Genomic DNA, 42,626 nt, shown 5'->3' on the forward strand with positions numbered 1-42,626 from the left:
GAGGCCGAACCGCGGCTGTCCGCGATGCGGAGGCTGATGCGGGAGGACCTGGGCGTCGTCGACTGAGGCACGACGGTTACGGGGGCACGGGCGGCGGTGACCGAGGCGCGGGTGCCTCTCACTCCGACGGTGTCGAGGCCCTGGTGCCCGAGCGCGTCGCGTCCGCTCCCCAGCTGGCCAGCAGGCGCAGGGCCTCCGCCGACGGGGTGTCCGGTTCCGCGTGGTAGGTGATCAGGGACTGCTCGCCGTCGTCGACCAGGCGGAACGTCTCGAAGGACAGGGTCAGGTCGCCGACCAGGGGGTGGCGCAGGCGTTTGACGCCGTAGCTCTTCTCCTTGACGTCGTGGGCGGCCCAGAGGCGGCGGAACTCCTCGCTCTTCACCGAGAGTTCGCCCACCAGGGCCGACAGCCGCGGGTCGTCCGGGTGGCAGCCCGCGTCCATGCGCAGATAGCCGACGATGTCGGACGCCTTCTGCTCCCACTCCACGAACAGCTCGCGGTACTCGGGCCTGAGGAACACCATGCGCGCCCAGTTCCGCTCCTGCGCCGGCACCTCCGCCCAGTCGCCGAAGAGGGCCGACGCCATGCGGTTCCAGGCCAGGACGTCCGAGCGGCGCCCGACGATGTATGCCGGGACGGACTCGATCGAGTCCAGCAGATGCCGCAGCGCAGGCCGCACCTGCTGGCTGCGCGTCACCGGCTTCTTCTTGTGCTGCTTCGGCTTCGCCAGATGCATCAGGTGCGCGTGCTCGGCGTCGTTCAGCCGCAGGGCGCGCGCGATCGCGTCCAGCACCTCCGCGGAGACGTTGCGGCCGTTGCCCTGCTCCAGCCGCGTGTAGTACGCCACGGACACCCCGGCCAGCTGCGCCAGCTCCTCACGGCGCAGCCCGGGCACCCGCCGCCGCCCGAAGTCGGGCAGCCCCACGTCCTCGGGCTTCAGCCGGGCCCGCCGGGTGCGCAGGAACTCACTGAGCTCGGCGCGCCGGTCCAGGCCACCGGCCGTCTGTGCGGGTTCGGGCTGTTCGTCCATGCCGTCCAGTATTCCTGGTCGTACGCCCACGAGCCTGACCCCGCCAGTGGTACGCACCGTGTGCGTACGCAAAACCGTGGTCTGGGTGAGCACGAACGAATCCGGCACGCTGGTGATCGTGCCCGGTCAGAAGATCCAGAAGGCAGCCGGGCACGGAACCCCGCTAGGAGAACCCACGGCATGACCACTGTTGCTGCGTACGCCGCTCCCGCTCCCAAGGCTCCGCTGGAGCGCACCACCATCGAGCGCCGCGAGGTCCGCGAGTTCGACGTCCTGATCGACATCAAGTTCGCCGGCATCTGCCACTCCGACATCCACCAGGCCCAGGAGGGCTGGGGCGAGGCGATCTTCCCGATGGTCCCCGGCCACGAGATAGCCGGTGTCGTCTCCGCGGTCGGCCCGGGCGTCACGAAGTTCGCCGTCGGCGACCGCGTGGGCGTCGGCTGCATGGTCGACTCCTGCCGCGAGTGCGAGAACTGCAAGGCCGGCCGTGAGCAGTACTGCGTGCAGGGCAACGTCCCCACGTACAACGGCATCGGCAAGGACGGCGAGCCCACCTACGGCGGCTACTCGGAGAACGTCGTCGTCGACGAGAACTTCGTCGTCCGCATCCCCGACGGCCTCTCCCTCGACGTCGCCGCGCCGCTGCTGTGCGCCGGCATCACCCTCTACTCCCCGCTCCGCCGCTTCGGCGCCGGCCCCGGCAAGAAGGTCGCGATCGTCGGCCTGGGCGGCCTCGGCCACATGGGCGTCAAGATCGCCCACGCCCTCGGCGCCGAGGTGACCGTGCTGTCGCAGTCCCTGCGCAAGCAGGAGGACGGCCTGCGGCTGGGCGCGGACCACTACTACGCCACCAGCGACCCGAAGACCTTCGAGGAGCTGGCCGGCACGTTCGACCTGATCGTGTCGACGGTGTCCGCCCCGCTGGACTTCAACGCCTACCTGTCCCTGCTGAAGACCGAGGGCACCCTGGCCAACGTCGGAGCCCCCGAGGAGCCGGTCTCCCTCAACCTCTTCTCGGTGATCGGCGGCGGCAAGACCCTCGCCGGTTCCATGATCGGCGGCATCGCGGAGACCCAGGAGATGCTGGACTTCTGCGCCGAGCACGGCCTGGGCGCCGAGATCGAGCTGATCAGCGGTGACCAGATCAACGAGGCGTACGAGCGGGTCCAGGCCAGCGACGTGCGCTACCGGTTCGTGATCGACACGGCGACGATCTGACCCCACCCCCCAAGTGAGACAGCCCTGAGGGCCCCGGCCGCGCGCCGGGGCCCTCAGGGCTGTTCGTGATGCACGACATGCACGACGGGGTGCGCGCGGGGTACACGTGGGGGAGTGCACCGCAGGGGTCCGCCGCCACGTACGTCAGGGGAGGCCGCCATGACCGTGCAGCTCAACCACACCATCGTCGTCGCCCACGACAAACGCGCCTCGGCCCGGTTCCTCGCCGACCTCCTGGGGCTCGACGTGAGCCCGCCCTACGGCCCGTTCCTCCCGGTCGAGATCTCCAACGGCGTGACCCTGGACTTCATGGACAGCCCCGGTGCCATCACGCCGCAGCACTACGCCTTCCTCGTCTCGGAGGACGAGTTCGACGAGATCTTCGGCCGTATCCGGCAGGCCGGTCTCACCTACTGGGCGGACCCGTTCCACAGCCGTCCCGGCGAGATCAACCACAACGACGGCGGCCGCGGGGCGTACTTCGACGACCCCGACGGCCACCGCCTGGAGATCATCACGAGGCCCTACGGCAGCGGCGGCTGAACCGTCCGCACCCCGGCTCGTCACATCGTCGCGCCGCCGCGCGTCATACCGGCGAAGGCGACATCACCTGACGAAGAACCGGGGAGCAGTCATGACAGCACCGATCCTGGTCACCGGCGGCACGGGCACCCTCGGCGCCCACGTCGTCCCGCTCCTGCGCGCGTCCGGCCACGAGGTGCGGATCCTCACCCGGCGTGCCCGCCCCGCCGCGGACGGCATCGACCACGTCACCGGCGACCTGCTGAAGGACGAGGGCGTCGAGGCCGCCGTCGACGGGGTGGAGACCGTGCTGCACCTGGCGGGCGGCCCCAAGGGCGACGACGAGGCGACCCGCGCCCTGGTCCGCGCCGCGTCCGGGGCCGGCGTACGGCACCTGGTCTACGTCTCGGTCATCGGCGCGGACCGGCTCCCGCTGGCCTGGATGCGGACGAAACTGGAGTCGGAGCGTGCCGTCGCCGACTCCGGCATCCCGTGGACGATCCTGCGCGCGGCCCAGTTCCACGACCTCGCGCTGACCATGGTCGAGAAGATGGCGAAGCTGCCGGTGTTCCCGGTCCCGGGCGGCATGCGGCTCCAGCCGGTCGACTCGCGCGAGGTCGCCGCCCGCCTCGCGGAACTGACCCTCGGCACCCCGTCCGGCCTGGTCCCGGACCTGGCCGGACCGCACCTCTACGACCTCGCCGCCCTGGCCCGCCCCTACCTCCGCCTGACCGGCAGGCGCCGCCCCATGCTGCCGGTGCGCATCCCCGGGAAGGCGGGGCGGGCGTACCGGGCCGGGGCGAACCTGACGACGACCGGGGCGGAGGAGGGGAAGCGGACCTGGGAGGAGTTCCTGGCGGAGAGGCTGGGCTGAGCCCTGACCGGCGTCGGGCCGGTCCTGGCCCTTGGCCCTACGGTGCTTCGGCCGGGCTGGTCCTACGGCGTCCGGCCTGCCCTGGCCCTGGTCCTACCCGGCGGCCGGCCGGTCCTGCTCCTCGAAGGTCCACACCGCGCGGGACCCCGGGCCGACCACCAGGGACGAGTGGCCGATCCGCTCCACGTGCCGGTACGACACCGGGTGGTTCAGCGACATCTCGATCTGCCGGAGACCCACCTGGTCCAGGGGCACGGAGTCGAACCGGATCGTCGTGCCGCCGCCCTTCGCGACGGCGCCCCCGCCCGGCAGGGACCGGACCGCGAAACCGCCGGCCTTCAGCAGCGGCACCGTGTTGGCGAGGTCCCGTGCGGTCACCGCGAGCCGGATGCCCGTCACGTCCCGCATCAGGTGGTCGCGGTAGGCGTCGGACAGGTAGCGCTCCCGGCCCACGTCACCGGGGTGGGAGGCGGGCTCGGTGTTGCCGCGCGGGTCGGCGAAGTACTCCGGCCGGTACTCCATCCCCCAGGCACCGAAGAGGTCGTACTGGTCGGTGGTGAAGACCGCGTCGAACCAGGGCACGGGGACGCCGTCGCCGAAGTCGCGCGTCTGCCGGAACTCGACCGGGTCGCTGATCCCGGCCTTCCGCAGCCGCTCGATCACCGGGGGCAGGTCACCGGCGCGCTCGGTGGACACACCCAGGCCGGTGGAGCCGAGGGTGCCGTCCTTGCCGGGCACGTCACCCACCCCGAACAGCTCGAAGTAGGTCTCGCGCCCCATCAGATAGCGGCCGGTCCACGTCTGCCCGCCGGAACCGGTGGTGGTGCGGACCTGGAAGTTGGCGAAGTCCCGCAGATACGAGGAGTGCTCGATGGCGTCCGCGGTGGCCCGGTCGAGCACACCGTAGGCGTGGTTGTAGAACAGCAGTCGCCGCCCGGTCGACGTCCCGTTCTCCTCGGCCCGTGCCGTGCTCACTCCGCCCTGGACCGCCCCCGCGAGGGCCAGAGCGATGACCATGATCAGCTGTAACGCTCGTCTGAGAACCATGCGAGGGAGCGTAGGGCGGGAGGAAACGCTTCCGCTGCGGATCGCGCGCTTTGCGGGGTCAGGTCTTGGTCAGTGGGTCCGCCGGTGACGGTGACGCCGGTGAGGGCTCCTGCCCGCCCTGGTCGAGCCGGAACGGCGGGTACTGGTCCGTCAGCAGCGCGGCGTACGCCGTCACCCGGGCCGCCCAGCGGGCCAGGCCGATCAGGAAGTCGAAGAGGTGCCGCGGGTAGCGGGCGGTGAAGAGCAGGATGACGACGGCGACGAAGGAGAGAAACGGCATCAGCCCGCCGCCCCGCCAGTCGCCCTCGCCGCCCCAGCCGCCCCCGGCGAACATCGCGACGACGATGTACTGCGGGATCGCCAGCAGCCACCACTTCACCAGGACCAGCCCGCGGGACAGCCGCTCGGGGTAGACGACGTCGAAGTGCGCCGGGTAGTCGGGCACGTCGGCGAGGGTGAACGGCGGGTACCGGTCGGTGCCGAGGGCGGTGTGCGCGTAGTAGCTGACGCGCCAGTTCCAGCGCAGCACACCGACGTTGTAGTCGAAGAGGGGCCGCGGGTACCGGGCGGTGAACAGGATCGCGAAGAAGGCGATCACGGTCACGACGACGAACCCGATCCACAGGAACACCAGCACGATGTAGTGCGGGATGGCGAGCAGCCATTTCACCAGCCACATCCATCGGGACAGGCGGGGATCGACGGACGCCTCCAGACGCACGGGCGACGTGGCGACAGGAATCATGAGGCGGCTCTCCTTTCGCCTGCAGACTCGCAAGCGAGGAGCGGCCCCGCGACCTGGGCGGGGCCGTTCGCGCGTCGGACGCCGCCTGCGCGTCCCGCGGCTGTGCCGCTACGACGGGACGGCGGCTCCCGCCTCGGATTCGTCCGTCCCCGCTTCGCCCACCGGATCGACGAGCTGCTCACGCACGTAGTTCCAGACCACCGCGATCAGCGCCGCCACGGGCACGGCGAGCAGGCTGCCCACGATGCCGGCCAGGCTGCCGCCCAGGGTCACCGCGAGCAGCACCACCGCCGCGTGCAGGCCGAGCCCGCGGCTCTGGATCATGGGCTGGAAGACGTTGCCCTCCAGCTGCTGCACCACGACGATGATGGCCAGCACGATCAGCGCGTCCGTCAGACCGTTGGACACGAGCGCGATGAGCACCGCGACGAAGCCGGCGAACAGGGCGCCGATGATCGGCACGAACGCCGAGACGAAGGTCAGCACCGCCAGCGGCAGCACCAGCGGGACACCCAGGATCCACAGGCCCAGGCCGATCAGGACGGCGTCGAGCAGACCGACGGCCGCCTGGGACCGTACGAAGGCACCCAGGGTGGCCCAGCCGCGGTCGAACACGGTCGGGACGTCGGTGGCGAGCCGGCCGGGCAGCTGACGGGACAGCCACGGCAGGAACCGCGGGCCGTCCTTGAGGAAGAAGAACATCAGGAAGAGCGCGAGGACGGCGGTGACGACGCCGTTCACCACGGTGCTCACGCCCGTGACGACAGCCCCCACCATGCTGCCGACGCCTTCCTGGGCGCGGGAGACCGCGCTGTCGAAGGCCTTGTTGATCTGCGCGTCCCCGATGTTCAGCGGTGGCCCGGCGGCCCACTCGCGCAGCCGCTGGATGCCCTCCACGACACCGTCCGTCAGCTCCCCGGACTGGGATGCCACCGGTACGGCGATCAGCGCCACCACGCCGACGGCGACCAGCAGGAACAGCACGGTCACGACCGACGCGGCCAGCGCGGGCGGCCACCCACGCCGGCGCAGGAACCGGGCCGCGGGCCAGGTCAGCGTGGTCAGCAGCAGCCCGACCACCAGCGGCCACACCACCGACCACATCCGGCCCAGCAACCACAACGCCACGGCGGACATGGCGAACACCAGCAGCAACTCGGCGGAAACCCGCGCGGATATCCGCAGCGCGGCACGGGACCTGTCGGAATTCAGGGGCACAGTCACGCAGGCACCCTACGGGCTGACCGGGCGCCCGCAGCAGCCCCGTACCTCGGACACGGACCGTCAGCGCACGGTGTACATGCTGAAGATGTGCAGGGCCGCTTCGATCTGTGCCCGCGTGCGGTCGTCGGGGTTCCCCGTGATCCGCACGAAGACCACGGACGAGCCGGGGTCGTCCGCGACCAGCAGTGTCAGCGGCACCCGGCCCGAGAGCGGGTAGTCGTACCAGCCGTCGGGCTTCCCGACGTCGGTGTCGGGCAGGGCGTTGCCTACGGCCTGCCAGTCCGCATCGTCGAACTCGTAGCCCGAGAATTCCGCGACGGTCTCGCAGAACGGCCGCAGACCCTCCTCGAAGATCCAGCCCCCGCCGAAGCTCGCAGGGTCAGCCACCGGCCCTCGCCACACCGATCGGGCAGGACACGCCCGTCCCGCCGATGCCGCAGTAGCCCGCGGGGTTCTTGTCCAGGTACTGCTGGTGGTAGCCCTCCGCCGGGTAGAAGGGGCGGCCCTGCGTCGTGACGATCTCCGTGGTGACGGTGCCGTAGCCGGAGGACGTCAGGACCTTCTGGTACGCCTCGCGGGAGGCCTTGGCGGTGGCCTCCTGGGCGGGGGTGTGGGTGTAGATCGCCGAACGGTACTGCGTGCCCACGTCGTTGCCCTGGCGGAAGCCCTGCGTCGGGTCGTGCGACTCCCAGAACGTCTTCAGAAGGCGCTCGTACGAGATCTGCTCCGGGTCGAAGACCACCCGTACGACCTCGGTGTGGCCGGTCAGGCCCGAGCAGACCTCCTCGTACGTGGGGTTCTCCGTGTGGCCGCCCTGGTAGCCGACGAGGGTCGTCCACACACCGGCCGGGAGCTGCCAGAACGTGCGCTCGGCGCCCCAGAAGCAGCCCAGGCCGAAGTCGGCGGTCTCCAGACCCTCGGGGTACGGGCCGAGCAGCGGGTTGCCGAGGACGGTGTGGCGGTCGGGGACCGTGAACACCGGCTCCGGGCGCCCGGGCAGCGCCTGCTCGGCGGTCGGCAGCTGGGGCGTGCGGTTGTGCAGGAACATGCGGTCTCCAATCGGGGCGACGCCCCCCTCAACGCGCCGCTACCGCCCGGAATTCCGGCCGGACCCGGGCCGGCTGAGGCGGGGTCCGGGCCAGGGCGGGGCTCAGTGCGGCAGGCTCGCCGGGCTGCCGCCGTTCGCCTCGTAGCCCGCCACCGCCAGCGCCCGGTACACCGCGAACTCGGCCGCCGGATCGGCCGACAGGGTCCAGGGCAGGGCGCCCACGTGGCCGTCGATGTGTATCAGCTGGTTCATGGCCTCCGACCAGCGCTCGCCCCGGACCAGGAAGAAGACCAGCATGTGCCGCACATGCGCCAGCATCGGGTCGTCGGCGCGGGCCGAGTGCACCGCGTGCAGGGCGCCGTGCACCGCCTTCGTGACGACCTCGCTCTGCCAGAAGTTCGCCACGAGGGTCACCTCGGGGAGGTGCTCGAACACCGCGAAGAGGGGCATCGCCGAGAGGAGGGAGCCCCGGGGCGCCCGGGCCGCGGCAGCCTCGCCGAACGCGTACGCCTCCGCACGGGAGCCGTGCCACTTCTCGCACCAGTAGTGCAGCGCGGACAGGTGCGCCCCCATGTGGGCCGGGGCGCGGTCCAGGATCTTCAGCCAGACCTGCTCGAAGTCCTTCTGGGAGTAGCCGAGCCCGCGGGCCACCGACAGCTCGACGATGTACGGGATCGGGTCACCGGGGGCGAGCAGCGCCGCCTCGCCGCACGCCGTCCTCGCCTCCTCCATGATGATCCGGAACTCGTCCGTCCCCGGCGTCGCCGTCCGCCACGCCTGCTGCACCAGGAACTCGGCGTGCACCGCCGCACCGCCCGCGTCCTTGGGTGCCTCGGCCCGCCACACGCGCAGCCACTGACCGCCCGGCGCCTCGCTCACCCCGCCGGGCCGTCGCGACAGCTCCAGCGAGGCCGCGCCCGCGAAGGCCTGCACGCGCTGCCAGCGCCGCTCGCCCTCGGTCTCCGTGCCCGCCAGGAGCTGCTGCGCGGCGCGGTGGTCCTGCGTGCGCTGCACCACGTCCAGGACGTCCAGGAGGTCCTGGTCGGGGCCGGGCATGCGGATGTCGAGCTCCTCCTCGCGGACGAAGCCGTAGTTCGCCGGGTCCGCCGCGTCCGGGTGGTCGGGGGAGACCAGCCCTATCGCACCACCGCGCCTGCGCCGCAGGAAGGGGAGCAGCACGAAGCCCAGCATGACCAGCGCGATCAGGACCCACAGAATCTCCATGCAACAAGCGAACCAGACCGCGCCGACAATTGGCCAACCTGCTCCGGGAACCTGTGGAAAACGTGGGCCCCAGCCCTCCCGCGACCTGTGGAAAACCCCGGCTCGCCCCGTACCCCGGCACGCGTCGCGTCGGCGCACTACCCTCGGTGCTCATGAGCGACAGGCACATCAGTCAGCACTTCGAGACGCTCGCGATCCACGCGGGCAACACCGCCGACCCCCTGACGGGCGCGGTCGTCCCGCCGATCTACCAGGTCTCGACCTACAAGCAGGACGGGGTCGGCGGACTGCGCGGCGGCTACGAGTACAGCCGCAGCGCCAATCCCACCAGGACCGCGCTGGAGGAGAACCTCGCAGCCCTGGAGGGCGGCCGCCGCGGGCTCGCGTTCGCGTCCGGGCTGGCGGCCGAGGACTGCCTGCTGCGTACGCTGCTCACCCCCGGGGACCACGTGGTCATCCCGAACGACGCGTACGGCGGCACGTTCCGTCTGTTCGCCAAGGTCGTCGCCCGCTGGGGCGTGGAGTGGTCGGTCGCCGACACGAGCGACCCGGCCGCCGTGCGGGCCGCCCTCACCCCGAAGACCAAGGTCGTGTGGGTGGAGACCCCCTCCAACCCGCTGCTCGGCATCACCGACATCGCCGCGGTCGCCCAGGTCGCCCGGGACGCGGGCGCCCGCCTCGTCGTGGACAACACCTTCGCCACGCCCTACCTCCAGCAGCCGCTGTCGCTGGGCGCGGACGTCGTCGTGCACTCGCTGACCAAGTACATGGGCGGTCACTCCGACGTCGTCGGCGGCGCCCTGGTCACCGCTGACGCCGGCCTCGGCGAGGAACTGGCCTTCCACCAGAACGCGATGGGCGCGGTCGCCGGGCCCTTCGACTCCTGGCTGGTGCTGCGCGGCACCAAGACCCTCTCCGTGCGCATGGACCGGCACAGCGAGAACGCCGTCAAGGTCGCCGACATGCTCACGCGGCACGCGCGCGTGAGCAGCGTGCTGTACCCGGGCCTGCCGGAGCACCCCGGTCACGAGGTCGCCGCCAAGCAGATGAAGTCGTTCGGCGGCATGGTCTCCTTCCGCGTCGCCGGCGGCGAGGAGGCGGCCGTCGAGGTGTGCAACCGGGCGAAGATCTTCACGCTGGGCGAGTCCCTGGGCGGCGTCGAGTCGCTGATCGAGCACCCCGGCCGCATGACGCACGCCTCCGTGGCCGGTTCGGCCCTGGAGGTCCCGGCCGACCTGGTGCGGCTGTCCGTCGGCATCGAGAACGCCGAGGACCTGCTGGAGGACCTGCAGCAGGCGCTCGGCTAGACCGGTTCCCCTCGCGGGGTCACCAGCCGGTGAGGGGTGGAGTCGTGTCGGACGGCGGCTCCACCCACGGGCGGGCGGTCAGCGCCCACACGGTGAACGCCACGGCCGCCGCGAGCAGCAGCAGCCACATCAGGCGGCGGGCGAGCGTCCTGCGCCGCAGCATGCGCCCGCCGCGGCGCACCGCCTCGGTGTGGATCTCGGGCGGCACGGGCCGCGGCGCCTGCTCCAGGAGCCGCCGTACGGCCGCCTCGCGGTCGTTCCCGCTCATGCCGCTCCCCGATCGCCGGACGGGCTCATGACCGCACCGCCTTCGTGGCCGTCAGACCTCATGACCGCACCGCCTTAGCGGCCGTCACCGCGGGCGCCGGGCCCCGCGGCCGGTGCAGCAGGATCGACGTCGCCCGGTGGCCGATCGCCCGTACGCGCTCGGGGGACAGGCCCAGCAGGGCCGCCGTCTGTTCCTCGGCGACGCCTTCGTAGAGCCTGAGGACCAGGATCAGCCGTTCCTGGGGGGTGAGCGGGGCCAGCGGGCTCGCGGGATGCGGCCGGGAGCGGCCGAGCGCGCCGTAGTGGTGCCACGTGCCGCGGGCGAAGCGGGTGGCCAGGTACTGGCGGGTGCGGTCGTACGGGTCCTCGCCGTGCAGCCGGTCCCAGCTCGCGTAGGTGTGCGCCAGCGACAGCGTCAGCAGGCGCCGCGCGCGGGGGTTGTCGTCGGGGGCCTCGGCGGTGAGCAGTGTGGCGGCGTGCAGCAGCCGCCCGGCCGCGCCCGCGACGAACGCCTCGAACTCCCGGGCGCGACGGGTTGCCCGGGACGCATGCCGCTCCAGCACCGCGCCTCCCGCCTGACGGCGACCCTGAGGATGCGGGCACCCGGCCGCGCGCGACGGGGGCCCGGTCTCATATCAGGCCAGGTACGGCCCCGAGGTCAAGAGCCGCGCACGGCTCGGGCGGCGCCACGCACGCGTGGAGCCCCGGGCCGTGGCACCGGATTCCCTGCGGTACGGCGTTCAGGACTCCGGCTGTGCCTCCGGCCCGGGTACCCCCTGCGCCGCCATCCGGGTGGACAGCGCGGTGTTGAAGCGCGTGAGGAGGTCGCAGAACGCCTCGCGCTCGTCGGGCTCCCAGTCGTGGGTCAGCTCGGCCATCAACTGGCGCCGGGAGGAGCGCACTTCCTCCAGCCGGGCCTGCCCGCGCGGGGACAGCTGGAGCACCACCGCGCGCCCGTCCTCGGGGTGGGAGGTGCGCTTGACCAGGCCGGTGTCGACGAGGGGAGCCACCTGCCGGGTGACCGTCGACGAGTCGATCCCCATGCTCGCGGCGAGCGCCTTGACGCCCATCGGGCCTTCTTTGTCGAGGCGGTTGAGCAGCAGGTACGCGGCGCGGTCCATGGAGTTGCGCACCTGCCCGACTCCGCCGAGCCGGGTCTGTTCGGCACGGCGGGCGAACAGCGCCACCTCGTGCTGCAGCGTGTCGAGGAGACCGGTGTCACCGACGGTCGTCATGTCCATCGACATTTCAGGTGTTGTGGGCATGGCCGGGGGCTCACTTCGTGGAGGGCTGGCAGATTGGGGGACAGGGTACGCGGCCGGAAGGCGGGCCGTACCGGCGCTGCGCAAAGCGGGTCTCGGAGGTTGGTCACAACGGTCGTTCCCGCCTGTGAACTGCGATGCTGGAGTCATGAGCTACAGCACGGCTGACTCCTTTCGGCCCGTCACCCTCGACGACGTGCGCGGCGCGCAGAAGATGCTCTCGGGTGTGGCGCGGGTGACCGCGATGGAGGGCAGCAGGCACCTGTCCCAGACGGTCGGTGCGCCGGTGCATCTCAAGTGCGAGAACCTCCAGCGGACGGGCTCGTTCAAGTTGCGCGGCGCATACGTCCGGATCGCCGGTCTGCTGCCGGAGGAGCGCGCCGCGGGGGTGGTCGCCGCCAGCGCCGGCAACCACGCGCAGGGCGTCGCCCTCGCGTCCGCACTGCTCGGCGTGCGTTCCACGGTGTTCATGCCGAAGGGCGCCCCGCTGCCCAAGGTCAGTGCCACCCGGGACTACGGGGCCGAGGTGCGGCTGCACGGCCAGGTGGTCGACGAGACGCTGGCCGCCGCGCAGGAGTACGCGGCCGAGACGGGCGCGGTGTTCATCCACCCCTTCGACCACCCCGACATCATCGCGGGCCAGGGGACGGTGGGCCTGGAGATCCTGGAGCAGTGCCCGGAGGTGCGCACGATCCTCGTCGGCATCGGCGGGGGCGGGCTGGCCGCCGGGATCGCGGTGGCGGTGAAGGCGCTGCGACCGCAGGTGCGGGTGGTGGGCGTACAGGCGGCGGGCGCGGCGGCCTACCCGCCCTCGCTGGCGGCGGGCCGCCCGGTGTCGGTCGAGAACCCGGCGACGATGGCCGACGGCATCAAGGTCGGGCGGCCCGGTGACGTGCCGTTCGGGATCATCGGCGAGCTGGTCGACGAGGTGCGCACGGTCAGCGAGGACGAGCTGTCCGCCGCGCTGCTGCTGTGCCTGGAGCGGGCCAAGCTGGTCGTCGAGCCGGCCGGGGCGAGCCCGGTCGCGGCGCTGCTGAGTGCGCCCGGCGCCTTCGAGGGGCCGGTCGTGGCGGTGCTGTCCGGCGGCAACGTCGACCCGGTGCTGATGGAGCGGGTGCTGCGGCACGGCATGGCCGCGCAGGGCCGCTACCTGGCGGTCCGGCTGCGGCTGACGGACCGGCCCGGTGCTCTTGCCACTCTTCTGGGCGTGTTGTCAGTGGTCGACGCTAACGTCCTCGATGTGAGCCACGTCCGAACCGACCCGCGGCTCGGGCTCACGGAGGCGGAGGTCGAACTGCACCTGGAGACGAAGGGCCCGGCGCACTGCGCCGAGGTGGGTCAGGCGCTGCGCGAGGCGGGCTACACGGTCATCGGCTGAGCGGGCTCCCGCCCCCTCAGGAGCCTGTCCCCGACCCGGTCAGGAGCTTGTCCCCGACCCGGTCAGGAGCCTGTCCCCGACCCGGTCAAGATCCTTTCGTCTCACGGAGCGCAACGCGCAAAACTCATTGTGAGACGCGATACATCGCGTTATGGTGTGTCGGTGAGAAGCCTCACCGGACGTCTGTCCGGTCATCCCCGAAGACGTGGAGACTCATATGCCAGGCGCCATCTACGCCGAAGGTCTGGTCAAGACCTTCGGTGACGTAAAGGCCTTGGACGGCGTCGACCTGGACGTGCCCGAGGGCACGGTCCTCGGCCTGCTCGGGCCGAACGGCGCGGGCAAGACCACCACCGTCCGCTGCCTGACCACCCTGCTGCGACCCGACAGCGGGCGGGCCGTCGTCGCGGGCATCGACGTCCTCAAGCAGCCCGACGCGGTCCGCCGCTCCATCGGGCTGTCCGGCCAGTTCGCGGCCGTCGACGAATACCTGACCGGCCGGGAGAACCTCCAGATGGTCGGCCAGCTGTACCAGATGCGGGCCAAGGCGGCGAAGGAGCGCGCGGCCGAACTGCTGGAGCAGTTCCACCTCGCGGACGCCGCCGACCGCCCCACCAAGACCTACTCGGGCGGCATGCGCCGCCGCCTCGACCTCGCGGCGGCCCTGGTCGTCTCACCACCCGTGATGTTCATGGACGAGCCGACGACCGGCCTCGACCCCCGCAACCGCCAGCAGTTGTGGGAGGTCATCAAGCACCTGGTCTCCGGCGGCACCACGCTGCTGCTCACCACGCAGTACCTGGAGGAGGCCGACCACCTGGCGCACGACATCGCGGTGGTCGACCACGGCAAGGTCATCGCCCAGGGCACCTCCGACCAGCTCAAGGCCCGCACCGGCGGCGAGCGCGTCGAGGTCGTGGTGCACCAGCGCGAGCACATCCAGTCCGCCGCCGAGGTCCTCGCCGGCTTCGGCAAGGGCGAGACCACGGTCGAGGAGCACATGCGCAAGCTCACCGCCCCCGTCACCGGCGGCGCCAAGCTCCTCGCCGAGGTCATCCGCGAACTGGACACCCGGGGCATCGAGATCGACGACATCGGCCTGCGCAGGCCCACCCTCGACGACGTCTTCCTGTCCCTGACGGGACACGTGGCCGAGATCAAGGACCAGGAGAACGACAAGGAGGCCGCCCAGTGAGCGCCGTCACCGACACCGTGCGGGTCGCGCCCACCGCGAACCCGGTCAGCCAGTCGATCCGGGACTCGATGGTCGTCGCCAAGCGCAACCTGATCCGCATGTCCCGGATCCCCGAGATGATCATCTACGGGCTGATCCAGCCGATCATGTTCGTGGTGCTGTTCACCTACGTCTTCGGCGGTTCCATGCAGATCGGCAACAGCACCAGCGCCGCCGACTACAAGAACTTCCTGATGGCGGGCATCTTCGCGCAGACCGTCACCTTCGCCACCGCCAGCTCCGGCGCCGGCATCGCCGACGACATGCACAAGGGCCTCATCGACCGCTTCCGCTCCCTGCCCATGGCGCGCGGCGCGGTGCTCACCGGCCGCACCCTCGCCGACTCCGTGCAGACGGCCCTGACCCTGGTGGTCCTCGCCGTGGTCGCCCTGCTGGTCGGCTGGCGCGTCGGGTCGGACGGCAGCACCAACGCCGCCAAGGTCCTCGCCGCCTTCGGCCTGCTGCTCCTGCTCGGCTACGCGTTCACCTGGATCGGCGCCCTGATCGGCATGTCCGTGCGGACCCCCGAGGCGGCCACGTCCAGCGGCCTGATCTGGCTCTTCCCGGTCACGTTCATCTCCAACGCGTTCGTGGACACCAGCCACATGACCCCGTGGCTGCGCCACATCGCCGAGTGGAACCCCTTCAGCGCCACGGTCCAGGCCTGCCGTGTGCTGTTCGCCAACCCGGGCCAGTCCCCGTCGGACGCCTGGCCCATGCAGCACCCCGTCTGGGCCTCGCTGATCTACTCGATCCTGATCCTGGTGGTCTTCCGGACCCTGGCGGTGCGCAAGTACCGCTCGGCGACGGCATGAGAATGCCCCCGGTGCCGCTGCGGCACCGGGGGCAGACCAGGGCTCGGAAAGGGCGGGTCAGCCCTCGTACGGCTCGGCCTTGAGGATCTTCACCAGGGCCTTCTTGCCGTTCGGCAGCTCGTACTCCGCGTCCTCGCCGACCTTGTGGCCGATCACGCCGGTGCCCAGCGGGGACTGCGGGGAGTACGTCTCGATGTCGGAGCTCGCGTATTCGCGGGACGCGAGCAGGAACGTCAGCGTGTCGTCCTCGTCGCCGTCGAACGCGATCGTGACGACCATGCCGGGCGCCACCGCGCCGTCCGCGGCGGGAGCCTCGCCGACCTTGGCGTTCTCGAGGAGCTGGGTGAGCTGGCGCACACGGAGCTCCTGCTTGCCCTGCTCCTCCTTGGCCGCGTGGTACCCGCCGTTCTCACGCAGGTCGCCCTCTTCGCGCGCCGCGGCGATCTTCGCGGAGATCTCCGCCCGCGCGGGACCAGTAAGGTGCTCAAGCTCAGCCTTGAGCTTGTTGTACGCCTCCTGGGTCAGCCAGGTGACGTTCTCGCTGGTCTGGGTCACAGGTGCTCCTCGTAGGTACTGGGAATACAAAGCATCGCCCTACCCAGAAGAATGTTCCTTCACGGAAGGGCGAAACCACGAGCCTAACAATTCGGGGCCCCAAGGGGGAGGACATAAGCCACCAGATTTACGTCAATGCAGGTCAGGCACTACGTATTCCAGGTGATGCCGGTTGTTGTCAGCCGGTGTGGCAGCCCAGCAGCTCGGCCGTCGTCCCCGGGGAGGTCGTGCGGAGCGTGACGACCTTGTCGATGCGGGTCCCGTCCCCGTCGAAGCGGAAGTCGGCCCGGCCCACCTCGGCCCCGTTCTCGGCCTGCGAGCGCACGGTGCAGTAGCCGTCGGTGCCGGCGTCCTTGCGGACCTCCAGGTGCACCTGCACGGACTCCTTGCCCGGCTCGAAGCTGATCACCTCGGCGCTGATCTCGCTCTTGGCGACGTAGTGGTAGCCGAACCAGCCGATCAGACCCAGCAGCGCCACCGCGAGGACGGTGCCCACGACCCTGAGCGTGCGGTCGGCGCGCTCGTCCGAGGAGCGGCCGTATCGGCCCTCGGGCGGTCGCGTGCTCGCCGTACTCATGATCGTCCTCCTGGCAGGTCCGGGACGAAGGCCCCGGAAGGGGCTCCGGGACCGGGCCCCCGGAATTATTCGCCCCCCGATTCGGTCACTATAGAAGCCGCTGATTGCGCCGACGCACACAGGGCGCCGACCTACTGAGGATTGAGTCTTGACTGACCAGTTGCGACTGATGGCCGTTCACGCACACCCCGACGACGAGTCGAGCAAGGGCGCGGCGACCATGGCGAAGTACGTGTCCGAGGGGGTGGACGTGCTGGTCGTGACCTGCACGGGCGGGGAACGCGGCTCCATCCTCAATCCGAAGCTCCAGGGCGACGCGTACATCGAGGAGCACATTCACGAGGTACGCAAGAAGGAGATGGACGAGGCCCGGGAGATCTTGGGCGTCAAGCAGGAATGGCTCGGCTTCGTCGACTCGGGCCTGCCCGAGGGCGACCCGCTGCCGCCGCTGCCGGAGGGCTGCTTCGCCCTGGAGGACGTGGATCACGCGGCCGGTGAGCTGGTGCGCAAGATCCGTGCCTTCCGTCCGCAGGTGATCACCACCTACGACGAGAACGGCGGCTATCCGCACCCCGACCACATCATGACCCACAAGATCTCCATGGTGGCGTTCGAGTCGGCCGCGGACACCGAGAAGTACCCGGAGGCGGAGTACGGCCCCGCCTACCAGCCGCAGAAGCTCTACTACAACCAGGGCTTCAACCGCCCGCGCACCGAGGCCCTGCACCAGGCGATGCTCGACCGCGGCCTGGAGTCCCCCTATGGGGACTGGCTCAAGCGCTGGGAGGAGTTCGGCATGAAGCAGCGCACGCTCACCACGCACATTCCCTGCGCCGAGTTCTACGAGATCCGCGACAAGGCGCTGATCGCCCACGCCACGCAGATCGACCCGGACGGCGGCTGGTTCAAGGTGCCCATGGAGATCCAGAAGGAGGTCTGGCCGACGGAGGAGTACGAGCTGGCGAAGGCCCTCGTCGATACCTCCCTCCCCGAGGACGACCTCTTCGCGGGCATCCGCGACAATGCCTGACATGAGCGCAAGCGCAAGCCTGGCAATGACGCACCTCGTCTCCTTCGCCAAGGAGGTCGACGAGGACAAGGTCACCCCCGGCGTCCTCGGCTTCATCGTCTTCGCGGCGATGGCCCTGGCGGTGTGGGCCCTGATGAAGTCCATGAGCCGGCACATGAACCGGGTCGACTTCACGCAGGTCCCGGACCCGAAGGCCGACCAGCCGGAGCAGTCCCCGGCGGACGCGGACGCGACCGCCGCGGAAGCGGAGCCCTCGAGCCAGGGCGCCAAGAAGCAAGGCTGACGTCCCCCAGGGGGACGCCACCCGTCGGTGGCCGGCACCGATCGCCGCCGACGGGTGCGTGGTGCGCACCGCGGAGCACGTCGACGGCCGCCCGGCGCGTTGGCCGGGGAGCGTCGCCGGAAGGGCTGCCTCACGCGCCGCGGGGGCCACGCCTTCGGCTCCGTCCGTCGCCTCTCAGTCGTCGAGGAGTGCCGCCGACGGGCACCTCGCGCAGAAGCAGCGCAGAAGCTGCTCGCCCTCGCGCGGAGCACCCTCGGGAGTACCGGGGCGCGCCCCCTCGTCGGCGCGTCCGCCGAGGGCCCACCCGCCCCGGGCTTTCGCATTCCGCTCCAGTGGCACGCGCATCGCCTCGCGCGCATCGCCTCGCGCGCATCGGGGAGCGCCGCCCAGGAGCGCGTCCCCCGTAGCGTGAAGCCCCCAGGGGGCCCGGGCGCCTACGCCTTCGATTCCACCGCCACTCCCATCACCTCGCGCGCATGCCGGTTCGGGACCATGCCGAGGCGCCAGGCCTGCCAGCCTGCCTCCAGGGTGACGCCCCGTTCCAGGAGGAGCTGGTACGCGTCGAGGTAGTCGTCCAGTTTCCGGTCGCGCAGGTCGTGGCTCGCGCGGGACAGCTGGGCCAGTTCCTCCTGTGCCACCGCCGTACCCACCTCCATGCCGCCCGGGGCCGCGTAGGGCAGGAGTGTGCAGCGCAGGAAGCGGGCCCAGTCCTCGCCGCGGCGGTCGCCGTAGGAGGCGAACAGCTCGACCGCCTCGTCGCACAGGGCCAGGGCCTGCTGGGTGCGGGCGTTGCCCGCGTCCACGACCACCAGCTCCAGGCACGTCCAGGCCTCGCCGTGGGCGACGCCGATGCGCTGGAAGTCGGCCCGGGCGTCGACCAGCAGCTGCCGGGCGAAGCCCGAATTGCGCAGGGAACCCGTCTGGGCCGCCCGCTGGTCGCGGGTGACGCGGGCCGAGTGGTGGCGGGCGCAGGCCAGACCGTAGACGTCCCGCATGCGGGAGAACATCGTGCGGGCGCGCTCCAGCTCGCGGACGGCAGAATCGAGATCGCCCGTCTCCTCCAGGGCCTGGCCCAGGTAGTACAGCGTCCACGCCTCACCGCGTGCGTCCTCGTTGTCGCGGTGCCGGGCGGCGGCCCCACGCAGCTCCTCCACCGCCGGTGACGCGTCCCCCGCGACCAGCAGCGCCCGGGCCAACTGCGTCAGCGCCCAGGCCTCGCCCCGGGCGTCACGAGTGCGGCCGTACAGCTCCAGGGCCGCCCGCAGTTCCGACTCGGCCCGCGGTACGTCGCCCATGCGCAGGCCCAGCTGACCGAGCTGGAAGTGCGCCCACGCCTGGCCGTGCACGGACTCGCCCGCGCGGTGCAGCACCAGCGACTCGGTCAGCAGGTCCAGCGCCTCCGCCACCCGGGCCCGGTCACGCTCCACCGCCGCCAGGGCGTGCATCGTCCACGCCCGGTCCGTCGCCAGCTCGGGCGAGGACTGCAGCGCCAGGGCCTCGCGGAGCTTCGCCGACGCCTCCGTCAGATTGCCCTGGTGGTGCAGGGTGATGCCGAGGGAGCACAGCGCACGGGCGGCCCCCGCGTCGTGGTGGGCCTCCCGGTAGAGGTCGACGACCGAGGCGAGGGTGGTGCGGGCCTTGTCGAGTTCGCCCAGCTGCCGCGCCGCGATGCCGGTGCGCCACTGCACGGAGCGGACCAGCAGGCCCTCGTCCACCGCCTGCGCCAGCTCACTGATCTCGCCCAGGCGGTAGAGGTCGCCGCGCAGCAGGCAGTAGTCGCACAGCGCGCCCAGCAGGTTCAGCACCGCCGCCTGGTCCACACCCTCGGCGTGCCGCAGCGCCGCCGTGATGAAGCTCGACTCGTCGTCCAGCCAGCGCAGCGCCTCGTCGAGGGAGGGGAAGCCGTACGGGCTGAAGCGGTTGGTGCGGGTCGACATGTTGCCGTCGACCATCCGCAGCACCGAGTCCGCCAGCTCGGCGTAGTTCACGATCAGCCGCTCCTGCGCCGCCGTCCGCTCGGCCGGATCCTCCTCGTCGAGCAGGCGGGCCTGGGCGAAGGAACGGACCAGGTCGTGCAGCCGGTAGCGGTCGCCCCGGACGTGGTCGATCAGACCGGCACGGGTCAGGACCTCCAGATGGCGCTTGGCCTCCGCCTCGTCCGTGGCCAGCAGCGCGGCGGCCGCGGCGGCCCCCAGTGAGGCCCGTCCGGCCAGGGCCAGCCGGCGCAGCAGCCGCCGCACGGTCTCCGCCTGGTCCGTGTAGCGCAGCCACAGTGCGCGTTCCACCGGCTCGACCGGGCCGTAGGCCTCGAGGTCCGTGGCCAGGGCGCGGGGCGAGCGCGGGCCCAGGCACGAGCCGGCGATGCGCAGCGCCAAAGGCAGTCCGCCGCACAGCTCCCGGACCCGGTCCGCGGACTCCGCGTCGTACGGCCCGGAACGATCCTGCGCCGCCGCGCCCAGCAGCTCCTCCGCTCCCGCGGCGTCCAGCGGTGCGACCGCCAGCTGGTGCACCCGGGCGGGCAGGCCCTCCAGCTCCAGCGGGCCCCGCGCGGTCACCAGCACCAGGCTGTCGGACCGCTCCGGGACCAGGGCGCGGATCTGCTCCGCGTCCGAGGCGTCGTCGAGGACGACCGTGACCGGCAGGCCCGTCAGATGCTGGTGGTACAGCTCGCTCAGCCGCTTGACCTGCTGGTCGGGGGAGGAGCGCTCGCGGAACAGCAATTGCTCGCGGGGTGCGCCGAGCCGGTTCAGCAGATGCAGCAGGGCGTCGCGGGTGGACAGCGGGGACTCGCCCGGCCCGTCGGCGCGCAGGTCGACGACGCAGGCACCGCGGAAGTAGTCCTTCAGCTCGTGCGTGGCGTGCACCGCGAGCGTCGTCCGGCCGCTCCCGGGCGTGCCGTGCAGCACGACCACGGTCGGCTGCGTCTCCGTGCTCGCCCGGGCCGACTGCACCCACTGCCGGATCTGCGCCAGCTCGTGCCGCCGCCCGGCGAACGGCTCGGTCGGCCCGGGGAGCTGTGCGAAGGACTGCTCCAGCACATTGCGCCCGCGTGCCGCCGCGCTCTTGTCCGCGCCCCGCAGCCGCGGCGCCGTCTTCTTCGGCCCGGTCGAGGCCGCGAGCACCCGCTGCTGGTCCAGGAACGGCCGGATGCCCCGCACCTCCAGCGCCGTCAGCCACTGGAGCCTCAACTGTTCGGGCCCGCCGGGCTGGCTCACGGCGCCGGCTCGACGACTCGCGGCCGGCACGTGCGACCCGACCACCTTCACCACCGTCGCCGCGGCCCCCACGACACCCACCGTCACACCCGCCCCGAGAGCGGTCCCGGTCCCCGTGCCCAGCGCCATGTCGGCGGCCACGGCCGCGACCGCCGCCACGCCGGCCACCAGCAGCGGCGTCCCGGCACCCTCCCGGGCGTAACGCTGCCCGAAGGTCAGCTGGCCGGCGGCCGCCTCGTCCAGGGCGCGCGTGTAGGCCTCGTACTCCTCGCGCGCGCTCTGCGCCATCGCGTCGAGCCCCCCGCGCGCCCGCGCGAGCAGCACTTTCCCGTCACTGCGCCCGCCCGAGCGGCGCACCTCCTCCTCGACGGCCCGCGCCAACAGCCGCTCGGCCTCCACCCGATGACTGTCCCGCATGTCAGGTCCCCCTCCGGCGGCAACGGCGCTGTCCCACCCGTTGCGGTCGTTCCCTCGGTCGTTTCCTTGGTCAAGTGTGCTGCGGACGGCGCATCGGGGCGAGGGGGCGTGCCCGGCCCGATTGTGTGAAGACCAGGGCGGGTTGGCGTGCCGCGCGCCCGGCGCCCGTGCCGGCGGGGGCGGCGCCCGCGCGACGCCTGACGCGTGGGGGGCCGGGTACTGCGGCAGGATGGACACCATGCCGAACCGACTGGCGCACGAGACGTCCCCCTACCTCCTTCAGCACGCCGACAATCCCGTCGACTGGTGGCCCTGGTCGTCCGAGGCCTTCGAGGAGGCCCGCAAGCGCAACGTGCCCGTGCTGCTCAGCGTCGGATACAGCAGTTGTCACTGGTGTCACGTCATGGCGCACGAGTCCTTCGAGGACCAGGAGACCGCCGAGTACCTCAACGCGCACTACGTGAGCGTGAAGGTCGACCGCGAGGAGCGCCCCGACGTCGACGCCGTCTACATGGAGGCCGTGCAGGCGGCGACCGGGCAGGGTGGCTGGCCCATGACCGTGTTCCTCACCCCGGACGCCGAGCCCTTCTACTTCGGTACGTACTTCCCGCCCGCTCCCCGTCAGGGCATGCCGTCGTTCCGGCAGGTGCTCCAGGGGGTGCACCAGGCGTGGGACGAGCGGCGGGACGAGGTGGCCGAGGTCGCCGGGAAGATCGTCCGGGATCTGGCCGGGCGGGAGATCTCCTACGGCGACGCGCAGACCCCCGGTGAGGAGGAGCTCGCGCAGGCCCTGCTCGGGCTGACGCGGGAGTACGACCCGCAGCGCGGCGGTTTCGGCGGGGCGCCGAAGTTCCCGCCGTCCATGGTGCTGGAGTTCCTGCTGCGCCACCACGCCCGCACCGGCGCCGAGGGGGCCCTGCAAATGGCGCGGGACACCTGCGAGCGGATGGCCCGGGGCGGGATGTACGACCAGCTCGGGGGCGGCTTCGCCCGCTACTCCGTCGACCGTGACTGGGTCGTGCCGCACTTCGAGAAGATGCTGTACGACAACGCCCTGCTGTGCCGGGTGTACGCCCACCTCTGGCGCGCCACCGGCTCGGAGCTCGCGCGTCGGGTGGCTCTGGAGACCGCCGACTTCATGGTGCGCGAACTGCGCACGAACGAGGGCGGGTTCGCCTCCGCGCTCGACGCGGACAGCGACGACGGCACGGGTAAGCACGTCGAGGGCGCGTACTACGTGTGGACGCCGGAGCAACTGCGGGAGGTGCTCGGCGAGCAGGACGCCGAGCTCGCGGCCCAGCACTTCGGCGTCACCGAGGAGGGGACCTTCGAGGAGGGCGCGTCCGTTCTCCAACTGCCGGTACGGGACGCTCTGCTGGACGCGGAGAAGGTCGCCTCGATCCAGGAGCGGCTGCTCGCGGCGCGGGCCGAGCGGCCCGCGCCCGGCCGGGACGACAAGGTCGTCGCCGCCTGGAACGGCCTCGCGATCGCCGCGCTCGCCGAGACCGGCGCCTACTTCGACCGGCCCGACCTGGTCGAGGCCGCCGTCGCCGCGGCCGACCTCCTGGTCCGGCTGCATCTGGACGAGCAGGCCCGGCTCACCCGTACCAGCAAGGACGGCCACGCGGGCGCCAACGCCGGTGTCCTGGAGGACTACGCGGATGTGGCGGAGGGCTTCCTCGCGCTCGCGTCCGTCACCGGGGAGGGCGTCTGGCTGGAGTTCGCCGGGTTCCTCCTCGATCACGTCCTGGCCCGCTTCACGGACCCCGAGTCGGGCTCGCTGTACGACACCGCGGCCGATGCGGAGCGGTTGATCCGCCGCCCGCAGGACCCGACCGACAACGCGGCCCCGTCAGGCTGGACGGCTGCCGCGAACGCCCTGCTGAGTTATGCCGCGCACACCGGCTCCGAGCCTCACCGCACCGCCGCCGAACGGGCGTTGGGTGTCGTGAAGGCGCTGGGACCGCGGGTGCCCCGCTTCATCGGCTGGGGACTGGCCGCGGCCGAGGCCGTGCTGGACGGTCCTCGCGAGGTCGCGGTCGTGGGCCCGGCGCTGGACGACGCGGGCACAAGGGCCCTGCACCGCACGGCACTTCTGGGCACCGCGCCCGGTGCGGTGGTCGCCGTGGGCGCCCCGGGGAGCGAGGAGTTCCCGCTGCTCGCGGACCGTCCGCTGGTCGGCGGTGAACCGGCCGCGTACGTCTGCCGTAACTTCACGTGTGACGCCCCGACGACCGAGCCTGACCGGCTGCGTACGGTCTTGAGTGGCTGAAGTCACGTATCAACGGAAACATGGTCTTTATCTGAACAGCCCCCAGGCTTCACAGTTCCCCCCTAATCTCTGCACAGTGACGTGGCGGACGAGGCCGCATCGGCCCACCGTCGCGAATGGGGGTTCTGGGATCTGGGGGGATCTGCTTGCTGACGTCTGTCTTCATCGCTGCCGTTTCACTTGCCTTGTTCTGGATGGCGGCGTTCACCCTGTGGTGGCAGATGCACGCCTGGCGTACGCCGGAAGTGCTCGCCTCCACGCGGTTCAGCAGTCCGGACGGGGACGAGCACGTCTCCTTCTCGCTGTTGCTGCCCGCGCGGCACGAACAGGCGGTGCTGGACCACACGATCCAGCGGCTGCTGGAGTCGAGCCACACCGACTTCGAGATCATCGTGATCGTCGGGCACGACGACCCGGAGACCACCGCGGTGGCCGAGACGGCCGCCGCGCGTGACCCACGGGTCCGGGTCGTCGTCGACACCCACGAGAAGAAGAACAAGCCGAAGGCCATGAACACGGCGCTGCCGTACTGCCGCGGCGACGTCGTCGGGGTCTTCGACGCGGAGGACCAGGTCCACCCCGAGCTCCTCGCCCACGTCGACCACGCCTTCCGCACCACCGGCGCGGACGTCGTCCAGGGCGGGGTGCAGCTGATCAACTTCCACTCCAGCTGGTACAGCCTGCGCAACTGCCTGGAGTACTTCTTCTGGTTCCGCTCGCGGCTCCACCTGCATGCGCAGAAAGGTTTCATTCCGCTGGGCGGCAACACCGTCTTCGTCCGCACGGACGTCCTGCGGGAAGCCGACGGCTGGGACCCCAACTGCCTCGCCGAGGACTGCGACCTGGGCGTGCGCCTCTCCAGCGTCGGCAAGAAGGTCGTCGTCGCCTACGACTCGGACATGGTGACCCGGGAGGAGACCCCCGGCTCGCTGATGTCCCTGCTGAAGCAGCGCACCCGCTGGAACCAGGGGTTCCTCCAGGTGTACCGGAAGAAGGACTGGAAGCAACTGCCCACCCTCGGGCAGCGGCTGCTCGCCCGCTACACCCTGATGACGCCGTTCATGCAGGCCTTCACCGGCCTGATCATCCCGCTCAACGTGGCGATCGCCCTGTTCCTGGACGTGCCCGTCGGCATCGCCTTCATCACCTTCCTGCCGGCCGTCACGGCCCTGGTCACCTTCGTCTTCGAGATCGTGGGACTGCACGACTTCGGCAAGCAGTACGGGCTGCGCGTCCGCTTCGCGCACTACCTGAAGCTGGTCGTGGGCGGCCCCTTCTACCAGGTCCTGCTCGCCGGTGCGGCCGTGCGGGCCGTGTGGCGTGAGCAGCGCGGTCGCAACGACTGGGAGCTGACGACCCATGTCGGCGCGCACCTCGACGAGACGGCCACGACCCGCCAGGACGTCCCCCTGACCCGAGAGGACGTTCCGGCGTGACCTCCACCCTTCCCGCGGTGACCACCGAGACGGTCCCCGCGCAGCACCGTCCTGCGCCCCGCACCGGTGCGCACCGCCGCGTCGAGCCGCCGAGCCGGCTGCGCTCCTCCCGGCCCGACCTGCTCCTGTGCGGTGTCCTCCTCGTAGCGATCCTCGTCGTGCAGGGCTGGAACATCGCCGACTACCCGGCCCTCAGCGACGACGAGGGCACCTATCTCGCCCAGGCCTGGTCGGTCCAGCAGGGCGACGGCCTCGCCCACTACACCTACTGGTACGACCATCCGCCGCTGGGCTGGATCCAGATCGCCGTGCTGACCTGGATCCCCGCGCTGATCAGCCCCGAGTCGATGACGGTGGGCACCATGCGCGCCGCGATGCTCGTGATCAGCGGCATCAGCGCGGTCCTGATCTTCGTGCTGGGCCGGCGCCTCGCGCTGCCCCGCTGGGCGGCCGCGCTCGGCATGGTGTTCTTCGGGCTGTCGCCGCTGTCGATCGTGCTCCAGCGGGAGATCTTCCTCGACAACCTCGCGGTGATGTGGACGCTGCTGGCCTTCACGCTGGCGGCCTCCCCGAGCCGTCACCTCTGGCACCACTTCGGAGCGGGCATCGCGGCCGCCACGGCCGTGCTCACCAAGGAGACGATGCTCGTCGTCCTGCCCGCCCTGTTCCTCACCATGTGGCGCCACAGCCACCGGGACACCCGCAAGTTCGCCCTCACCGGAGCCGTCACGGCGTGCACCCTGATCGGCTTCGCCTATCCGCTGTTCGCCCTGCTCAAGGGCGAGTTGCTGCCGGGCGCCGGGCACGTGTCCCTCTGGGACGGCGTCAAGTACCAGATGACCAGACCCGGTTCGGGCTTCATCCTCGACCAGGGCTCCGGCTCCTGGGGCGTGCTCCAGTCGTGGCTGTACTACGACCGGATCCTGCCCCTCGGCGGCCTCGCGGGCGCCCTGCTGCTGCTCGTCACCTGGCGCTGGTCGGTCACCGCCCGCGCCCTGGCCGGACCGGCCCTCGCCGTGGCGATCTTCGCCGCGCTGGCCCTGCGCCCGAACGGCTACCTGCCCGCGATGTACGTCATCCAGGCCCTGCCGTTCCTCGCGCTGGTCCTCGCCGGGGGCACCGCCTCCGTCGCCCACGCGGTGCTGAGCCGCTGGCGCTCCGAGGCGGAGAAACGGTACGTCAGCGTGGGCCGTTACACGCTCGCCGCCGTCCTGGCCCTGGCCGCGGGCGCCTACGTCGTCCCGCACTGGTACGACGGGGCGCGCACGGCCGTCACCACCGACGCCAACGCCCCCTACAAGGCCGCGTCGAAGTGGCTGGCCACGGAGGTCGAGGACCCGGAGCGCACCCGGGTGCTGGTCGACGACGCGCTCTGGCTGGACCTGGTGCACCAGGGCTACCGGCCCGGCCTCGGCGTCATCTGGTTCTACAAGGCCGACCTCGACCCGGCGGTGACGAAGACGATGCCGCGCGGCTGGAAGGACCTCGACTACGTCGTCGCCTCGCCGACCGTGCGGCGGGACGCGGCCGACCTGCCCAACGTCAAGGCCGCCATGGAGCACTCGGACCCGGTCGCCACCTTCGGCACCGGCGAGGACCGCATCGAGATCCGCCAGATCAAGACGCCCGCCGGAGGCACGCGATGAGCCAGGAGTACACGGTCCCCGGCGAGGTCGTCGAGACCGAGACCACCGAGGTCCCCGAGCCGGGCGCCGTCACCATCGTCGTACCGACGTTCAACGAGTCCGCGAACGTACGGCAGTTGCTGCGCCAGATCACCGAGGCCGTCCCGGCGCGGCTGCCGTGCGAGGTCCTCTTCGTGGACGACTCCACGGACGACACGCCGGAGGTCATCGAGAAGGCGGCGCAGGACTGCCCCTTCCCGGTGACCGTGCTGCACCGCGAGGAGCCGGTGGGCGGGCTCGGCGGTGCGGTCGTCGAGGGGCTGAAGGCCGCCACGTCGGACTGGATCGTCGTCATGGACGGCGACTGCCAGCACCCGCCGTCCCTCGTGCCCGACCTGGTCGCCACCGGCGAGCGGGCGAACGCCGGGCTGGTCGTCGCCTCCCGGTACATCAAGGGCGGCAGCCGGGCCGGACTCGCGGGCAGCTACCGCGTGTTCGTCTCGCGCGGGGCGACCTGGCTGACCAAGGCGCTGTTCCCGCGCCGGCTGCACGGCATCAGCGACCCGATGAGCGGCTTCTTCGCGATCCGCCGCAGCGCGGTCACGGCGGAGGTCCTCCAGCCGCTCGGCTACAAGATCCTCCTCGAACTCGCCGTCCGCAGCCGTCCGCGCCGGGTCACCGAGGTGCCGTTCGTCTTCCAGGACCGGTTCGCCGGGGAGTCCAAGTCGACCGCGCAGGAAGGCTTCCGCTTCCTGCGGCACCTGGCCGGGCTGCGCACCGCCTCCCCGGTAGCCCGCATGGTCGGGTTCGGCCTGATCGGGCTGACCGGCTTCCTGCCGAACCTGGTCGGCCTGTGGGCGCTGACCGCCGCCGGCATGCACTACGTACCGGCGGAGATCCTCGCCAACCAGCTCGGCGTCGCCTGGAACTTCCTGCTCATCGAGCACCTGCTGTTCCGCGAGCGGCGCCGGCACCGGCGCTGGTGGGACCGGGCCGGGCGGTTCGCGCTGCTCGCCAACGCCGACCTGGTGCTGCGCATCCCGCTGATCGCCGTGTTCGTGCACCAGTTCCACCTGGGCGTGCTGTCGGCCACCGCGCTCGCGCTGGTGACGACGTTCGTCCTGCGCTTCGCCGGGACCGAAGCGCTGGTCTACCTGCCGCGCCGGGACCGGGAGAAGCCCGCACACGACGGCCGTACAGCAAGGAGAGCCGTGTGAAACCTCGTCGCAGAACGACCGCACTCCTGTCCGTGGCAGCCCTCACCACGGGTCTGCTCCTGACCGCACCCCAGCCCGCCTCCGCCGCCAACCTCATCAAGAACCCGGGTTTCGAGACCGCCGGCGCCGACGGCATGCCGTACTGCTGGGAGAAGTCGGGCTGGGGCGACAACGACTTCACGTTCACCACCACGGCCGACGCGCACACCGGCTCCAAGGCGATGAAGGTCGAGCTGACCCGCCGCGTCGAGGGCGACCGCAAGGCACTGATCACCGAGTCCGCCGCGTGCGCGCCGGTCGTGACGCCGGGCAAGCAGTACGACCTCGGCCTCTGGTACAAGACGACGACCCCGGACGCGGCGATCACCCTGTTCCGGCACGACACCACGGCCGGCTGGCAGTACTGGACCGACCTCAAGACGCTGGACCTGGCCGGGAACTGGACCGAGGCCACCGTCCGCACGCCCGAGGTCCCGGCCGGCACCGACCGCATCTCGTGGGGCGTCTCCGTCTACGGCACGGGCTCCGCCACCACCGACGACTACACCATGGACCAGGTGCCCGACCCGGTCCTGCCGCCCGAGTGCACCGGCACCGCCCAGCAGTGCGCCGACGGCAAGTGGGACGTGCTGCCCACGCAGAACCCGGTCCGCTCCATGCACTCGGTCGTCCTGCACAACGGCAAGGTGCTGCTGATCGCGGGCTCCGGCAACGACGAGTCGATGTTCGAGGCCGGCACCTTCACCTCGGCGGTCTACGACCCGGCGAACGGCTCGTACAAGATCATCCCCACGCCGAAGGACATGTTCTGCGCCGGACATGTGCAGCTCCAGGACGGGCGCGTGCTCGTGATGAGCGGCAACAAGGCCTACCCCGTGCCCGGCGGGCACGGCTACGAGGGCTACAAGGACTCGTACATCTTCGACCCGGAGACCGAGACCTACTCCAAGACCAACGACATGAACGACGGCCACTGGTACCCGTCGGCGACGATCCTCGGCAACGGTGACGTCATCTCCTTCGGCGGACTGCGCGAGGACTCCACCGGCTCGGTCACCGCCGAGCTGTTCTCCGAGGCCGAGCAGCAGTGGCAGCCGCTGTGGAAGGTCAACCAGACCTGGTCGTACTGGGGCCTGTACCCGTCGATGATCCTGATGCAGGACGGCCGCCTCTTCTACTCGGGCAGCCATGTCTTCGGCAACAACATCCCGGGCACCGGCTCGGCGATCTACGACTACGGGGCCAACACCACCACCCAGGTGCCGGGTCTGCGGAACAAGGACGAGCGCGACCAGTCGGCGAGCGTGCTGCTGCCCCCGGCGCAGGACCAGAAGGTGCTCACCCTCGGCGGCGGCAACATCGACTCCAACCCGGAGGCCAACCGCCTGACCGACATCATCGACCTCAAGCAGCCGAACCCGTCGTACGTCGCCGGTCCGCCGATCCCGCATGGCACCGTCGACCTCGGCAACGGCCCGGTCCCGCAGACCGGGAACCAGGGCAAGATGTACGTCTCCGCCGTGTTGATGCCCGACGGCAAGGTGCTGGAGACGGGCGGCGCGCTGCACAACCGCGCCAACCCGGTCTACGAGACGTCGATCTTCGATCCCGCGTCGGAGACCTTCGACCCGGTCGCCGTCGACCCCGAGGCGCGCGGCTACCACTCCTCGGCGTTCCTGCTCCCCGACGGCCGTGTGATGACGACCGGCGACAACCCGGGCAACGGCTCCTGGAACCACGACGTGTCGGTCTACAGCCCGCCGTACCTGTTCAAGGGCCCCCGCCCGCAGATCACCTCCGTCATCGACACCGAGTGGAACTACGGCGACACCCAGCGGATCACCGTCGACCGGCCCATCGCCAAGGCCGAGCTGATCCGCCCGGCCGCCGTCACGCACTCGTCGGACCCGAACCAGCGGTTCGTGGACCTGCCCCTGTCCGTCGACGGCAACAACGTCGACCTGAACGTCACGAGCAACCCCAACCTGGCCCCGCCCGGCTGGTACATGCTCTTCGCGGTCGACGCGAACGGCGTGCCCTCGGTGGCGAAGTGGGTGCACCTCCAGGGCCCGCAGGCGCTCAAGGCGACGGACGCCTCCGCCCACGTCCACGACTTCGCGGACGCGCCCGCGGGCAAGGTGGTCGAGCCCGGCAAGAAGCGGACGTCGCAGAAGGTCAGCCCGACGATCTCCGGCTGCGACCGCCACTACGGCTCGATCAACGTCTGCGTGCCGACGGACTTCCCGGCGGAGGTGAAGAAGACGACGGCGGCGCGCTGTGAGTGGCTCAAGGCGAACGACTACGGCCGCCTGAAGGTCAACGGCAAGGACGACCCGCTGGGCCTGGACCGCAACAGGGACGGGATCGCCTGCGGCAAGGCGGACCTGGCGAGGCGCTAGCAAGGCACGCCCCTTCAGGGGCGCGGGGAACTGCGCGACCAGCCACGACGGCCGCGCGGTTCCCCACGGCGCTCAACCCTCGACGGCGCTCCGGGTGAAAGCGACCGCCTGCTCCACGATGGCCTCCAACTGCTCGTGATGCGCCCCCCGCCAATACGCCCGCCCACACGCCGTGCACTGCGCGAACACGTCGTACGTCGCATGCGTCCCGTGCTTCAGCTGATCGGCGACCTCGTCCTTCGTCGCCTCACGCAGCACCCCGTTGCAGGCCGTGCACCGCGTCCAGGGAAGCAACCCGGGCCGGAACCGCTCCAGCACGTCACGCAGCTGCTCCTCGGGCCGCGTGCTGTACACGAACGCCCCCGCCCACAGCTCCCGGCGCCGCAGCAGCCCCCGGTCGCGGCTCAGCATCACCCGCCGCTCGGCCGCCGAACGCGCCGCGAGGGCCGGGTCGCCGATGTCGGTGGACTCGTAGGCCGTGTCCACGCCGAGGAGGCGCAGCCGGCGGGCCAGCGTGCCGAGGTGGACGTCGAGGAGGAAGCGCAGGGGAGCGCCCGGGACCTGCTGGGGGCGCGCGACGGTCCGTACGGCCACCGCCTCGCCGGCCACCGGGACGTGCGCGAAGGGCACCTCGCGGCCGTCCACGATCAGCGCGCCGACCTCGGTCAGCGGCACGCCCAGCGACTCGATGACGTGGCCGAGGCTGGAGACGCCGTCGGTGGCGGCCCGCACGGTGCCCTCCGCTCGGGCCCTGGGCACGAACACATGCAGCTCGGGGGCGAACTCGACCTGGATCTCGGGACCGTTCACCCGGTCAGGATGCCATGGCGCAGGGCGCCGGCCTCAGGGTTTTCCGGCCGGCAGGCCGTGCTCCAGGACGTCCAGGGCGCGGTCGACGAGGTCCCGGATGTCACCGCGGTGGCCGGTCTCGGCCCAGTAGTGGGAGGCCTCCATCAGCCCGCCCATCACGGACATGGTGAAGACGCGCAGCTCCAGGCTGTCGGGGTCGAGTCCGGAGCGCTCCGCCAGGGCGTCGCGGAGCAGCCGGCCGGTGGCCGCGGCGTTCTCCAGCATGCGGGCCCGGACCGCGGGCACCTCGACCCCGAGCCGCGTCCGCAGCCGGGTCACGGCGGGCTCCTCGGCGAGGGCCTGGCCGAGGGCCGTGCGCATCACGTGCCGCAAGGTGTCGGCCCACGGCTCGTCCGCCGGCCGGGCGCGCAGTTCCGCCGTCATCACCGGGTCCCACGCGTCGGTGACGACGATGTCCTCCTTGGCCGGGAAGTACCGGAAGACGGTCGACGGCGACACCTCGGCACGGTCGGCGATCTGCTCGATCGTCGTGGCGTCGTAGCCCTGCTCCTCGATCAGCGCGTAGGTCGCGGTGCGGATCGCCCGGCGGGTCTTGATCTTCTTCCGCTCCCGGAGCCCCGGTGAGGGCTGGTCGGCGGCGGTGGTGCGTGGGGCCGTCATGGAGGTCATTGTCGGCCATCGGAGTGGTCCGGACATGCGAAAGGCCACGGCCGGGAGCCGTGGCCCGAGAGGCTGGGAGGGGGCTATCCGTGCTGGTACGCCACCAGCGAGATCCCCACGTAGTGCGTGATGAAGGCCGCCAGGGTGAAGGAGTGGAACACCTCGTGGAAGCCGAACCACCGCGGTGACGGGTTCGGCCGCTTGATCCCGTAGACCACGCCGCCGGCGCTGTAGAGCAGGCCGCCGACGATGACCAGGACGAGGACGGCGATGCCGCCGGTGCGCATGAAGTCGGGCAGGTAGAAGACGGCCGCCCAGCCCATCGCGATGTAGCAGGGCGTGTAGAGCCAGCGCGGGGCGCCGACCCAGAAGACGCGGAAGAGGATGCCGGCCACGGCGGCGGCCCAGATGCCCCACAGCAGCCACTGCCCCTTGGCCCCCGGCAGGAGCAGCATGGTCAGCGGCGTGTAGGTGCCCGCGATGATCAGGAAGATGTTGGCGTGGTCCAGCCGCCGCAGGACGCCGTCCATGCGGGGGCTCCAGTCGCCCCGGTGGTACAGCGCACTCACACCGAACAGCAGGCATGCCGTCAGGGCGAAGATGCCGCAGGCGATGCGTCCTCTGGAGGAGTCGGCGAGGGCGGTCAGCACCAGGCCCGCGATCAGGGCGGCCGGGAACATGCCGAGGTGCAGCCAGCCGCGCAGTTTCGGCTTCACCGGGTGCGGCAGGGAGAGCGCCTTCGGACCGTGGCCGTCGGCCGCCGAGTCCGTGGGCGCGTCGGGGACGAACGCAGTCATGGGCGAATGGTAGCTACGGAACCGTAAGTCACGGATCAGTGCCACGGATTGGCCGGCGAAGAGTGGCCATCCTCTCACCGTGACCGGTGGTGGTCACGCAAACGGACTGCCAGGTGAACGCAACGTGCACGTAAAGCGGGCGTGGGAAACCGTGGCGAGCCTCACGTTGCTCACCTGTGCGCTCCTCTGGACAGATGGGCGCACACGTCGGATGATCAAATGAGTGCGGTCGGCACCGGATGAGCGCCAAGATCCACCCTGAAGCATCCGGGTCGCAGCCCCCACGGGGCCTCCACATCACAAAAAATCCCTCATTTAGGAGCAATCGTGGCGCGCGACATCGCGGCTCCCACCGTCCCCACCACCCATCAGGGGCTGATCTCGTGGGTCAACGAGATCGCAGAACTGACGCAGCCGGACAACGTGGTCTGGTGTGACGGATCCGAGGCCGAGTACGAGCGCCTGTGCGGGGAGCTCGTCGAGAAGGGCACCTTCCGGAAACTCGACCCGATCAAGCGCCCCCACTCCTACTACGCCGCCTCCGACCCCACCGACGTCGCACGCGTGGAGGACCGGACGTTCATCTGCTCCGAGAAGGAGGCGGACGCCGGCCCGACCAACCACTGGAAGGCCCCCGCGGAGATGCGGGAGATCTTCCAGGGCGCCGGCGGCCAGGGCGGTCTGTTCCGCGGCTCGATGCGGGGCCGGACCATGTACGTCGTGCCCTTCTGCATGGGCCCGCTCGGCTCGCCGCTGTCCGCGCTCGGTGTGGAGATCACGGACTCGGCCTACGTCGCCGTCTCGATGCGCACGATGACGCGCATGGGTCAGGCCGTCCTGGACGAGCTCGGCTCCGACGGCTTCTTCGTCAAGGCCGTGCACACCCTGGGCGCCCCGCTGGAGCCCGGCCAGGCGGACGTCCCCTGGCCCTGCAACCAGACCAAGTACATCTCGCACTTCCCCGAGGACCGCGAGATCTGGTCCTACGGCTCGGGCTACGGCGGCAACGCCCTGCTCGGCAAGAAGTGCTACGCCCTGCGCATCGCCTCCGTCATGGCCCGTGACGAGGGCTGGCTCGCCGAGCACATGCTCGTCCTCAAGCTGACCCCGCCGCGCGGCGAGGCCAAGTACGTCGCGGCGGCCTTCCCGAGCGCCTGCGGCAAGACCAACCTGGCCATGCTGGAGCCGACCGTCCCCGGCTGGACGGTCGAGACCATCGGCGACGACATCGCCTGGATGCGCTTCGGCGAGGACGGCCGTCTGTACGCCATCAACCCCGAGGCCGGCTTCTTCGGTGTCGCCCCCGGCACCGGCGAGCACACCAACGCCAACGCGATGAAGACGCTCTGGGGCAACTCGGTCTTCACCAACGTCGCCCTCACCGACGACAACGACATCTGGTGGGAGGGCATGACGGAGGAGACTCCGGCCCACCTGACGGACTGGAAGGGCAACGACTGGACCCCCGAGTCCGGCGTCCCGGCCGCCCACCCCAATGCCCGCTTCACCGTCCCGGCCTCGCAGTGCCCGATCATCGCGCCGGAGTGGGAGGACCCCAAGGGCGTGCCGATCTCGGCGATTCTCTTCGGCGGCCGCCGCGCCACCGCCGTGCCGCTGGTGACGGAGTCCTTCGACTGGAACCATGGCGTGTTCCTCGGCGCCAACGTGGCCTCCGAGAAGACCGCCGCCGCCGAGGGCAAGGTCGGCGAGCTGCGCCGCGACCCGTTCGCGATGCTGCCGTTCTGCGGCTACAACATGGGCGACTACATGGCCCACTGGGTCGACGTGGCCAAGGACAAGGACCAGTCCAAGCTGCCGAAGATCTACTACGTCAACTGGTTCCGCAAGGACGACGAGGGCAAGTTCGTCTGGCCCGGCTTCGGTGAGAACAGCCGCGTCCTGAAGTGGATCGTGGAGCGCCTGGACGGCACGGCCGAGGGCGTCGAGACCCCGATCGGCGTCCTGCCGACCAAGGAGGCCCTCGACACCGACGGCCTGGAACTGGCCGACTCCGACCTGGAGTTCCTGCTCACGGTCGACAAGGAGGTCTGGCGCGAGGAGGCCGCCCTGGTCCCCGAGCACCTCAACACCTTCGGCGACCACACGCCGAAGGAGCTGTGGGACCAGTACCGCGCGCTGGTGCAGCGCCTGGGCTGAGCCCACCCACCGACTCCGCGGCCGGCTGGAACCGAGAGTGCCCTGACCAGCAACATCGTCACGGCCGGCCGCGGAACCGACTGGCGGGACCCGTACAACGGCGTGCGGGGTTCGGGGCCGGTCACCGCGTCCTCCGTCCGCCCCGACGGAAACCAGCGGCGACCGGCCCCCTCCCGCCCGCTTCGGCGCGGCCCGTCCTGCGGGCTCACGAACGTGCCGATGAATGACCGAGCGCTCCGGCCGACCGCCTACGTCGACCGGGGCGCTCGGGCGTTTTCGGGGTGGCGGTGTCTGTGCCGGCGTCGGCTTCGGTGAACAGCTCGCCCCACACCGTCTTGCGGCCGGTCTCCTGCTCCACACCCCACCGCACGGCCGGCGCGTCGAGCAGCGCGAGTCCGCGGCCGGATTCCGCCTCGGCCCCGGCCGCCGCGACCAGGACGGGCAGGGCCCGGGGATCGGGATCGGTGACCCCGAGCCGGACGCGTCCGCCCTCATCCCGCCACACCCGCACGGTGACGGGCACGCCCTCCCCGACGTGCCGGATGACGTTCGTGACGAGCTCGCTCGCGCAGAGCTGCACGTCGATGCCGAGCGGTCCCAGCGCCCGCCGCACGCGGGACACCTCGGCGGGGGTGGCGAGCAGTTCGAGCGTCACCACCGGCCGGATCACGCCGCACCCTTGCGCAGGGCGGCGGCCAGGGCCTTGGCGGTGAGGAGATTGCAGTTGCCGAGCCCGATCAGTGGCCGGACGGGGCAGCGGGCAGCGAAGGCCGGCAGGTTGAGGCCGAGGGACGGCAGGGTGATGCCGTGTGCGGACAGGGCTCCTCGCAACTCCTCGACACAGGCGTCGGCTTCTGCTTCGGCAGGGCTGTGCATGGGGCGTTCACACCTTCCAGTGCGCTGAGTGACGAACTCCTCACACTGTGACGCCGACCGCCGTACCGTGACAGCCCATCGGCATCCCGCGCCTTACCTGCGCTTGGGTGGCCAAGGGGCTGGTAGCGGGCCGTAACGGCACACCAAGGACGGTGAACGATGGGGCAGCGCAAGGACATCGACGGGTCGACGGGCGTCCCGACCTTCTACGGCAGTGAGTTGCGCTGGAAGCGGGAGGAGGCGGGCCTCACCCTCCAGCAACTCGTAGAGGGCAGCTTCTACGGCCCGAGCCACCTCAGCGAGATCGAGCGGGGCACGCGCCGGATGCCGGCGGAACTCGCCGAGCACGTCGACAGGATGCTCGGCACGGACGGCTTCTTCAGGCGGCGTTGCGAGGACGTGCGACGGGCGAAACGACGAGGGCACGCGAGCTACTTCGAGCGGGTGCTGGAGGCGGAGCAGCACGCGGAGACCATCGAGGAGTGGTGTCCGACGCTGGTGCCGGGGTTGTTGCAGACGGAGGCGTATGCGCGGGCGGTCACTCGCTCTGCCCACCCTCTGGCTCCGGACGAGGAGGTGGAGGAGAAGGTGACCGCCAGGCTGGCGCGAGCCCGGCTGTTCGAGGACGACCACAAGAACCCGGAGTACTGGGTCATCCTGCCCGAGTCGCTGCTGCGGCAGCCGATCCTGCCGCCGGAGCGGAGCGCCGAACAGTGGGAGCGCGTTGTGGAACTCGCGCGGCGCCGTCGGATCGTTCCCCAGATCCTTCCGTGGAACTGCGGAGCGCATCCGCTGATGCTGGGCTCGGCCATGGTCATGACCTTCCCGGACGCCCCGCCCTTGGTTTACACGGAGGCGCAGTACAGCGGGGACACCATCGACGATCCGGCCCTCGTGAAGCAGTACCGCAAGGCATACGATCGGCTGAGGGCCGCCGCACTGCCCCCGGAGGCGTCCCTCGCCCTGATCGAGCAAGCGGCTGAGGATGACCGAAATGGCGAACAACGCACGTGACTTGAGCACAGCGGTCTGGCGCAAGAGCACCTACAGCAACGGCGACGGCGGCAACTGCCTCGAAGTGTGCGACGCCCACACCGCCCTCGTCCCCGTCCGTGACTCCAAGGTCCCCCACGGCCCGGTCCTCACCATCACGGCCCCGGCCTGGACGTCCTTCGTCATGTCCCTCAAGTCGGCACCTGCCGTATGACCGACAGGTGGCACAGAGGCGCTCGGCTGAGATGCCCCAGCCGAGCGCCCGCTGTCCCTACGGATTCACCGGGTCGCCGTTCCCGATGGCCAGCCACCACACTCCGTCGTCGCGGGTGAGGTCGAGTGTCTGGCGGCTTTCGCTTCCGTAGCGAAGTTCGACACTGGCCAGACCCGGCGTGACGGGGTCCGCGACCACGGCCTCGACCGACTGACCGGCCTGGGCGCCGAACTTGGAGATCAGGTCCCGCGCGGCCGCCTCCCTGCCCGTGTACCACGGAGCACCGAGGTCAGCCAGGTCCTCGGCGTCACCGTCGCGTAGGCGCTGGACATAGACCTTGAGCACCAGCTCGGCCTCGCGCGCGACCTCCTCGGCCTCGGGATAGGTCGACGTCGCGGCCCGGACCGTCAGGTGCACCTCGGGGGTGTCCCGCAAGGCGTACGGTGCCGCATCGCGCTTCGACCACCAGACCAGAGCACCCACCACCACGCAGAGAGCGACGACCACGGCGATGAGCCACCGCGCCTTCGCAGTCCGGGGCATCAGTACCACTCCGGAATGACTCGGTGGATGTTCGCCCACGTGCCCCTCTGGCTATTGACGTAGGTGTCGAGACGCTGGTTCAGACGATTGTTGTTGTGGGCGCTCACGTATGCCTTGCCGTTCTTCATCTTGGTGACGACGCCCGCGTGGTCCCAGCCGCCCCGGCCACCCCAGTTGAAGAAGACCACGTCACCGACCTTGGCCTCCTTCTGCTTCGACTCGGTGTTCACGATGCCGGCGCTGTGCTTGGAGAGGAAGGTCTCCATCTTGTCGGCGACCGTCCACGTGTGGGACCACAGATAGTAGAACCCGCCCCCGGAGTGCGGTGGCGACGAGTGCTTCGTACGCCACCAGTTGTTTGTGCTCTTCCTGTCCTTGCTCACGCCCTTCATGCGCATGCCCCCGCCGTGATACAGCGCCTTGGACACGAAGTTGGTGCAGTCCTGGCTGTATTCGTGCCGGGAGTTCCAGTGCTTCTTCGCCCACTCGGACGTGCCGCTGCGGCTGATGCTGCCGAAGGCTTCGAACTGCGCCGTTGCCATGCCGAGCGCGGCAGGGCTGTCGGGGACCTGTCGCGTGAGCGCGGTGGGCGAGACATCGCTCTCCACGCTGCCGTACGTCACGGTTCCCAAGGCGTCGTCCCCCTTGGACAGTCGCTGCTCGTACTGCTGCGCGTTGAGCTTGGCGCGCAGTACGGGCGTCTCCTGTCCGGAGAACGTGTAGAGGAGGGCCGTTTCGTTGGTCTCCGGTTCCTCGGGGCTGTCGGCGAGCGTCCGCTGCTCGTTCACGGTGGCCCGGACGGCCACCGATCCGTCGGAGGAGGGGAGGACCAGGACATCCGACAGCGTCGACGTCATGGCCGTGTAGACGAGTCCGTCGGCCTCCAGGGACTTACGGGTGTCGCGCAGCCAGAACTCCTCGGCCTTCAGCAACCAGGAGTACTTCGCGGCATGCGGCTTGCCCTGCGTCGCGGCCTCGGCCGTGCTGTGCGCACCCGTGGTCAGAGCGGCGACGGCCTTGAGGTACTCGTCGAGCGCCGCGGTGTAGGTGGCGGTGCTCAGCGGGGCCTTCACCGGCGTGGCGGCATCGCTGGTCACCGTGGTGCTGGTGCCGTACGGGCTCGATGCCTTGACCCGGAAGGTGTAGGGAGTGTCGTTGCTGAGACCGGTGATCACGGCGTCCGTGCCGCTCGTGCTGCGCGTGGCCGCCACGGCACCGGAGGAGTCGATCGCGGACACCTCGTAGGTGAGTTCCGTGTCGTTGTAGCCGCTGTCCCGGCTCGGATTCCAGGTCACCACTGCGCCTTGGTCGCCGGGCTGGACGCGCAGGTCCCTGGGCGGTGAGGGTGCCGTGGCCGGACCGTACTCGATGGTGAGCGCGGCCGAGGTGAAGCTGATGCCCGCCGTGCCGGCCGCGCCTTCAGCCTTGCGCAGGACGAGACCGTGGTTGGCGTTCGCACCGTCGGTCCACCCGGTGACCAGGCCGGTGACGTCGATCTTCCAGGGCGCGGTGGCCTCCAGGTTGACGCCTGGAGCGGTGGCACTGTCCAGCTCTGCCCCGGTCCCACTGGTGGCCCAGGTGGCGTTGAGCGCGTGCACCGCGAGGTCCGGTGTGGTCGCGGTGGACTGCAGTTGCAGCGTGGCGTTGGTGATGCGGGCCCCGGCCGGGACCTTCGACAGATCGGCCTTCAGATGGCTTCGCCAGTTCTTGCCGGAGACGCTGCCGACCTTCAGGGCCGTTGCCGTTTGGCCGACACAGTCGGCCGTGTCGGTGCAGACGGTGGCCTTGGTGAGCGGAACACTCACCGACGTGGACGCGGCCGTCTCGGCGGGCGGCGTGCCGGACCCCGCGGAAAACGCCGACTTCTCCGTCCACGCGGAACACTTGCCCTCGAAGCAGGCCCTCATCGACCAGTCGAACGGGCCGGTCCCGGTGAGCTTGTCGGCGGGGATCTGGAAACCGGCCCGTTCACCGTTGGGCACGAGCTGAGTGCCCAGGAGCTGGGTTCCGCTCGCGGTGCCGAGCCGGAACTGCGCTTCGGCCATGCCGCCGTTGGGCGAACCGACGACACCGGTCACCACAGGGGAGGCGGTGTCGGTCGCCCCGGCCTGAAGCCGAACGGGCAGGTCGGCGGGCTGCACGGCGCTCGCATCGACGAGGAACGTCGTCCAGCCGGACCACGCCGACGTGTCGATACCGTCACTGGTGCGTGCCCGCACTCTCAGATGGCTGCCGTCCGGCACGGCCGAGGTGGTCGGAATCTGCGTCGTGGCGACGGTGCCCGGTGTGAACTCCACCGTCTTTCCGGTCCACGTGTAGGTGGTGTCGGCGTAGGCCGGGTCAGGCTGCACCTGGAACTCGGTGGTCAGCGCAGAGCCCGCGTCGCTGTCGTCGACCTTCGCCTGCAGAGTCGGGGTGAGCGAACCGATCGTCAGCGGGGACTCCGACTTGCGCGGGGTCACACCCAGCTGCGCGGGCACGATCGGGGCCGCGTTGTAGGTGACGATCAGCGAGGGCTCGGTCGCGGAGTCGTGCGAGCCGTCCACGTAGTTGGCGGACCGGTAGCGCCGCCAGGTGAGCGGATCCGTCTCGTCGACGGCAGCCAGACGGACCCCGTAGTCGGACTGACCGTCCGCCCACGCCTGAACGATGCCTGAGACATCCCACGACACATGGCCGGCCGGGCAGCTCGCGCTGTAGCCCTTCGCCGCCTTCGACACGGGGGCCGCCGTGGTCGTCGTGCTGGGCTGGGCCGACCAGGAGATCGCCGAAGGATCCCAGTCGGAGGTCACCCGCCGCACCTGGACCCCGGCGTTGTCCGTAGAACAGGAGGACGACCAGTGGGAGAACAGCCGCAGATCGGCGTCGAGGATCCGCTTGCCACGGAACCGGTCCGTACTGAACTTGAGGTAGGAGCGCGCCTTCTCCTTCCCGTCGTACGTGCCGGCCTTGAGCTCGGTGGATCCGCGCTGGGACGACGGGTATGCCGCGTCCTGCACCCAGGTGTCCGTGAGCGGACCGAGCAGCGTGTTGGTCGGGTCCACTGTCACCGGATACTGCAGGTCCGGATCCTGGAGGGACTTCTGGATTGCCACTCCGACGCCGGTCAAAGCACCGCCACCGGCAACGATGCTGGGGACGCAGCCGACGACCGTGGTACATCCCGGCCCAGCCGCGACTGCCGCGATGCCTGTAACGATTCCGACGGCTCATGATCAGTACGGTGATAACGCCGAGGACTCCTCCGGTGATCAAGGCGGTGACAAGGGTTGTGCCCATTCCGTCTCCTTCCCGTTCGCTCCTCCTGGCTCTGGGTATCTTCTGACTCGAGGTTCCTGATGCTTCCGGATAGCAAGCCGGGTGTGCGTCGAATGTTTGCGCTGCCGACGTCAGCTCAAGATGGTCAGCGCGATTCCGGTCACTCCCAACACGATGCCGGTCCAGATGAGTGTGACGAGGAGGGAGCGATGGTCCATTCGATCGGGAGAGAGTCTCTTCGGGTCCATGCCTCTCATTGACTTGACCTGCCACCACGCTTCATGGCATACGTAAGCATTCCGATGCCGATGATCCCGAGCATGCCCAGCGTGATGAGGATTATCTTCCCGGATCCTTCAGTCAGAGATCCTTGGATCAGAGCGGCGACTGATATCACGCCACTGACAGTGGCGAAGATCTTCAGTTTTCGCTTTTCATTCACTTCTAGAACCCCGCTTTCCGGACTGCCCAGCGGTGGAGGGTGCTGCATGCCCATCCATCGAGGCCGAGGACGTCAGGCAGACGAGGGGCGACGGGACGGGCGGCGAGTTGGGCAGCGGACGCCATGCGCTCCTCCTTGGTCGACCAGCCCAGCCCCGCCGTCGGCAAGCGGATGGCATCTTCGGGAATTTCCCTCGGCCCTGGGGCGATGTCCTGGCTGTTCGGCTACCGGCGCTTGAGCCCTCGCTACGAGCGCGATCTTCACAACTACCTGGCGTCTCTTGGCCTTGCCGCCGCCCTCTGCTGCTACAAACGACTCATCCGCCTCACCGCATAGGACACGGTCTAAGGGCGGGTTTTCCGGCGAGCCAGTACGGAAAGGGTCGCCAGAATGACTCCGCATACTGCGCCGACTGCTCCGAACACGATCGATGGCGAGTCCCCTTTGACAGCTCCAGCGACACACCCACACAGTCCTCCTGCAATCAAAACCACAGAGAAGATCAGCGTCTTCTTTATTGCCTCATTCACCTATTTCCCTTTCGGTTGCATTCATCGCAGCGCCACCTTGCCTGAGCTGAACAAGGATTGTTGGGTCAGGGACCTATTCCCTGACCCAACAACACCTCTAGCTCAACGACACCGTGTTACCCGTAGTGGAGGATGTCCGTGTTGTTGTACCCGGCGACTGCTCCAACCGCGCAGCTGCCTACAACAGCGGCAGTAGCGCCTACAGCCGCCCCGACCCCTGCTCCGGCCGCACCGCCGACGGCGCTGGCGTAGGCGATGACTCCGGTGTCAGCTGCAATTCCGACGGCGCCGATGCACCCTACGGCCGCCCCCACCCAGTCGTTCGCGCTATCAAGAGCACCCGACACGCTGTCCAGGAACCCCAGTCCCGTGGGGTCCGTCCGGTTGATGGGGTCGCCACCGGCATAGAGGTAGAGGTTGGTCTCCTGTCCCGACGGGTCGGGTTGGGTGAAGCGGCCGAGGGACGGGTCGTAGTAGCGGTGGCCCATCTTGTACAGGCCCGTCGGGTCGAGGTACGTGCCCGCGTAGCGGTGGGGCTGGGGGACCGACTCGGTGGTGGTGCCGCGGGGCAGGCCTGTGGGGCCGTAGGAATAGGTGTGCGTGCGCTTGCCCGTGTCGTCGGCGAGGCCGAGGACGTTGCCCGTGGCGTCGGTGAGGTAGTAGTAGGACTTCCCCCCAGTCGTCATGGAGTTCAAGGTGCCCGCCGGTTCGCGGATGAATCCGGTGTCGACGCCGTTCGTCGTCGTGGAGGCCAGGCCCAACGCGGTGTGGTGGAACCACGTCGAACCCAGCTTGGTGCGCTCGGAGTTGTCCGTGCCGGCGTGGACCAGGTCGTAGCTCTTGCCGCCTGCGGTGATGGCGGAGAGCTGGCTGTAGTCCGTCCAGGCCTCGTTCGTGCGGGCGGTGGTGCTCGCGCCCGCCGTCTCGTTGCCGAGCTTGTCGTAGGACCAGCCGGTGGTGGAGCCGTTCTTGCCGTTCAGTTCGCTCGCGTCGTCGTAGGTGTAGGTCGTGCCGCCCGGGCAGGCGTTCTTCGTGCCGTCCTGGCTGGTGAGGTTGCCGGCCTTGTCCCAGCAGTAGAGCCACGACGCCTTGCGGGCACCCGCGGAGTCGGCTTCCAGGGCG

Annotated in this window: 40 protein-coding genes and 1 pseudogene (1 of these 41 only partly in view); 19 read left to right on the top strand and 22 right to left on the bottom strand. The window is 70.4% G+C overall.

The window, feature by feature from the left end:
- Nucleotides 1-66, top strand: partial view of a hypothetical protein gene (locus IE153_RS23090; protein ID WP_189591715.1) — the 3' portion only. 447 nt of this gene lie to the left of the window's left edge; 66 of the gene's 513 nt are visible here — the last part of the coding sequence; its start codon lies off the left edge, out of view; the stop codon is at nt 64-66.
- Between the two features lie 52 nt (nt 67-118).
- On the opposite strand, the gene IE153_RS23095 is transcribed toward IE153_RS23090, so the two are convergent.
- Nucleotides 119-1,030, bottom strand: coding sequence for a helix-turn-helix domain-containing protein (locus IE153_RS23095; protein WP_189591716.1), 912 nt, complete (start codon nt 1,028-1,030; stop codon nt 119-121).
- Nucleotides 1,031-1,210: 180 nt separating this feature from the next.
- Between IE153_RS23095 and IE153_RS23100 the strand changes: the two genes are divergently transcribed.
- The 3 genes from IE153_RS23100 (at nt 1,211) to IE153_RS23110 (ending at nt 3,647) form a co-directional block, all read left to right on the top strand.
- Entirely contained in the window at nt 1,211-2,251 is a 1,041-nt protein-coding gene (locus IE153_RS23100) for an NAD(P)-dependent alcohol dehydrogenase (protein WP_189591717.1), read from the top strand.
- A 159-nt stretch (nt 2,252-2,410) separates the two neighbouring features.
- Nucleotides 2,411-2,794, top strand: coding sequence for a VOC family protein (locus IE153_RS23105; protein ID WP_189591718.1), 384 nt, complete (start codon nt 2,411-2,413; stop codon nt 2,792-2,794).
- Between the two features lie 91 nt (nt 2,795-2,885).
- Entirely contained in the window at nt 2,886-3,647 is a 762-nt protein-coding gene (locus IE153_RS23110; protein WP_189591719.1) for an SDR family oxidoreductase, read from the top strand.
- Between the two features lie 93 nt (nt 3,648-3,740).
- On the opposite strand, the gene IE153_RS23115 is transcribed toward IE153_RS23110, so the two are convergent.
- From IE153_RS23115 to IE153_RS23140, 6 genes are all read right to left on the bottom strand, one after another.
- Nucleotides 3,741-4,670, bottom strand: a complete 930-nt coding sequence (locus tag IE153_RS23115) for a DUF5829 family protein (protein WP_189591765.1) — start codon at nt 4,668-4,670, stop codon at nt 3,741-3,743.
- Between the two features lie 82 nt (nt 4,671-4,752).
- Nucleotides 4,753-5,439, bottom strand: a complete 687-nt coding sequence (locus tag IE153_RS23120; protein WP_189591720.1) for a DUF4389 domain-containing protein — start codon at nt 5,437-5,439, stop codon at nt 4,753-4,755.
- A gap of 108 nt (nt 5,440-5,547) precedes the next feature.
- Entirely contained in the window at nt 5,548-6,651 is a 1,104-nt protein-coding gene (locus IE153_RS23125; protein ID WP_435811935.1) for an AI-2E family transporter, read from the bottom strand.
- Nucleotides 6,652-6,723: 72 nt separating this feature from the next.
- Entirely contained in the window at nt 6,724-7,050 is a 327-nt protein-coding gene (locus IE153_RS23130) for a hypothetical protein (RefSeq protein ID WP_189591722.1), read from the bottom strand.
- Nucleotides 7,043-7,711: a peptide-methionine (S)-S-oxide reductase MsrA gene (gene msrA / locus IE153_RS23135; RefSeq protein WP_189591723.1), complete on the bottom strand. Its 669-nt coding sequence runs from the start codon at nt 7,709-7,711 to the stop codon at nt 7,043-7,045. The genes IE153_RS23130 and msrA overlap by 8 nt, the downstream gene beginning before the upstream one ends.
- 102 nt (nt 7,712-7,813) lie before the next feature.
- Nucleotides 7,814-8,935, bottom strand: a complete 1,122-nt coding sequence (locus IE153_RS23140; protein ID WP_189591724.1) for a hypothetical protein — start codon at nt 8,933-8,935, stop codon at nt 7,814-7,816.
- Between the two features lie 152 nt (nt 8,936-9,087).
- Here IE153_RS23140 and IE153_RS23145 point away from each other — a divergent pair, with 152 nt between their 5' ends.
- Entirely contained in the window at nt 9,088-10,242 is a 1,155-nt protein-coding gene (locus tag IE153_RS23145; protein WP_189591725.1) for a cystathionine gamma-synthase, read from the top strand.
- Between the two features lie 19 nt (nt 10,243-10,261).
- On the opposite strand, the gene IE153_RS23150 is transcribed toward IE153_RS23145, so the two are convergent.
- The 3 genes from IE153_RS23150 to IE153_RS23160 all read right to left on the bottom strand — a co-directional run bounded on the left by IE153_RS23150 (nt 10,262) and on the right by IE153_RS23160 (nt 11,756).
- Nucleotides 10,262-10,510 (bottom strand): hypothetical protein, encoded by a 249-nt coding sequence (locus IE153_RS23150; RefSeq protein WP_097219719.1) that lies wholly within the window; start codon nt 10,508-10,510, stop codon nt 10,262-10,264.
- Between the two features lie 58 nt (nt 10,511-10,568).
- Complete coding sequence (locus IE153_RS23155) at nt 10,569-11,072, bottom strand: sigma factor-like helix-turn-helix DNA-binding protein (RefSeq protein WP_189591726.1); 504 nt, start codon at nt 11,070-11,072, stop codon at nt 10,569-10,571.
- A gap of 177 nt (nt 11,073-11,249) precedes the next feature.
- A complete protein-coding gene (locus IE153_RS23160) occupies nt 11,250-11,756 on the bottom strand; it encodes a MarR family winged helix-turn-helix transcriptional regulator (protein WP_185012568.1) in 507 nt (168 codons plus the stop codon).
- Nucleotides 11,757-11,919: 163 nt separating this feature from the next.
- Between IE153_RS23160 and ilvA the strand changes: the two genes are divergently transcribed.
- From ilvA to IE153_RS23175, 3 genes are all read left to right on the top strand, one after another.
- Nucleotides 11,920-13,149, top strand: a complete 1,230-nt coding sequence (ilvA, locus tag IE153_RS23165) for a threonine ammonia-lyase (RefSeq protein ID WP_189591727.1) — start codon at nt 11,920-11,922, stop codon at nt 13,147-13,149.
- Nucleotides 13,150-13,366: 217 nt separating this feature from the next.
- Nucleotides 13,367-14,344: an ATP-binding cassette domain-containing protein gene (locus IE153_RS23170; protein ID WP_189591728.1), complete on the top strand. Its 978-nt coding sequence runs from the start codon at nt 13,367-13,369 to the stop codon at nt 14,342-14,344.
- Complete coding sequence (locus IE153_RS23175; RefSeq protein ID WP_189591729.1) at nt 14,341-15,198, top strand: ABC transporter permease; 858 nt, start codon at nt 14,341-14,343, stop codon at nt 15,196-15,198. Before IE153_RS23170 ends, IE153_RS23175 begins: the two co-directional genes overlap by 4 nt.
- Nucleotides 15,199-15,255: 57 nt before the next feature.
- Here the strand turns inward: IE153_RS23175 and greA are convergent, their stop codons facing one another.
- Both greA and IE153_RS23185 read right to left on the bottom strand, forming a co-directional pair.
- Nucleotides 15,256-15,753 (bottom strand): transcription elongation factor GreA, encoded by a 498-nt coding sequence (gene greA / locus IE153_RS23180; RefSeq protein ID WP_031104770.1) that lies wholly within the window; start codon nt 15,751-15,753, stop codon nt 15,256-15,258.
- A gap of 178 nt (nt 15,754-15,931) precedes the next feature.
- On the bottom strand, nt 15,932-16,330 hold the full coding sequence (locus tag IE153_RS23185; protein ID WP_189591730.1) for a DUF4307 domain-containing protein: 399 nt from the start codon (nt 16,328-16,330) through the stop codon (nt 15,932-15,934).
- 148 nt (nt 16,331-16,478) lie between these two features.
- Between IE153_RS23185 and mca the strand changes: the two genes are divergently transcribed.
- Together mca and IE153_RS23195 are read left to right on the top strand one after the other, a co-directional pair.
- On the top strand, nt 16,479-17,360 hold the full coding sequence (gene mca, locus IE153_RS23190; protein ID WP_033311300.1) for a mycothiol conjugate amidase Mca: 882 nt from the start codon (nt 16,479-16,481) through the stop codon (nt 17,358-17,360).
- Nucleotides 17,353-17,643: a hypothetical protein gene (locus IE153_RS23195; protein WP_189591731.1), complete on the top strand. Its 291-nt coding sequence runs from the start codon at nt 17,353-17,355 to the stop codon at nt 17,641-17,643. Before mca ends, IE153_RS23195 begins: the two co-directional genes overlap by 8 nt.
- A 434-nt stretch (nt 17,644-18,077) precedes the next feature.
- On the opposite strand, the gene IE153_RS23200 is transcribed toward IE153_RS23195, so the two are convergent.
- Entirely contained in the window at nt 18,078-21,275 is a 3,198-nt protein-coding gene (locus IE153_RS23200; RefSeq protein ID WP_189591732.1) for a tetratricopeptide repeat protein, read from the bottom strand.
- Nucleotides 21,276-21,513: 238 nt separating this feature from the next.
- Here IE153_RS23200 and IE153_RS23205 point away from each other — a divergent pair, with 238 nt between their 5' ends.
- The 5 genes from IE153_RS23205 to IE153_RS23225 all read left to right on the top strand — a co-directional run bounded on the left by IE153_RS23205 (nt 21,514) and on the right by IE153_RS23225 (nt 30,224).
- A complete protein-coding gene (locus IE153_RS23205; RefSeq protein ID WP_189591733.1) occupies nt 21,514-23,547 on the top strand; it encodes a thioredoxin domain-containing protein in 2,034 nt (677 codons plus the stop codon).
- Between the two features lie 146 nt (nt 23,548-23,693).
- Nucleotides 23,694-24,983: a glycosyltransferase gene (locus tag IE153_RS23210; RefSeq protein WP_189591734.1), complete on the top strand. Its 1,290-nt coding sequence runs from the start codon at nt 23,694-23,696 to the stop codon at nt 24,981-24,983.
- Nucleotides 24,980-26,629 carry an ArnT family glycosyltransferase gene (locus IE153_RS23215; RefSeq protein WP_189591735.1) on the top strand — a complete coding sequence of 550 codons (1,650 nt, stop codon included), beginning with the start codon at nt 24,980-24,982 and terminating at the stop codon, nt 26,627-26,629. The genes IE153_RS23210 and IE153_RS23215 overlap by 4 nt, the downstream gene beginning before the upstream one ends.
- Nucleotides 26,626-27,825: a glycosyltransferase gene (locus tag IE153_RS23220; RefSeq protein WP_189591736.1), complete on the top strand. Its 1,200-nt coding sequence runs from the start codon at nt 26,626-26,628 to the stop codon at nt 27,823-27,825. The genes IE153_RS23215 and IE153_RS23220 overlap by 4 nt, the downstream gene beginning before the upstream one ends.
- On the top strand, nt 27,822-30,224 hold the full coding sequence (locus IE153_RS23225; RefSeq protein ID WP_189591737.1) for a galactose oxidase family protein: 2,403 nt from the start codon (nt 27,822-27,824) through the stop codon (nt 30,222-30,224). The genes IE153_RS23220 and IE153_RS23225 overlap by 4 nt, the downstream gene beginning before the upstream one ends.
- Nucleotides 30,225-30,296: 72 nt before the next feature.
- Here the strand turns inward: IE153_RS23225 and IE153_RS23230 are convergent, their stop codons facing one another.
- From IE153_RS23230 to trhA, 3 genes are all read right to left on the bottom strand, one after another.
- Nucleotides 30,297-31,034 (bottom strand): Mut7-C RNAse domain-containing protein, encoded by a 738-nt coding sequence (locus IE153_RS23230; RefSeq protein ID WP_189591738.1) that lies wholly within the window; start codon nt 31,032-31,034, stop codon nt 30,297-30,299.
- Nucleotides 31,035-31,067: 33 nt separating this feature from the next.
- Nucleotides 31,068-31,694: a TetR/AcrR family transcriptional regulator gene (locus IE153_RS23235; RefSeq protein WP_438817930.1), complete on the bottom strand. Its 627-nt coding sequence runs from the start codon at nt 31,692-31,694 to the stop codon at nt 31,068-31,070.
- Nucleotides 31,695-31,777: 83 nt separating this feature from the next.
- A complete protein-coding gene (gene trhA / locus IE153_RS23240) occupies nt 31,778-32,491 on the bottom strand; it encodes a PAQR family membrane homeostasis protein TrhA (RefSeq protein ID WP_189591740.1) in 714 nt (237 codons plus the stop codon).
- Between the two features lie 327 nt (nt 32,492-32,818).
- Here trhA and IE153_RS23245 point away from each other — a divergent pair, with 327 nt between their 5' ends.
- A complete protein-coding gene (locus tag IE153_RS23245; protein WP_189591741.1) occupies nt 32,819-34,648 on the top strand; it encodes a phosphoenolpyruvate carboxykinase (GTP) in 1,830 nt (609 codons plus the stop codon).
- A gap of 205 nt (nt 34,649-34,853) precedes the next feature.
- Here the strand turns inward: IE153_RS23245 and IE153_RS23250 are convergent, their stop codons facing one another.
- A complete protein-coding gene (locus IE153_RS23250; protein ID WP_189591766.1) occupies nt 34,854-35,315 on the bottom strand; it encodes an ATP-binding protein in 462 nt (153 codons plus the stop codon).
- On the bottom strand, nt 35,315-35,524 hold the full coding sequence (locus IE153_RS23255; protein ID WP_189591742.1) for a hypothetical protein: 210 nt from the start codon (nt 35,522-35,524) through the stop codon (nt 35,315-35,317). The genes IE153_RS23250 and IE153_RS23255 overlap by 1 nt, the downstream gene beginning before the upstream one ends.
- A gap of 159 nt (nt 35,525-35,683) precedes the next feature.
- Here IE153_RS23255 and IE153_RS23260 point away from each other — a divergent pair, with 159 nt between their 5' ends.
- Together IE153_RS23260 and IE153_RS23265 are read left to right on the top strand one after the other, a co-directional pair.
- Nucleotides 35,684-36,538: a helix-turn-helix domain-containing protein gene (locus tag IE153_RS23260; RefSeq protein ID WP_189591743.1), complete on the top strand. Its 855-nt coding sequence runs from the start codon at nt 35,684-35,686 to the stop codon at nt 36,536-36,538.
- Entirely contained in the window at nt 36,510-36,731 is a 222-nt protein-coding gene (locus IE153_RS23265; protein WP_438817931.1) for a DUF397 domain-containing protein, read from the top strand. The genes IE153_RS23260 and IE153_RS23265 overlap by 29 nt, the downstream gene beginning before the upstream one ends.
- Nucleotides 36,732-36,788: 57 nt before the next feature.
- Here IE153_RS23265 and IE153_RS23270 read toward each other — a convergent pair whose 3' ends face one another.
- The 3 genes from IE153_RS23270 to IE153_RS23280 form a co-directional block, all read right to left on the bottom strand.
- Nucleotides 36,789-37,274, bottom strand: coding sequence for a hypothetical protein (locus IE153_RS23270; RefSeq protein ID WP_189591745.1), 486 nt, complete (start codon nt 37,272-37,274; stop codon nt 36,789-36,791).
- Nucleotides 37,274-40,369, bottom strand: coding sequence for a DNRLRE domain-containing protein (locus IE153_RS23275; protein ID WP_189591746.1), 3,096 nt, complete (start codon nt 40,367-40,369; stop codon nt 37,274-37,276). Before IE153_RS23275 ends, IE153_RS23270 begins: the two co-directional genes overlap by 1 nt.
- 416 nt (nt 40,370-40,785) lie before the next feature.
- Entirely contained in the window at nt 40,786-41,028 is a 243-nt protein-coding gene (locus IE153_RS23280; RefSeq protein WP_189591747.1) for a hypothetical protein, read from the bottom strand.
- Nucleotides 41,029-41,133: 105 nt separating this feature from the next.
- Between IE153_RS23280 and IE153_RS41730 the strand changes: the two are divergent.
- A pseudogene (locus IE153_RS41730) lies at nt 41,134-41,310 on the top strand (IS5/IS1182 family transposase); the annotation flags it as partial.
- 310 nt (nt 41,311-41,620) lie between these two features.
- Here IE153_RS41730 and IE153_RS23285 read toward each other — a convergent pair.
- Nucleotides 41,621-42,626 (bottom strand): RHS repeat-associated core domain-containing protein (locus tag IE153_RS23285; protein ID WP_189591748.1); only part of this gene is annotated, 1,006 nt, incomplete at its 5' end.

Source organism: Streptomyces massasporeus (assembly GCF_014648995.1).
GTDB classification, from domain to species: Bacteria; Actinomycetota; Actinomycetes; order Streptomycetales; family Streptomycetaceae; genus Streptomyces; species Streptomyces massasporeus.

Excerpts from the sequence above, each read along its gene's own strand:
- IE153_RS23095 (WP_189591716.1), bottom strand. The coding sequence starts at position 1,030 with ATGGACGAACAGCCCGAACCCGCACAGACGGCCGGTGGCCTGGACCGG.
- IE153_RS23100 (WP_189591717.1), top strand. The coding sequence starts at position 1,211 with ATGACCACTGTTGCTGCGTACGCCGCTCCCGCTCCCAAGGCTCCGCTG.
- IE153_RS23105 (WP_189591718.1), top strand. The coding sequence starts at position 2,411 with ATGACCGTGCAGCTCAACCACACCATCGTCGTCGCCCACGACAAACGC.
- IE153_RS23110 (WP_189591719.1), top strand. The coding sequence starts at position 2,886 with ATGACAGCACCGATCCTGGTCACCGGCGGCACGGGCACCCTCGGCGCC.
- IE153_RS23120 (WP_189591720.1), bottom strand. The coding sequence starts at position 5,439 with ATGATTCCTGTCGCCACGTCGCCCGTGCGTCTGGAGGCGTCCGTCGAT.
- msrA (WP_189591723.1), bottom strand. The coding sequence starts at position 7,711 with ATGTTCCTGCACAACCGCACGCCCCAGCTGCCGACCGCCGAGCAGGCG.
- IE153_RS23140 (WP_189591724.1), bottom strand. The coding sequence starts at position 8,935 with ATGGAGATTCTGTGGGTCCTGATCGCGCTGGTCATGCTGGGCTTCGTG.
- IE153_RS23145 (WP_189591725.1), top strand. The coding sequence starts at position 9,088 with ATGAGCGACAGGCACATCAGTCAGCACTTCGAGACGCTCGCGATCCAC.
- IE153_RS23150 (WP_097219719.1), bottom strand. The coding sequence starts at position 10,510 with ATGAGCGGGAACGACCGCGAGGCGGCCGTACGGCGGCTCCTGGAGCAG.
- IE153_RS23160 (WP_185012568.1), bottom strand. The coding sequence starts at position 11,756 with ATGTCGATGGACATGACGACCGTCGGTGACACCGGTCTCCTCGACACG.
- ilvA (WP_189591727.1), top strand. The coding sequence starts at position 11,920 with ATGAGCTACAGCACGGCTGACTCCTTTCGGCCCGTCACCCTCGACGAC.
- IE153_RS23170 (WP_189591728.1), top strand. The coding sequence starts at position 13,367 with ATGCCAGGCGCCATCTACGCCGAAGGTCTGGTCAAGACCTTCGGTGAC.
- IE153_RS23185 (WP_189591730.1), bottom strand. The coding sequence starts at position 16,330 with ATGAGTACGGCGAGCACGCGACCGCCCGAGGGCCGATACGGCCGCTCC.
- IE153_RS23195 (WP_189591731.1), top strand. The coding sequence starts at position 17,353 with ATGCCTGACATGAGCGCAAGCGCAAGCCTGGCAATGACGCACCTCGTC.
- IE153_RS23200 (WP_189591732.1), bottom strand. The coding sequence starts at position 21,275 with ATGCGGGACAGTCATCGGGTGGAGGCCGAGCGGCTGTTGGCGCGGGCC.
- IE153_RS23205 (WP_189591733.1), top strand. The coding sequence starts at position 21,514 with ATGCCGAACCGACTGGCGCACGAGACGTCCCCCTACCTCCTTCAGCAC.
- IE153_RS23220 (WP_189591736.1), top strand. The coding sequence starts at position 26,626 with ATGAGCCAGGAGTACACGGTCCCCGGCGAGGTCGTCGAGACCGAGACC.
- IE153_RS23235 (WP_438817930.1), bottom strand. The coding sequence starts at position 31,694 with ATGACGGCCCCACGCACCACCGCCGCCGACCAGCCCTCACCGGGGCTC.
- trhA (WP_189591740.1), bottom strand. The coding sequence starts at position 32,491 with ATGACTGCGTTCGTCCCCGACGCGCCCACGGACTCGGCGGCCGACGGC.
- IE153_RS23255 (WP_189591742.1), bottom strand. The coding sequence starts at position 35,524 with ATGCACAGCCCTGCCGAAGCAGAAGCCGACGCCTGTGTCGAGGAGTTG.
- IE153_RS23260 (WP_189591743.1), top strand. The coding sequence starts at position 35,684 with ATGGGGCAGCGCAAGGACATCGACGGGTCGACGGGCGTCCCGACCTTC.
- IE153_RS23265 (WP_438817931.1), top strand. The coding sequence starts at position 36,510 with ATGACCGAAATGGCGAACAACGCACGTGACTTGAGCACAGCGGTCTGG.
- IE153_RS23270 (WP_189591745.1), bottom strand. The coding sequence starts at position 37,274 with ATGCCCCGGACTGCGAAGGCGCGGTGGCTCATCGCCGTGGTCGTCGCT.
- IE153_RS23280 (WP_189591747.1), bottom strand. The coding sequence starts at position 41,028 with ATGGGCATGCAGCACCCTCCACCGCTGGGCAGTCCGGAAAGCGGGGTT.